General features: G+C 72.8%; 52 protein-coding genes and 1 pseudogene (2 of these 53 running past the window's edge). 27 read left to right on the top strand and 26 right to left on the bottom strand.

Going from position 1 to position 55,563, the window contains the following annotated elements:
• On the top strand, positions 1–607 hold the end of the coding sequence (locus tag ACFC0Z_RS03510) for a PHB depolymerase family esterase (RefSeq protein WP_376432274.1). The gene continues 740 nt to the left of window position 1, outside the view; 607 of the gene's 1,347 nt are visible here — the last part of the coding sequence; the start codon falls outside the window, past its left edge; the stop codon is at positions 605–607.
• A gap of 118 nt (positions 608–725) precedes the next feature.
• On the opposite strand, the gene ACFC0Z_RS03505 is transcribed toward ACFC0Z_RS03510, so the two are convergent.
• The 6 genes from ACFC0Z_RS03505 to ACFC0Z_RS03480 all read right to left on the bottom strand — a co-directional run bounded on the left by ACFC0Z_RS03505 (position 726) and on the right by ACFC0Z_RS03480 (position 4,316).
• Positions 726–1,142, bottom strand: a complete 417-nt coding sequence (locus ACFC0Z_RS03505; RefSeq protein ID WP_376432272.1) for a secondary thiamine-phosphate synthase enzyme YjbQ — start codon at positions 1,140–1,142, stop codon at positions 726–728.
• A gap of 48 nt (positions 1,143–1,190) precedes the next feature.
• Positions 1,191–1,994: a metallophosphoesterase gene (locus tag ACFC0Z_RS03500; RefSeq protein WP_376432270.1), complete on the bottom strand. Its 804-nt coding sequence runs from the start codon at positions 1,992–1,994 to the stop codon at positions 1,191–1,193.
• The gene (locus ACFC0Z_RS03495; RefSeq protein ID WP_376432268.1) at positions 1,991–2,242 is read right to left on the bottom strand and encodes a hypothetical protein; all 252 of its coding nucleotides are present in this window, start codon (positions 2,240–2,242) and stop codon (positions 1,991–1,993) included. Before ACFC0Z_RS03495 ends, ACFC0Z_RS03500 begins: the two co-directional genes overlap by 4 nt.
• Positions 2,239–2,778 (bottom strand): DUF6328 family protein, encoded by a 540-nt coding sequence (locus tag ACFC0Z_RS03490; protein ID WP_376432266.1) that lies wholly within the window; start codon positions 2,776–2,778, stop codon positions 2,239–2,241. The genes ACFC0Z_RS03495 and ACFC0Z_RS03490 overlap by 4 nt, the downstream gene beginning before the upstream one ends.
• Positions 2,779–2,872: 94 nt before the next feature.
• Positions 2,873–3,838 (bottom strand): TIGR03557 family F420-dependent LLM class oxidoreductase, encoded by a 966-nt coding sequence (locus ACFC0Z_RS03485; protein WP_376432264.1) that lies wholly within the window; start codon positions 3,836–3,838, stop codon positions 2,873–2,875.
• 4 nt (positions 3,839–3,842) lie between these two features.
• Positions 3,843–4,316 (bottom strand): hemerythrin domain-containing protein, encoded by a 474-nt coding sequence (locus ACFC0Z_RS03480; RefSeq protein WP_376432262.1) that lies wholly within the window; start codon positions 4,314–4,316, stop codon positions 3,843–3,845.
• A 103-nt stretch (positions 4,317–4,419) separates the two neighbouring features.
• Here ACFC0Z_RS03480 and ACFC0Z_RS03475 point away from each other — a divergent pair, with 103 nt between their 5' ends.
• The 5 genes from ACFC0Z_RS03475 to ACFC0Z_RS03455 all read left to right on the top strand — a co-directional run bounded on the left by ACFC0Z_RS03475 (position 4,420) and on the right by ACFC0Z_RS03455 (position 8,225).
• Complete coding sequence (locus tag ACFC0Z_RS03475) at positions 4,420–5,538, top strand: glutamate--cysteine ligase (RefSeq protein ID WP_376432260.1); 1,119 nt, start codon at positions 4,420–4,422, stop codon at positions 5,536–5,538.
• Positions 5,539–5,593: 55 nt separating this feature from the next.
• A complete protein-coding gene (locus tag ACFC0Z_RS03470) occupies positions 5,594–5,872 on the top strand; it encodes a CDGSH iron-sulfur domain-containing protein (protein WP_376432258.1) in 279 nt (92 codons plus the stop codon).
• Positions 5,869–6,975, top strand: a complete 1,107-nt coding sequence (locus ACFC0Z_RS03465) for an iron-containing redox enzyme family protein (protein ID WP_376432256.1) — start codon at positions 5,869–5,871, stop codon at positions 6,973–6,975. The genes ACFC0Z_RS03470 and ACFC0Z_RS03465 overlap by 4 nt, the downstream gene beginning before the upstream one ends.
• Positions 6,972–7,631 carry a nucleotidyltransferase family protein gene (locus tag ACFC0Z_RS03460; protein WP_376432254.1) on the top strand — a complete coding sequence of 220 codons (660 nt, stop codon included), beginning with the start codon at positions 6,972–6,974 and terminating at the stop codon, positions 7,629–7,631. The genes ACFC0Z_RS03465 and ACFC0Z_RS03460 overlap by 4 nt, the downstream gene beginning before the upstream one ends.
• 66 nt (positions 7,632–7,697) lie before the next feature.
• Entirely contained in the window at positions 7,698–8,225 is a 528-nt protein-coding gene (locus ACFC0Z_RS03455; protein WP_376432252.1) for an NUDIX domain-containing protein, read from the top strand.
• Between the two features lie 96 nt (positions 8,226–8,321).
• Here ACFC0Z_RS03455 and ACFC0Z_RS03450 read toward each other — a convergent pair whose 3' ends face one another.
• From ACFC0Z_RS03450 to ACFC0Z_RS03425, 6 genes are all read right to left on the bottom strand, one after another.
• Positions 8,322–9,491 carry an esterase-like activity of phytase family protein gene (locus ACFC0Z_RS03450; RefSeq protein ID WP_376432250.1) on the bottom strand — a complete coding sequence of 390 codons (1,170 nt, stop codon included), beginning with the start codon at positions 9,489–9,491 and terminating at the stop codon, positions 8,322–8,324.
• Positions 9,492–9,590: 99 nt separating this feature from the next.
• Positions 9,591–10,583: a DNA topoisomerase IB gene (locus ACFC0Z_RS03445; RefSeq protein WP_376432248.1), complete on the bottom strand. Its 993-nt coding sequence runs from the start codon at positions 10,581–10,583 to the stop codon at positions 9,591–9,593.
• Positions 10,584–10,593: 10 nt separating this feature from the next.
• Complete coding sequence (locus ACFC0Z_RS03440) at positions 10,594–11,295, bottom strand: HemK2/MTQ2 family protein methyltransferase (protein ID WP_376432246.1); 702 nt, start codon at positions 11,293–11,295, stop codon at positions 10,594–10,596.
• Between the two features lie 191 nt (positions 11,296–11,486).
• The gene (locus tag ACFC0Z_RS03435) at positions 11,487–11,681 is read right to left on the bottom strand and encodes a CsbD family protein (RefSeq protein ID WP_376432244.1); all 195 of its coding nucleotides are present in this window, start codon (positions 11,679–11,681) and stop codon (positions 11,487–11,489) included.
• A gap of 63 nt (positions 11,682–11,744) precedes the next feature.
• Positions 11,745–13,148: a sulfatase gene (locus ACFC0Z_RS03430; RefSeq protein ID WP_376432242.1), complete on the bottom strand. Its 1,404-nt coding sequence runs from the start codon at positions 13,146–13,148 to the stop codon at positions 11,745–11,747.
• 226 nt (positions 13,149–13,374) lie between these two features.
• On the bottom strand, positions 13,375–14,085 hold the full coding sequence (locus ACFC0Z_RS03425; protein WP_376432240.1) for a substrate-binding domain-containing protein: 711 nt from the start codon (positions 14,083–14,085) through the stop codon (positions 13,375–13,377).
• A gap of 76 nt (positions 14,086–14,161) precedes the next feature.
• On the opposite strand from ACFC0Z_RS03425, the gene ACFC0Z_RS03420 reads away from it, so the two are divergent.
• From ACFC0Z_RS03420 to ACFC0Z_RS03385, 8 genes are all read left to right on the top strand, one after another.
• The gene (locus ACFC0Z_RS03420) at positions 14,162–14,929 is read left to right on the top strand and encodes an IclR family transcriptional regulator (protein ID WP_376432238.1); all 768 of its coding nucleotides are present in this window, start codon (positions 14,162–14,164) and stop codon (positions 14,927–14,929) included.
• A 140-nt stretch (positions 14,930–15,069) separates the two neighbouring features.
• The gene (locus ACFC0Z_RS03415; protein WP_376432236.1) at positions 15,070–16,308 is read left to right on the top strand and encodes a 4-hydroxybenzoate 3-monooxygenase; all 1,239 of its coding nucleotides are present in this window, start codon (positions 15,070–15,072) and stop codon (positions 16,306–16,308) included.
• A gap of 50 nt (positions 16,309–16,358) precedes the next feature.
• The gene (locus tag ACFC0Z_RS03410) at positions 16,359–17,384 is read left to right on the top strand and encodes an amidohydrolase family protein (RefSeq protein ID WP_376432234.1); all 1,026 of its coding nucleotides are present in this window, start codon (positions 16,359–16,361) and stop codon (positions 17,382–17,384) included.
• 37 nt (positions 17,385–17,421) lie between these two features.
• On the top strand, positions 17,422–18,111 hold the full coding sequence (gene ligK / locus ACFC0Z_RS03405; protein WP_376432232.1) for a 4-carboxy-4-hydroxy-2-oxoadipate aldolase/oxaloacetate decarboxylase: 690 nt from the start codon (positions 17,422–17,424) through the stop codon (positions 18,109–18,111).
• 18 nt (positions 18,112–18,129) lie between these two features.
• Entirely contained in the window at positions 18,130–19,050 is a 921-nt protein-coding gene (locus tag ACFC0Z_RS03400) for an amidohydrolase family protein (protein WP_376433434.1), read from the top strand.
• Positions 19,051–19,052: 2 nt separating this feature from the next.
• Entirely contained in the window at positions 19,053–20,360 is a 1,308-nt protein-coding gene (gene ligA / locus ACFC0Z_RS03395; RefSeq protein ID WP_376432231.1) for a protocatechuate 4,5-dioxygenase subunit alpha, read from the top strand.
• A 1-nt stretch (position 20,361) separates the two neighbouring features.
• Positions 20,362–21,336: a Gfo/Idh/MocA family oxidoreductase gene (locus ACFC0Z_RS03390; protein ID WP_376432230.1), complete on the top strand. Its 975-nt coding sequence runs from the start codon at positions 20,362–20,364 to the stop codon at positions 21,334–21,336.
• Complete coding sequence (locus ACFC0Z_RS03385) at positions 21,333–22,340, top strand: aldo/keto reductase (protein WP_376432228.1); 1,008 nt, start codon at positions 21,333–21,335, stop codon at positions 22,338–22,340. Before ACFC0Z_RS03390 ends, ACFC0Z_RS03385 begins: the two co-directional genes overlap by 4 nt.
• Positions 22,341–22,438: 98 nt before the next feature.
• Here the strand turns inward: ACFC0Z_RS03385 and ACFC0Z_RS03380 are convergent, their stop codons facing one another.
• The 4 genes from ACFC0Z_RS03380 to ACFC0Z_RS03365 form a co-directional block, all read right to left on the bottom strand.
• The gene (locus tag ACFC0Z_RS03380; protein ID WP_376432226.1) at positions 22,439–24,199 is read right to left on the bottom strand and encodes a methyltransferase; all 1,761 of its coding nucleotides are present in this window, start codon (positions 24,197–24,199) and stop codon (positions 22,439–22,441) included.
• 109 nt (positions 24,200–24,308) lie between these two features.
• Complete coding sequence (locus ACFC0Z_RS03375; RefSeq protein ID WP_376432224.1) at positions 24,309–25,517, bottom strand: 4-hydroxybenzoate 3-monooxygenase; 1,209 nt, start codon at positions 25,515–25,517, stop codon at positions 24,309–24,311.
• 87 nt (positions 25,518–25,604) lie between these two features.
• On the bottom strand, positions 25,605–26,486 hold the full coding sequence (locus tag ACFC0Z_RS03370) for a diacylglycerol/lipid kinase family protein (protein ID WP_376432223.1): 882 nt from the start codon (positions 26,484–26,486) through the stop codon (positions 25,605–25,607).
• A 114-nt stretch (positions 26,487–26,600) separates the two neighbouring features.
• The gene (locus ACFC0Z_RS03365; protein WP_376432221.1) at positions 26,601–28,196 is read right to left on the bottom strand and encodes an FAD-binding oxidoreductase; all 1,596 of its coding nucleotides are present in this window, start codon (positions 28,194–28,196) and stop codon (positions 26,601–26,603) included.
• Between the two features lie 84 nt (positions 28,197–28,280).
• Here ACFC0Z_RS03365 and ACFC0Z_RS03360 point away from each other — a divergent pair, with 84 nt between their 5' ends.
• The 9 genes from ACFC0Z_RS03360 to ACFC0Z_RS03320 all read left to right on the top strand — a co-directional run bounded on the left by ACFC0Z_RS03360 (position 28,281) and on the right by ACFC0Z_RS03320 (position 38,371).
• Complete coding sequence (locus ACFC0Z_RS03360; protein WP_376432219.1) at positions 28,281–28,880, top strand: TetR/AcrR family transcriptional regulator; 600 nt, start codon at positions 28,281–28,283, stop codon at positions 28,878–28,880.
• Positions 28,877–30,484 (top strand): glycerol-3-phosphate dehydrogenase/oxidase, encoded by a 1,608-nt coding sequence (locus tag ACFC0Z_RS03355; RefSeq protein WP_376432218.1) that lies wholly within the window; start codon positions 28,877–28,879, stop codon positions 30,482–30,484. The genes ACFC0Z_RS03360 and ACFC0Z_RS03355 overlap by 4 nt, the downstream gene beginning before the upstream one ends.
• Positions 30,485–30,732: 248 nt before the next feature.
• Positions 30,733–31,344: a TetR/AcrR family transcriptional regulator gene (locus ACFC0Z_RS03350; protein ID WP_376432216.1), complete on the top strand. Its 612-nt coding sequence runs from the start codon at positions 30,733–30,735 to the stop codon at positions 31,342–31,344.
• A 142-nt stretch (positions 31,345–31,486) separates the two neighbouring features.
• Entirely contained in the window at positions 31,487–32,872 is a 1,386-nt protein-coding gene (locus tag ACFC0Z_RS03345) for a GH1 family beta-glucosidase (RefSeq protein WP_376432214.1), read from the top strand.
• Positions 32,873–32,888: 16 nt separating this feature from the next.
• Positions 32,889–34,193 carry an MFS transporter gene (locus ACFC0Z_RS03340; protein ID WP_376432212.1) on the top strand — a complete coding sequence of 435 codons (1,305 nt, stop codon included), beginning with the start codon at positions 32,889–32,891 and terminating at the stop codon, positions 34,191–34,193.
• A gap of 160 nt (positions 34,194–34,353) precedes the next feature.
• Positions 34,354–35,136 (top strand): IclR family transcriptional regulator, encoded by a 783-nt coding sequence (locus tag ACFC0Z_RS03335; protein ID WP_376432210.1) that lies wholly within the window; start codon positions 34,354–34,356, stop codon positions 35,134–35,136.
• 156 nt (positions 35,137–35,292) lie between these two features.
• Complete coding sequence (locus ACFC0Z_RS03330; protein WP_376432208.1) at positions 35,293–35,670, top strand: hypothetical protein; 378 nt, start codon at positions 35,293–35,295, stop codon at positions 35,668–35,670.
• Complete coding sequence (locus ACFC0Z_RS03325; protein ID WP_376432206.1) at positions 35,667–37,484, top strand: GMC family oxidoreductase; 1,818 nt, start codon at positions 35,667–35,669, stop codon at positions 37,482–37,484. Before ACFC0Z_RS03330 ends, ACFC0Z_RS03325 begins: the two co-directional genes overlap by 4 nt.
• The gene (locus ACFC0Z_RS03320) at positions 37,481–38,371 is read left to right on the top strand and encodes a hypothetical protein (RefSeq protein WP_376432204.1); all 891 of its coding nucleotides are present in this window, start codon (positions 37,481–37,483) and stop codon (positions 38,369–38,371) included. Before ACFC0Z_RS03325 ends, ACFC0Z_RS03320 begins: the two co-directional genes overlap by 4 nt.
• 52 nt (positions 38,372–38,423) lie before the next feature.
• Here the strand turns inward: ACFC0Z_RS03320 and ACFC0Z_RS03315 are convergent, their stop codons facing one another.
• The 9 genes and pseudogenes from ACFC0Z_RS03315 to ACFC0Z_RS03275 all read right to left on the bottom strand — a co-directional run bounded on the left by ACFC0Z_RS03315 (position 38,424) and on the right by ACFC0Z_RS03275 (position 48,165).
• Positions 38,424–39,923: an aminopeptidase P family protein gene (locus ACFC0Z_RS03315; protein WP_376432202.1), complete on the bottom strand. Its 1,500-nt coding sequence runs from the start codon at positions 39,921–39,923 to the stop codon at positions 38,424–38,426.
• A 57-nt stretch (positions 39,924–39,980) separates the two neighbouring features.
• Positions 39,981–40,490: a MaoC family dehydratase gene (locus tag ACFC0Z_RS03310; protein WP_376432200.1), complete on the bottom strand. Its 510-nt coding sequence runs from the start codon at positions 40,488–40,490 to the stop codon at positions 39,981–39,983.
• A 78-nt stretch (positions 40,491–40,568) separates the two neighbouring features.
• On the bottom strand, positions 40,569–41,930 hold the full coding sequence (locus tag ACFC0Z_RS03305) for a hypothetical protein (RefSeq protein ID WP_376432198.1): 1,362 nt from the start codon (positions 41,928–41,930) through the stop codon (positions 40,569–40,571).
• Positions 41,917–42,930: an ornithine cyclodeaminase family protein gene (locus ACFC0Z_RS03300; RefSeq protein WP_376433432.1), complete on the bottom strand. Its 1,014-nt coding sequence runs from the start codon at positions 42,928–42,930 to the stop codon at positions 41,917–41,919. Before ACFC0Z_RS03300 ends, ACFC0Z_RS03305 begins: the two co-directional genes overlap by 14 nt.
• An 83-nt stretch (positions 42,931–43,013) precedes the next feature.
• Entirely contained in the window at positions 43,014–43,895 is an 882-nt protein-coding gene (locus ACFC0Z_RS03295) for an HpcH/HpaI aldolase/citrate lyase family protein (RefSeq protein ID WP_376432196.1), read from the bottom strand.
• Entirely contained in the window at positions 43,892–45,163 is a 1,272-nt protein-coding gene (locus ACFC0Z_RS03290) for an aminotransferase class I/II-fold pyridoxal phosphate-dependent enzyme (protein ID WP_376432194.1), read from the bottom strand. The genes ACFC0Z_RS03295 and ACFC0Z_RS03290 overlap by 4 nt, the downstream gene beginning before the upstream one ends.
• On the bottom strand, positions 45,163–46,029 hold the full coding sequence (locus tag ACFC0Z_RS03285; protein ID WP_376432192.1) for a cupin-like domain-containing protein: 867 nt from the start codon (positions 46,027–46,029) through the stop codon (positions 45,163–45,165). The genes ACFC0Z_RS03290 and ACFC0Z_RS03285 overlap by 1 nt, the downstream gene beginning before the upstream one ends.
• A gap of 211 nt (positions 46,030–46,240) precedes the next feature.
• Positions 46,241–47,239 (bottom strand): annotated as a pseudogene (dmpG, locus tag ACFC0Z_RS03280) (4-hydroxy-2-oxovalerate aldolase); the annotation flags it as partial.
• A complete protein-coding gene (locus ACFC0Z_RS03275) occupies positions 47,236–48,165 on the bottom strand; it encodes an acetaldehyde dehydrogenase (acetylating) (RefSeq protein WP_376432190.1) in 930 nt (309 codons plus the stop codon). The gene ACFC0Z_RS03275 and the pseudogene dmpG, both read right to left, overlap by 4 nt.
• Before the next feature lie 690 nt (positions 48,166–48,855).
• On the opposite strand from ACFC0Z_RS03275, the gene ACFC0Z_RS03270 reads away from it, so the two are divergent.
• Both ACFC0Z_RS03270 and ACFC0Z_RS03265 read left to right on the top strand, forming a co-directional pair.
• Positions 48,856–50,169: an MFS transporter gene (locus ACFC0Z_RS03270; protein WP_376432188.1), complete on the top strand. Its 1,314-nt coding sequence runs from the start codon at positions 48,856–48,858 to the stop codon at positions 50,167–50,169.
• Positions 50,166–51,584: a hypothetical protein gene (locus ACFC0Z_RS03265; protein ID WP_376432186.1), complete on the top strand. Its 1,419-nt coding sequence runs from the start codon at positions 50,166–50,168 to the stop codon at positions 51,582–51,584. The genes ACFC0Z_RS03270 and ACFC0Z_RS03265 overlap by 4 nt, the downstream gene beginning before the upstream one ends.
• Before the next feature lie 173 nt (positions 51,585–51,757).
• On the opposite strand, the gene ACFC0Z_RS03260 is transcribed toward ACFC0Z_RS03265, so the two are convergent.
• Complete coding sequence (locus tag ACFC0Z_RS03260; RefSeq protein WP_376432184.1) at positions 51,758–54,046, bottom strand: MMPL family transporter; 2,289 nt, start codon at positions 54,044–54,046, stop codon at positions 51,758–51,760.
• Positions 54,047–54,221: 175 nt separating this feature from the next.
• Between ACFC0Z_RS03260 and ACFC0Z_RS03255 the strand changes: the two genes are divergently transcribed.
• Both ACFC0Z_RS03255 and ACFC0Z_RS03250 read left to right on the top strand, forming a co-directional pair.
• Complete coding sequence (locus ACFC0Z_RS03255) at positions 54,222–55,394, top strand: sensor histidine kinase (protein WP_376432182.1); 1,173 nt, start codon at positions 54,222–54,224, stop codon at positions 55,392–55,394.
• Positions 55,369–55,563 carry the 5' end (the start) of a response regulator gene (locus tag ACFC0Z_RS03250; protein ID WP_376432180.1) on the top strand. It continues 468 nt past the right edge of the window, so the window shows 195 of its 663 coding nt (coding positions 1–195); its start codon is at positions 55,369–55,371; the stop codon falls past the right edge of the window. Before ACFC0Z_RS03255 ends, ACFC0Z_RS03250 begins: the two co-directional genes overlap by 26 nt.

Genomic DNA, 55,563 nt, shown 5'->3' with positions numbered 1-55,563 from the left:
GCAGTGGACCGACGTCCTCGGCGTGAGCCAGACGCCGTCGGCCACCGACACCCCCGCGGCCAACTGGACCCGGACCCGCTACGACAACAGCGCCGGCACCACCCAGGTCGAGGCGTACAGCCTCGCCGGAACGGGACACCAACTCCCGGTCCAGGGCACCAGGATGGTCGCCGACGCGATCCACTTCATGGGGCTGGACGCGGCCTCCCCCGGCGGCACGACGGGCGCGCTGCGCGCGGTGGCCGCGGGCAAGTGCCTGACCGACACGAGCACGACGCCCGGCACGCAGCAGCAGATCCACGCCTGCAACGGCGGCGCCAACCAGACCTGGACGCGCACGGCGTCGGACCAGCTGACCGTGAACGTCGGCGGCGCCACGCTCTGCCTCGACGCCAGCGCCAAGGGAACGGTCAACGGCACCAAGGTGATCGTCTGGTCCTGCAACGGCCAGCCGAACCAGCAGTGGAAGTTCCACGCGAACGGCACCGTCACCGGGGCCCAGTCAGGCCTCTGCCTGGACGTCGCCGGCCTGGCGACCACCGACGGCACACCGGTCCAACTGTGGTCCTGCAGCGGCGGCACGAACCAACGCTGGACCCTGAACTGACCTGACCTGACCAGACCTGACGTGACGGCCGGCCCGCAGACTCCCCCCACAAGCCCTACCTGGCCCCGCACGTGGCGCGGGCCGCACCGGAGTGATCCAGTGATCCCGACCGGGCCGGTCAGCCCAGGAAGCTCAGTCGCACCTGGCGCTCCGGATTGTCGACGTTCGTGTCCACGAGGCAGATCGACTGCCACGTCCCCAGGTCCAGCCGTCCGCCGATCACCGGCACCGTCGCGTGGGGCGGGACGAGGGCCGGGAGGACGTGGTCGCGGCCGTGGCCGGGGGTGCCGTGGCGGTGTTGCCAGCGGTCGTCGGCGGGGAGGAGGTGGTGGAGGGCGGTCAGGAGGTCGTGGTCGCTGCCGGCGCCGGTCTCCAGGATGGCCAGGCCCGCGGTGGCGTGCGGGACGAAGAGGTTGAGGAGGCCGTCGGCGCCCTCGGCCGTGCGCGCGAGGAAGTCCTCGCAGTGGCGGGTGAGGTCGGTGACGGTCTCCTGGGAGCCGGTGGCGAGGGTGAGGACCGTGGTGGTGAAGGGCATGGGGTCATCCTGCCGTTCGGCGGCGGGGGCTCGCGCGAGGCGCACCTCCTAGGCTCCGGCGGAGATTCGCTCCCCCGTCCCTTTCCGCCCCGTCTCCGTCAGGCGCAGGTGGTAGAGCGCGAACGCGCTCCCGATCACCGGCTGGGCCACGTTGCGGACGCGTACCCCGCCCGCCGTCATGCCGTGTTCCGTGCCCAGGTGGGCGTGGCCGTGGACGGCAAGGTCGGCGCCCGCCTCGTCGATGGCCTCGGCGAGGAGGTAGCTGCCCAGGAAGGGGTAGATCTCGATCGGTTCGCCGGCCAGGGTGTCGGGGACGGGGGCGAAGTGGGTGAGGGCGACGGTGGCCCCGCAGCCGTCGGCGGCGAGCTCCGTCAGGGCGCGGCGGAGGCCTTCGGCGGACTCGCGGGCCGTGCGGACGAAGGCCTTCATCTCGGGTTCGCCGAACTCACCCGCGCTGCGGCCCGCGAAGCCGCCGCAGAAGCCCTTCGTGCCGGCCACCCCGACCTTGTGGCCGGCCACCGGGAGGACCACGGAGTCGCCCTCCAGGACCGTGACGGCCGCGTCGGTGAGGACCTGGGCCACCTCGGCCTCCTGGTCGGCGTGGTAGTCGTGGTTGCCGAGGACCGCGACGACCGGGACGCCCAGGTCGGCCACCTCGGCGGCGACCACCTCCGCCTCCGGGACCGTGCCGTGGCGGGTGAGGTCGCCGGCGAGGAGGAGGACGTCCGCGCACATCGGGAGCGTCTCGAAGGACGGGCGAAGCAGGCCCCGGCACTCCGGGCTGAGGTGGATGTCGCCGACCGCCGCTATGCGGACGAACGCTCCGTCGGCCGGCGCCGGGCCGCCGGTCACGACAGTTCCTCGGGGCGGTCGGGCGGGTCCGCGCAGGCGACGAGGAGGTCCGTGTGGATCGGGATGCCGGCGAGTTCCGTGTCGGCGAGCCGCAGGACCTCGTCGCGGTGGCCGGCCGTCGGGAGCGTGCCGGACAGCAGGACCGCGGCGCCGCGCACCTCGACCCGTACGCCGAGTTCGGCCACCTCCTCGCGCGCGAGCCGTTCCTTGAAGCGGGCGATCCGGTACTCGCTCTCGCCGCCGTTCATGAGGTTCCTCCTCCGTCCTGGGGCGCCCGGGAGAGCGCCTTGCGGCGCAGGCGGTACGGGGTCACGTACCAGCACAGCGCGAACCACACCATCACCCCGCCGACGACGATCCCGGCGGCCACCGCCCCGCCGAGGACGACGTTCAGGATGAGCATGAGCGTGCAGGCCACCGTCAGGGCCAGGAGGACCATGCCGCAGACCATCAGCCGTCCCGCGGCGCTCACGACCTCCTCCTTGAGGCGCAGCCCGGAAAGGCAGCGGTGGAGGGAGACGGGGGCGATGAGGGCGGCCGTCGAGGAGGCGGCGAGGACGACGGTGACGACGTACAGTCCACGGTCGAATCCGCCCAGTTCCCGGAAGCGCACGGTGAAGGCGAGGCTCAGCAGGAAGCCGAAGAGGATCTGGACGCCGGTCTGGGCGACCCGGGTCTCCTGGAGGACTTCCTGCCAGCGTCTGTTGACCCGCTCGCGGGCTCCTTCCCTCGCCCCTTCCGTCGTCATGTCAGTGCTCTCCGGCAGGTGTTCCGTCGTGGTCATGACGTCCTCCTCGGCTCGGCATGTCCCCGTCTGCGAGGTGCGGTGCCCGGAGGACCGTCTCGCCAAACGGCGCCGGGAGCGGCCGCGACGCCCCCTACAGCTCCCTCAGCGCCGGGAGCAGCGTCGTCTCCGCCCAGCGCAGGAACGGTTCCTGGTGCTCCCCGCCGATCTGTACGAGGGCGAGGTCGGTGAACCCCGCCTCGGCGAAGGGACGGGCCGCGTCCACGACCGCGTCCACGTCGTCCCCGCACGGGATGCTCTTCGCCACGTCCTCCGGTCGCGTGTGCGCGGAGGCCTGGTCGAAGCCCGCCGGCAGCGGGAGCTCGGCGTTCAGCCGCCAGCCGCCGAGCGCCCACCGGAACTGGTCGTGGGCGCGGGCGGTCGCCGCCGCGCGGTCGGGGTCGTAACAGAGCGGCATCTGCCCCATCCGGGGTTTCCCCGCTCCGCCCTGCGCGTCGAACGCGTCGAGGAGGTCACGCTTCGGTTCGGTCGTGATCACCAGGTCGCCGTGGCGTCCCGCGAGCGCGCAGGAGCGCGGACCGGAGACGGCGATGCCGAGGGGCGGCGGGGTCTCCGGGACGTCCCAGAGCCGGGCGTCGTCGACCTGGAAGTGGCGGCCGTGCCGTGTCACGTACTCCCCCGTGAACAGGGCGCGGATGATCTCAGCGGCCTCGTCCAGCATGGCGAGCCGGACGCGGGCCGAGGGCCAGCCCCGGCCCGCGATGTGCTCGTTGAGGTTCTCGCCCGAGCCGAGGCCGAGGCGGAACCGGCCCCCGGAGAGGAGTTGCATGGTCGCCGCCTTCTGGGCGACCACCGCCGGGTGGTAGCGGAACGTCGGGCAGGTCACGTACGTCATGAGCGGGATGCCGGAGGTCGCCTGCGCCGCCGCGCCCAGGACGCTCCACGCGTAGGGGGCGTGGCCCTGGGAGGGCAGCCAGGGGAAGGAATGGTCCGAGATCACGGAGAAGTCGAACCCGGCCCGTTCCGCCCCGACGACGTGTCCGACCAGCTCACGGGGGCCGGCCTGCTCGGTCATCATCGTGTATCCGATACGCATCACGCCTCTACTCCTCGGCGCTCGGTACGTCCAAGGGGCTGTCCGGCGCTTCCGCCCTCGCCGCCTCCATGCGCTCGCCGAGTTCGAGCAGCCGGTTGCGGCCCATCGCCTTGCGCACGTCGGGGAACCACTCCTTCTCCTCCTCCTCGACGTGATGGCGCACGTTCTCCATGAGGACGGTCATCTTCGCGTCGAACCGCTCGTCGGTGGCGTCGAGCCCGGCCAGTTCCGAGAGCATCCACAGCACGGCGTGGTGCTCCTCGACGCTTTCGAGGACGTGGTCCTTGGTGTCGGGCGCCGCTTCCCGCGCCGCCGGGTAGAAGACCTGTTCCTCGATCCAGGCATGCGTGGTGAGCTCCTTGATCACCTCGTCGACGAGCTCACGCTTGTGCCGGAGGTCGTCGTCCTCCGCCCGCTCGAACTCCTTGAACAGCTTCTCCACGGTCTTGTGGTCCTCGCGCAGGAGCACGATCCCGTCCATGTCGGTTCCCCTTCCTCTTCCTCTTCCTCTTCCTCTTGGTCCACTCAGCTGCGACTGCCCCACGCCTTCGCGGGTACTCGCCCGTAGAGGCGAGGAGCCCGTAATGAAGATCCTGACGATGGGTGTCGAGGAGGAGTTCGTCCTCGTGGACCGCGTGACGCGGGCTCCGGTCAACCGTGCGCCGGAGGTGATCCGTATCGCGCGCGAGGTCCTCGGGGACCAGGTGCAGACCGAGTTCCTGAACGCCCAGATCGAGATCTGCACCCGGGCCACCGCCGACCGCCGCGACCTCCGCGACGAACTCGCCTGGCTGCGCACCACCGTCGCCGCCGCCGCCCGTGAGGCGCGCTGCATGCCGATCGCCTGCGGTACGCCCGTCCTGCCGCCCGAGGAGCCGTACACGGTGACCGACACGGAGCGCTACCAGCGCATGGCCCGCCGCTTCGCCTCCCTGGTGACCGACGAGGACGGGGCCGCCCGCGACGACGGACTCGTCTGCGGCTGCCATGTCCACATCGGGACGCTCGACCGCGAGCGGGCGCTCGCGCTCGCCCAGCACATGCGGCCCTGGCTGCCCGCCCTCCAGGCGCTCGCCGGGAACTCGCCGTACGCCGGCCGGCGCGACACCGGCTACCAGAGCTGGAGGTCCGTCGAGCACGGGCGGTGGCCGACCGTCGGCCCGACCCCGGTCCTCGACGAGGCCCAGTACCTCGCCCACGTCGCGCGCCTCGTCGCGGACGGGACGGTGCTCGACGACCGGATGGTGTACTGGCACGCCCGGCCGTCGGAGCACGTGCCGACCCTGGAGATCAGGGTCGCCGACGCGAACGCCGACCTCGACACGGTGGTGCTGCTCGCGATCCTGGTCCGCGGCCTCGCCGCCACCCTGCTGCCTCGCGTCGACGCGGGCGTTCCGCCTCCGGTCGTCCCCGCCGCGCGTCTCCTCCGCGCCCACCGGCTCGCCGCCGTCCAGGGCATCCTCGGCGTCGGGCTCGACCCGGTGACCGGCCTCGAACGGCCCGCGACGGCGGTCCTCGACAGCCTCGTCGCCCTCGCCCGGCCCGGTCTCGACGCGACCGGCGACACCGACTGGGTGCGCGCGCAGTGGCGGCGGATCCGGGTGGACGGCGGCGGCGCGGCGCGTCAGCGGGCCGTGTTCCGGCGGCACGGGCGGTACGCGGCGGTCGTCGACGCCCTCGCCGCCGCGACGATCAGGAGCTGACCCCCAGACACCCATGAGCGCTGCCACCGCCGCCACGATCAGGAGCTGACCCCCCATGAGTGCGACCACCCCCGACCCGATCCGTGTCCAGCCGCTGCCCGAAGGGCCGTTGCTCGTGGAAGGGCCTGCCGAGATCGTCATGCCGGACGGGTCGGTGATCCTCTGCGAGCGGCCGATGATCGCCCTGTGCACGTGCCGGCGCAGCCTCCGGGCACCGTTCTGCGACACGAGCCACCGCCCGCGCCTCCGGCGCCGTACCGGAAAGCCGCGGTCGGCCGGGAGCAAGACCGAGACCGACGGGTCCCAGGGGGCGGCCGAGGGAGAGACGTCATGACTCTGCTCCAGACCCCCGCCTCCGCTGCCTCCGCCGTCTCCGCCGCCTCCCTCACGTCCCTCGCGCCGCCCGTCCCCGAGGCCCGGGGTCCGGTCTCCGACGCGGTACGGGCCCGGCTGCTCGGCGCCGGAACCGACCGGCTGCCCCGGCCCGCCGCCGTCGCGCGCTCCTCCCCCTACGGCGAGGACCTCCACCTCGCCCTCCACCTCTGTTACGAGCTCCACTACCGCGGCCTCGCCGGCGTGCCCGACACCTTGGAGTGGGATGCCGACCTGCTCCGGGTCCGGGCCCTCCTGGAGCACCGTTTCGAGCAGGCACTCCGCCACGACTGCCGTGAACTCCCGCCTGTGGAGGAGGCCTTGGCGGATCTCCTGGTCGAACCGCCCGACGGTGACGGCGTCTCGCACTTCCTGATGTCCCACGGGGAGCTCTGGCAGCTCCGCGAGTACGCGGCGCTGCGCTCCGTCGTCCAGCTGCGCGAGGCCGACCCGCACCTGTGGGCCGTCCCCCGGCTGAACGGCCGCGCGAAGGCTGGCCTGATGGCGGTCCAGTACGACGAGTACGGGTGCGGGCGCGCGGAGCGGATGCACGCGCGGCTGTACGCGGACCTCATGGCCGACCTCGGCCTCGACCCCTCGTACGGGCGGTACGTGGACGCGGCCGGTGCCGAGGTCCTCGCCGCCTCGAACCTCATGTCGTTCCTCGGCCTGCACCGGCGGCTGCGCGCTGCGCTCGTCGGCCACTTCGCGGTCCTGGAGACGACCTCGCCGCCCGCCGCCGCCCGCGTCGCGGCGGCGATCCGCCGCCTCGGGGCCGGGGCGGCGGCGGAGCGGTACTACGACGAGCACGTGGAGGCCGACGCCGTTCACGAGCAGGTGGTACGCCGTGAGGTCGTCGGCGGCCTCCTCGACGAGGAGCCGGGACTCGCGCCCGACATCGCCTTCGGCATCGCCGCGACCCGATTCCTGGAGAACCGTTTCGGGAGCCGGGTGGTGGAGTCCTGGACTCAGGGCGGGAGCGCCCTGCGTACGCCCTCCGGGGGTGGCCCGCTCCTGGCGGGTGACACGAGACTCCCGCGCTTCGAGGAGAGGAGCAGGTCATGAACCTCATGGACGGCCCGGCCGAACGCCTGACGGCGGACGCACCCGGGCCCGCGCCCCGGGCCGCGCCACGGTCCGCGCACCGCCGCGACCTCCCACCCGACCACACCCAGGCGATCCTGGAGACGACGAAGGAGGTCGGGGCCGTCCTGAAGGAGTCGGGCTGCCCGTTCGCCCTGGTCGGCAGCGTCGCCACGTACGCGCACGGGATTCCGGTCCGGCTCCAGCACGACACGGACTTCGCCGTGCTCCGCGAGGACGCCGAGGCCGTCGTCGAGGCGCTCCGGACGCGGGGCGTGCGGATCGTCGACCCGCCCGAGGACTGGCTGGTGAAAGCCCGGGCGGGCGGCGAGGAGATCGACCTGATCTTCGCCCTCGCCGGACGGCCGGTCACGGGCGAGCTGCTCGCCCGCGCGCAGACCCTGCCGGTGGACTCCGTCCACATGCCGGTGCTCGCGCCGACCGACCTCGTGGTCTCCCGGCTCCTCGCGCTCTCCGAGCACCACTGCGACTTCGGCCCGCTGCTCCCGGTGGCGCGCGGGCTGCGGGAGCGGGTCGACTGGGAGCGGGTGCGGGAGGAGACGGCGGGCGTTCCGATGGCCGAGGCGTTCCTGTACTTGCTCGGGCTCCTCGACGTACTCCCCGGGCACGAGGGGTAGAGGAGGCACGTGACCCCCTAGGACCGTTGGTCACGCGTACCCGTCGACTCCCCCTGGAGGAGCCCCGTGTCCCTGTCCGACGACGCGTTACCGGTGGAGGAGTACGCGGCCTCGCTGCCGAAGGCGGTGGTGTTCGGGGCGCTCCTCTTCACGGACCTGGAGGACCGTCCCGTCCAGCTGCACGCCGTCTACAGCGCCGAGCATCCGTGGCAGTTCCCGGGCGGGACGGCGGAACCGGGCGAGCGGCCCTGGGAGACGGCCGTGCGGGAGACCGAGGAGGAGACGGGGCTCCTGGTGCCCGGGCCGCCCCGGCTCCTGGCGGCGGTCTTCGGCCTGCCGGGGGCACGCTGGCCGCTCGCCTCGGCGGGCTTCGTCTTCGACGGGGGCAGGCTCACGGACCGGCAGATCGCGAGCATCATGCTCGCCCCGGAGGAGCACGACGACGTGCGGGCCCTGTCGCTGAGCGCGTGGCAGCCGCTGATGCCGGCCCGCGACTTCGACCGGCTCGCCGCCGTCCTCGAGGCCCGCAGGACGGGCCGGGCGGCCTACGTCGGCGCGTGGGACTGGGACGACGGGGGCCCCGTGCCGGGGTGAACGGACCGCGCGAAGGGCGCCCGCCCGGGCCTTTGCCCGGCGGGCGCCCTGGTGGCGCTTCGGTCCGCCCCTGGCGGATGCCGCCAACCGATGCCGCTAGCGGATGCCCAGCGCCACGACCTGCGTGATCGCTTCCGCGGCGAAGTTGTCGTCGCTGACCAGGATCAGCGTGCGCTCGCCGGACGGCAGGTCCGGGCCCCACGTCATGCCCTCGGTGTTGTCGACGGCGGACAGGCCCAGGGTGTCGAAGTCCACGACGAGGCGCTTGCGCATCGGGGTCACGGTCTTGCCGGCGAGGGAGTCGACGGCCCGGACGTCGGTCGCGCCGCGCGTGGTGGCCTCGAAGAGGCGGATCTTGTAGCCCGCGCCGGCGACCCAGGTGCGCTCCAGGACCAGGTAGCGGTTGGCGTCGTCCGGGAAGGCCAGGATGGACGGGACGCCGGTGTCCGGGCCCCAGGGGCTGTCGGGGTCGTTGACGGCGAAGATCTTCTCCAGCTGGTACGCGTACTGGCCGAGGACCCGGCCGTCTCGGGCCTGCTGGGTGACGCGGACGGGCGCGCCCTTCTCCACGTCGGGCTCGGGGCCGTCCTGGAGCAGCGGGCCCTCGATGGCGCTGGTCACGACCCTGCCCTGGGCGCCGAAGGTGAGCGCCTCGATCGCCTGGTTCCGGCGCGGGCCGCGCTCCTCCATGGTGATCTCGTAGTTCGCCGGGAGCCCCAGCTGCCCGAGGTACGCGCCGGTGGCGGGGGACGCGTACTGGATGGACGGCTGGACGACCGGCGGGCCGACGGTCTTCGGCCGGTCGCCCTCCTGGCCCCACCAGTAGTCGCAGCCACGCGGGTCGACGCGGATCTCCTCGGGGTCGACGGCCTTGCCGTCGCCGACGGTCGGCGACGGGTAGGCCGTGCCGTCGGGCTGGAGGAAGGGGTGGGTGCCGGTGAAGTCGACGGCGTGCACGCCGGTGGCGTCCACGTCGAGCGCGGCAGTGTAGAAGCGGGCGGGCTGGAGGTAGGACCGGTCGTCGCTGATGAACACGTACTCGCCGGTGCAGGGGTTGCGGTCGATGCCGGAGAGGCCGCCGACGGTGGTGCCCTGGAAGTCGAGCTTGTGCGGGACGGTCTTCTCGCCCAGCAGGCGGGCTTGGACGGGGCGCCTCGACTCCGGCCCGGGGACGCCGGGTTGGGCCGCCACCGCCACGGCGGGGGCCAGCGTCGAGGTCAGGAGCAGGGCTACGGCGCACGCGCGGCGCGTCAGGGAAGAACTCACGTGGTTGATCTTGACCCGGCGGCACCCTGGGGCACAGTCGCCCAATGGGGTGCTATTGAAGGACGCTCATCCTATGAACACACGCGGATTCCGGCCGTTTTAATCCCACACAAGTCTCAATACCGCTCGTTCCACGGCACCTTGGGTCGCCGGATGACCGAAAGAGACTCCCTCGCCGAGGCGTTCGAGGGCGCGGTCGATGGAGGAGGCCCGGCACACCGCCGGGGTGTTGCCGAGATAGTCGGCGACCTCGCGGACGGCGCGGGTGACCGCCCGGGAGCGGGTCCTCGTCGAGCCGTCCGCCGCGCGGGCGGACACGGCGAGGGCGGACACGGCGAGGGCGACGGCGGCGAGGACGGTGGCGTGCCAGGTGCGGAAGTCCTTGGCCGTGACGTCCCGGCCGGAGCGCTCGCGCAGGTACGCGTTCAGGTCCTCGGCCCGCACCTCGTGCCAGGCCCGGCCCTCCCGGTACGCAAAGAGCCGATCGCCGGGCTCGTGGCGCCGCAGCAGCGCCCGTACGGCCCTGAACGCGGTCTCGTCGACGAGGGCTCGGTGCTGGTGGCGGCCCGACTTGGCCGGAAAGCCGAGACGGATCTCGCCCCGGCCGCACTCGGCGTGTTCGCGGAGGAGCGTGGTCAGACCGTAGCTGTCGTGGTCGCGGGCGTAGCGTTCGCCGCCGATCCGGAAGAAGCCGAGGTCGAGGAGGCGGGCGGCGCGGGCGAGGACGCGGGCCCGGCACAGGCCGCGGGCCGACAGGTCCTCGGCGATGCCGCGGCGCAGCCGGGGCAGGCCGGCCGCGACGCGTCGGACGTGGTCGTGCTTCGCCGCCTCGCGTCGCTCGCGGAAACGCGGGTGGTAGAGGTACCGGCGGCGGCCGGCGGCGTCGGTCCCGACCGCCTGAATGTGGCCGTTCGGCCAGGGGCAGATCCACACGTCCCGCCAGGCGGGCGGGATGGCGAGCGCGACGATCCGGCCGCGCTCGTCGGCGGGGACGGGGCGGTCCTCCGCGTCCAGGTAGCGGAACCCGCGGCCGTGGCGGACGCGGCGCCGGCCGGGCCGGTGGGGGTCGCTGGTCCGGAGCCGGGCGGTCACCGGGCGGCCCTCACCTCGGGCCTCCGGCGCGCCGGCCGTCTGGCGGGTACGCCGGCTCGGCGCGGATCACCACCAGTCGCTCCCTGGTCGCGTGCGCGTCGGCCAGGCCCTGGCGGGCGAGCCAGGTCCGGCGCGCCGAGAGCACCGGGCCCCAGGGGATGTCGGCGCGGCGGACGACGCGGGCCGACAGGCCGTGGTCCTTCAGGAGGGCGACCGTGGTGGCGGGGCCGCAGAGGGCGGAGTGGACCAGGAGCAGGGCGCCGCCGGGGCGCAGCCAGGCGGCGGCGCGGCGGCACAGCTGGTCGATGACCGCGCGGCCGTCGGGGCCCGCGTCCCAGGCCATCGCCTTTCCGGCGCCACGCGCGCGCGGGGCGGGGACGTACGGCGGGTTGCTGAGGACGAGGTCGAAGCGGCGGCCGGGCGCGCAGTCGGCGGCGTCGGCGTGCTCGACGAGCAGCGGAAGGCGGTTGCGGCGGGCGTTCATCCTGGCCGTGCGGACAGCCTGCCGGGAGACGTCCACGGCGGTGACGGCGGCGCCCCTGCGGGCCGCGAGGAGGGCGAGGACGCCGGAGCCCGTGCCGATGTCGAGGACGGCGCAGCCGGGTGCGATCGCCTCGGCCGCGAGGGCGTCGGCGAGGAGGCGGGTGTCGGCCGCCGGCCGGTAGACGCCGGGCAGGAGGGTGAGGGAGGCGAGCGGGGCGAGGGGGGTCATGTGGGGGCGGTGCCCGGTCGGGGGCGGCCCATGCGGAGCCGTACGCCGCGGCCCCGTCGGAGGCGGGCCATGCGGAGCCGTACGCCGCGGCCCCGTCGGAGGCGGGCCATGCGGAGCCGCACGCGCGCGCGTGGGCCCCCGACCGTGGCGGTCGGGGGCCCACGAGGGTGCGTGCCGCGGGCGGGCCGTTCCTACTTGCGGTCCCGCAACGAGTCACGGACGCCCTGGGCGCTGTCGTGGACCTTGGCCATGGCCTCCTTGGCCTTGCCCTTGGCCTGGTCCGTCTTGCCCTCGGCCTTCATGCGGTCGTTGCCGGTGGCCCTGCCGACGGCCTCCTTGCCCTTGCCCTTCATCTGTTCCATCTTGCCCTTGGCCTTGGACGCCATGGTCGTGCTCCCTTCTCCCACTGCCGCGCCTGCCCGGGGCGGCCGCTTCTACACACGGGAGGGTCAGGAGGCACGGTCGGCGGCGAGCTGGGCGGCCAGGGCGGGGATGCCGAGCGCCTGCTCCTGGGCGGGGGTGGCCTGGTACAGCTTGTTGGTGAGCTGGTGCGGGTCGGCGGTGAGGTCGTAGAACTCGCGGAAGGTGACCTGGCCGGTGCCGGTCACCGTCCCGTTGCCGTCGGTCGTCAGGTCGTAGTACTCGGTGTACTGCTTGTCCTTGGCGACGTACGAGGACCAGGTCGGGGCCCCTCCGGTGCCGGTGCCCTGCTTCCACCACTCGACGAGGAGGTGGTCGCGGCTCTGCGCGGAGAGCAGCGAGGTGCCGTCCTGCGGGGCGGCCGGGGTGATGCCGGCGGCGTCGAGGATGGTGGGCGCGATGTCGATGTTGGCGACGATGCGGTGGTCGACGGTCCCGGCGCCGAGGCCGCCGGCGGGCCAGGAGAGGTAGAACGGGACCTCGTGGGCCTGGCGGTAGGGGACGGACTTGGCGGTCCAGCCGTGGTCGGCCCAGCTGAAGCCGTTGTCGCCGAGGTAGATGACCAGGGTGTTGTCGAGCTGGCCGAGAGCCTGGAGCTTGTCCTTGAAGGCCTGGACGGCGTCGTCGACGGAGAGCAGGGTGCGCAGCTGTTCGGCGCGGATCCGCTTGCCGTCGGCGAGGGTGCCGGTGGCGTTCTTGATGTAGTTCGGCTTGTCGCTGCGGTCGGCCTCGGGGACGGAGGGGCGGCCGTTCCACTCGGGGACGACGGTGTCGGCGTACTTCGCCTCGGGGGTGCGGGGGCCGTGGGAGGCGTACGGGGTGACGTAGGCGAACCACGGGCGGGTGTCGGTGGCGGCCTTGTCGAGGAAGTTCAGGGTGCGGTTCTTGATGATGGTGGTGGTGTAGCCGTTGATCGTCTGGACGGTGCCGTTGACGTTCCACTGCTTGTCGACGTAGCCGGGCTGGAGGAGGGCGAACTCCTCGAAGTGCGGCGGGTTCTCGGCGAGCGTCCAGGAGTTGAGGTACTTGCCGAAGAGGCCGGTGCGGTAGCCCGCCTGCTTGAGGTACTTCTGCACGGTGGTGCTCTGGTCCAGCTCGTACGAGGCCTTGTTGTTCCGTACGCCGTGGTGGTGGGCGTACCGGCCGGAGAAGACGCTGGAGCGGGAGGGCGAGCACAGGGGTGTGGTGACGTGGCCGTCGGTGAACCGTACGCCCTGGTCGGCGAGCCAGGCGACGGTCTTCGGCAGGGCCCATTCGGTGTGCTTGGGCTGGTCGTCGGTGACGATGAGCAGGATGTTGGGGCGCGTGGCGGCGGTGGCGGCCGCGGCGGTTCCGGTGGTGCCCAGTCCGGGCACCACCGTGGCGGCGGCAGCGGCGGCGGCTCCGCCGAGGAAGCCGCGGCGGCTCACGGGGGATCGTCGGTTCTCGGTCATGGGTGGGTTCCTCCTGGCGACGTCGGCGTACGGGGGCGGGGCGAGGCGCGCTCAACGCGCGTGCGCGGCCCTACAGAGGGCGCTCGCCGCCCGGCCGAAGTCGACGTGGCGGCGCACAGTGAGGAGTCCTGTTGCCATGGCCACGACATTAGGGGAACCGGAGCGCGGCTTCCATGTACGGACGATGAAATGAGCGCCGCGCCCCTCGCGTACCAACGGGGTTGACTCAGAAGGCCGTTGCCGCCTCCATCCCCCTGGCGTTCGCCGCCTTCGTCGCCTCCTCCGAGGCGAGGAGGCCGAGAATCTCGCGAGCGCGGTCCGGCCGCGTGGAGGTGGCCAGGACACCCCCACTGAAGAGCGAGGTGATCGCGGTCTCGCCGGGGAGGGGGCCGACGACCGTGACGCCGGGGAGGTCCATGAGTTCGCTGTGCTGCTGGAAGGCGAGGTCGGCCTCGCCCGAGGCGAGCAGCGACCCGGCGGGGACACCGGGCGGGGCCTGCACCAGGCGGTCGCCGAGCGCGTCCGCCAGGCCCAGGCGGGCGATCAGTTCGACGAGGGCCGTGCCACTGGGACCCGTCGAGTAGGCCACCTTCCGCGCGGCGAGGAGCGCGGCCTTCAGGTCGGCCTCCGTGGCGAGTACGGGCAGGTCGGTGCCGTCCGGGACGGCCGCGACGACCTGGGAGATCCACAGCGGGCGGACCGTGTCCGCCACCACGTGACCCTCCTTCGCGAGGGCCGCCAGCGCGCCCGCCGCGAGCACGAGCAGATCGGCCTCGGCGCCCTCCCGGACGCGGCGCGCGACCTCGACTCCTCCGGCGGCCTCGAAGCGCACCGCGAGCCCGTGGGCCTGGTGGATGTGTGCGGACAGCTCGGCCAGGACAGGGCGCGTCGCCATCGAGGACAGCCCGTAGATCTCGGGATTCATGTCACCGTCCATGTCGCCTCCTCAGTGATCGGCGGTGATCGTACACGCGTGTTCGAGCTGTTCAACGCGGGTCTGCGAGGATGACGGCGTGAGCAAGAGCCCCAGTACCGCGGCCGGAAAAGTCCTGGAGATCCTCTCCACCTTCGACCGCGAGCACCCGTCGCAGACCCTGTCGGAGATCGCCCAGCGCACGGGTCTCGCCCTGAGCACCGCGCACCGCGTGGTCGCGGAGCTTGCCTCCTGGGGCGCGCTCGAACGGGCCGAGGACGGGTCCTGGCACGTGGGCCTGCGGCTCTGGGAGATCGCCTCCGGCTGCCCGCGCACGCAGATCCTGCGCGACGTGGCCCTGCCCTTCATGCAGGACCTGTACGAGGCGACCCACGAGAACATCCAGCTCGCCGTCCGCGAGGGCACCGAGCTCGTCTTCGTCGAGCGGATCGCGGGCCACCGGTCGGTTCAGCTGCTCACGATGGTCGGCTCGCGTTTCCCCATCGGCTCCACCGGCATGGGCCGCGTCCTGCTCGCCCACGCGCCCCGGGACATCCAGGAGGAGGTCCTCGAAGCGCCGCTGCGCGCCTGGACCCCGCACACCGAGACCGACCCGAAGGCCCTGCGGGCGCAGCTGGACCGGATCCGGCGCGAGCAGATCATGGTCAGCGACCGGCAGCTGTCGGAGGACACGGTCGCGGTCGCCACGCCGGTACGGATCGGGCGCTCGGGCCCGGTGAGCGCGGCCCTCGGGATCGTCGTCGCCGCCCGCAGCGCGGGGCGGACGCGGAGCCTGCGCGAACCGCTGCTGCGGGCCGCGCAAGGGATCTCGGACGAGCTCGGCCGACGGGCCCGTACCGCGGTGTGACCTGGGGCGCGGGACGACGGCCGGCCCTAAGCATGGAATAGGCAACGACTTCCGCCTGACGGAAACGGGCGCGACCGCGCACCTGACCTGCTGTCAACGTTCGGGGTGTTCCGAACGCCCGCAGTCGCTCAGGAGAACGCATGGCCGACGCCCCCGACGCCCTCGCCGAGACGGTCGACACGGTCGACACCGTCGTCTCGGTCCCCGTCGCAGTGATCGGCGCCGGCCCCGCCGGCCTGATGCTCGCCCACCGGCTGGGGCGCGCCGGGGTCGACACCGTCGTGATCGACACCCGCACCCGGCACGAGATCGAGACGACCCAGCGGGCCGGCATCCTGGAGGCCGACGTCGCCCGGGACCTCGTCGAGACCGGTGTCTCGGACCGCATCCTGCGCGACGGCCACGAGCACGAGGGCGTCGAGCTCCGCTTCGGGGGCCGCCCGCACCGCATCCACATGAAGGACCTCGTCGGCGAGTCCGTCTGGCTCTACCCGCAGACCGACGTCTTCATCGACCTGGCGGACGCCCGCGAACGCGACGGCGGCACGGTCCACTTCGGCATCCGCGACACCGAGGTCCTCGACGTCACCACCTCCGCGCCGCGCGTCCGGTACACCGCGCCCGACGGCACCCGCCACGAGATCCGCGCCCGGTACGTCGTCGGCGCCGACGGATCGCGCAGCATGTGCCGCGACCTCATCCCCGAGGACAGGCGCGTGCGGTACGGCAAGGAGTACCCCTTCGCCTGGTTCGGGATCCTCGCCGAGGCCCCGTACAGCGCTCCCGAGCTGGTCTACGCCCACTCCGAGCACGGCTTCGCGCTCATCAGCCAGCGCACCGCCGACGTCCAGCGCATGTACTTCCAGTGCGACCCCGACGAGAAGGTCGACGAGTGGTCGGACGAGCGCATCTGGGAGACCCTCCAGGCGCGGGTGGCCGGAGTCGACGGGTTCCGCCTCAAGGAGGGCCCCGTCATCGAGAAGACCGTTCTTCGGTTCCGTTCCTTCGTCCAGGAACCGATGCGCTGGGGCTCCATGGCCCTGGCGGGCGACGCCGCGCACACGGTGCCGCCGACCGGCGCCCGCGGTCTGAACCTCGCGCTGCACGACGTGAAGGTTCTCGCGGACGTCCTGCTGAGGGCGCTCGGCGACGCGGGCGAGGCCGCGTTGGACGAGTACCAGCCGAGCGCCCTCCAGCGGGTGTGGCGGGCCCAGAACTTCTCGTACTGGATGACCCGGCTGCTCCACACCGCTCCCGGTGGCTCCCCGTACGACCTGCGGCGCCAGCTCGGCGAGCTGGACAACGTGGTGGGTACCCGCGCGGGCCGCACGTACCTGGCGGAGCAGTACACCGGCTGGCCGGCCGGCTCCCCGCGCTGACACCCCGACCACCCCCGCAGAACCGGAGAACCGGAGAACCGGAGACCCCCATGATCATCGACTGTCACGGTCACTTCACCACCGCTCCCCCGCAGCTCGCCGCCTGGCGCGACCGGCAGATCGCCGCCGTCGACGGCACCGGCGAGGCGCCGGACCCGGCCGACCTCGTCATCAGCGACGAGGACCTGCGCCGCGCGATCGAGGACAACCAGCTGCGCCTGATGGACGAGCGCGGCAGCGACCTCACGATCTTCTCCCCGCGCGCCAGCTTCATGGCCCACCACATCGGCGACTTCGAGACCTCCTCGACCTGGGCGCGGATCTGCAACGACCTCGTGCACCGCGTCAGCACGCTCTACCCCGACCGCTTCGCCATGGGCGCGATGCTCCCCCAGTCGCCCGGCGTCGACCCCGCCACCTGCCTGCCCGAGCTCCGCCGGGCCGTCGAGGAGCTCGGCGCCGTCACGGTCAACCTCAACCCCGACCCCTCGGGCGGCCGGTGGACCGCGCCGCCGCTGACCGACCGCAGCTGGTACCCGCTGTACGAGGCGATGGCCGCGTACGACATCCCCGCGATGATCCACGTCAGCACCTCCTGCAACCCGGCCTTCCACACCACCGGCGCGCACTACCTGAACGCGGACACCACCGCCTTCATGCAGCTGCTCCAGGGCGATCTGTTCGCCCACTTCCCGACCCTGAAGTTCGTGATCCCGCACGGCGGCGGCGCCGTCCCGTACCACTGGGGGCGCTTCCGCGGCCTCGCGATGGCGATGGGCCGCCCGGACCCGGAGAAGCTCCTGGAGAACGTCTTCTTCGACACCTGCGTCTACCACCAGCCGGGCATCGACCTGCTCACCCAGGTCGTCCCCAGCGCGTCCGTCCTCTTCGCCAGCGAGATGATCGGCGCGGTCCGCGACATCGACCCGCGTACCGGCCACCACTTCGACGACACCAAGCGGTACGTCGAGGCGACGCCGAACCTCACCGACGCCGAGCGCGCCGCCGTCTACTCCGGCAACGCCCTGCGCGTCTACCCGCGCCTCGCCGCCCGCCTCGCCACCGCCGGCCGCTGAGCACCCTCCCCCTCACACGACTTCGAGGAGAAGCACCATGGAGCACACCGAGCTCGGTGTCGTCCGCACGGCGATCACCCGCGCCGACCCGGAGGACGTCGCCGCCCTGTCCGCCTTCGGCGTCGCCACGATCCACGAGGCCATGGGCCGCGTCGGCCTGACGCGCCCCTACCTGCGGCCCGTCTACGACGGCGCCCGCCTCTGCGGCACCGCCGTGACCGTGCTGCTCCAACCCGGCGACAACTGGATGCTGCACGTCGCCGCCGAGCAGATCCAGGAGGGCGACGTCGTCGTCGCCGCCTGCACCACCGAGAGCGAGGACGGCTTCTTCGGCGAACTCCTCGCCACCTCCTTCCGCTCGCGGGGCTGCAAGGGCCTCGTCATCGACGGCGGCGTCCGTGACGTCGCCGAGCTGGAGGAGATGGACTTCCCCGTCTTCTCCCGCGCGATCAACGCCAAGGGCACGGTCAAGGCCACCCTCGGCTCCGTCAACATCCCGGTGATCTGCGCCAACGCGCTCGTCCGGCCCGGCGACGTCGTCGTCGCCGACCGCGACGGCGTCGTGGTCGTCCCGCGCGAGCGGGCGGCCGAGGTCGCGGCGGCCGCCCGGAAGCGCGAGGACGCCGAGGAGGGCAAGCGGGCGCGCTTCCGCTCCGGCGAACTCGGCCTGGACATCTACGGCATGCGGCCGAAGCTCGCCGAGCTCGGCCTGCGGTACGAGGACTGAGCGGTACGAGGACTGAGCATCGTGAACACGTTCGAGAAGACCCCCGGCTGGCTCGACTGGTACGCCGACCCGAGCCGCCCCCGCTACCGGATGCCCGAGGGCGCCGTCGACGCGCACTGCCACGTCTTCGGCCCCGGCGCCGCGTTCCCCTTCGCGCCCGAGCGGAAGTACACCCCGTGCGACGCGTCCAGGGACCAGCTGTTCGCGCTCCGCGACCACCTCGGCTTCGCCCGTAACGTGGTCGTGCAGGCCACCTGCCACGGGGCCGACAACAGTGCCATGGTCGACGCGCTCCAGGCGTCCGGGGGCACGGCCCGCGGCGTCGCGACCATCCGCCCCGACATCGCCGAGGACGAGCTGCGCGCGCTGCACGAGGCCGGTGTCCGCGGGGTGCGGTTCAACTTCGTGAAGCGGCTCGTGGACGCCTCTCCGCGGCAGGCGCTGCTCGACGTCGTCGAGCGGATCGCCCCGTACGGCTGGCACGTCGTCCTCTACTTCGAGGCGCCCGACCTCCCCGACCTGCGCGACTTCTTCCTGTCGATCCCGGTACCGCTGGTCATCGACCACATGGGCCGGCCGGACGTCACGAAGGACCCGGCAGGCCCCGAGTTCGAGGCGTTCCTGAACTTCCTGCGCGCCCGCCCCGACATCTGGTGCAAGGTCACCTGCCCGGAGCGGCTCACGGTCGACGGTCCGCTCGCCCTGGACGGAGAGCAGCTCGCGTACCGCGACGTCGTGCCCTTCGCCCGGCGCGTCGTCGAGGAGTTTCCCGACCGGGTGCTGTGGGGTACGGACTGGCCGCACCCGAACCTGAAGAGCCACATGCCCGACGACGGACTGCTCGTCGACTTCATCCCGCACATCGCGACCACGCCCGAGCTGCGACGGAAGCTCCTCGTCGACAACCCGATGCGCCTGTACTGGCCGGAGGCCCGCTGACCATGTCGCTGGACAAGACCTACAAGCTGGTCCCGGGCACGACCATCTTCGACGCCGAACAGTCCGCCAAGGGCTACCACCTCAACCAGTTCTGCATGTCGCTGATGACGGCCGAGAACCGGGACCTCTACCTCGCCGACGAGCGCGCCTACCTCGACGCCTGGCCGCTGCGCGAGGAGCAGAAGCAGGCCCTGCTCGACCGTGACCTCAACGCCGCCATGCGCGAGGGCGGGAACATCTACTTCCTCGCCAAGTGGGGCGCCACGCTGGGCTTCTCGTTCCAGCAGATGGCCGGCTCCATGACCGGGATGACCGAGGAGGAGTACCGCGCCATGATGGTCGGCGGCGGACGCTCCGTCGAGGGCAACCGCATCGACCACGCGGTCCTGGAGGCGGCGCACGCCGACCCGAACCCGCCGACCGAGCACGCGGAGATCACCGGCGCCGTCTTCACCTCGCACGTGCCCGCGATCGGCGCGGCCATGGACCTCGGGAAGACCGAGGAGGCCTACTGGCAGCCGCTGTTCGCGGGGTACGAGTACTCCAAGGAGTGGCTGAGGGAGAACACGCCCGACGTGATCTTCCTCGTCTACAACGACCACGCGAGCACCTTCGACCTCTCGCTCGTCCCCACCTTCGTGCTCGGCACGAGCGCCTCCTACCCGACCGCCGACGAGGGGTACGGCCCCCGGCCCGTCCCCGGCGTCGAGGGGGACCCCGACCTGGCCGCGCACATCGCGCACTCCCTGATCAGGGACGACTTCGACCTCACGCTCGCCAACGAGATGACCGTCGACCACGGCCTGACCGTCCCGCTGTCGCTGATGTTCGGCGACGTGGAGAAGTGGCCGTGCAAGGTCATCCCCTTCCACGTCAACGTCGTGCAGTACCCGGTGCCTTCGGGCACCCGCTGCTTCGAGCTGGGCCGCGCGCTGCGACGGGCGATCGAGTCGTACGATCGACCCCTGAAGGTCCAGGTCTGGGGCACCGGCGGCATGAGCCACCAGCTCCAGGGCCCCCGCGCCGGTCTCATCAACCGCGAGTGGGACAACGCGTTCCTCGACCGGCTGATCTCCGACCCGGCCGGTCTGGCGCAGGTCCCGCACCTCGAGTACGTCGAGGAGGCCGGCTCCGAGGGCATCGAGCTCGTCATGTGGCTGATCGCCCGCGGCGCGCTCGCCGACGTGGACGGCGGCGGCGAGACCGAGGTCAAGCACCGCTTCTACCACGTGCCGGCGTCCAACACCGCCGTCGGCCACCTGATCCTGGAAAACCGCCCGCGGGCCGAGGCGCCCGCCGTGAAGGAGTGACATGACTGACGACCGAACCCTTCGGATCGCGCTGGCCGGCGGCGGAGCCTTCGGCGCCAAGCACGCCGCCGCGCTCCGGCGGATCGAGGGCGTCGAGGTGGCGGCCGTGGTGAGCAGCTCCCTGGAGAGCGCGCGGAAGTTCGCCGCCGACCAGGGCATCGACCGTGCCGCCGGCAGCCTCGACGAGGTGCTCGCCATGGACGACGTCGACGCGGTCGTCCTGGCCACGCCGACGCAGCTGCACGCGAGCCAGACGCTCGCCTGCCTGGAGGCCGGCAAGCACGTCCAGGTCGAGATCCCGCTCGCCGACTCCCTCGGCGACGCGGAGGCCTGCCTGGAGGCGCAGCGGCGCACCGGCCTCGTCGGCATGGTGGGCCACACCCGGCGCTTCAACCCGAGCCACCAGTGGGTGAAGCGGCGGATCGAGGCCGGTGAGTTCGGCATCCAGCAGATGGACGTGCAGACGTACTTCTTCCGCCGGACGAACACCAACGCGCTGGGCAAGCCGCGCTCCTGGACCGACCACCTGCTGTGGCACCACGCCGCGCACACGGTCGACCTGTTCGCGTACCAGACCGGTTCGCCGATCGTGCAGGCCAACGCCGTCCAGGGCCCGATCCACCCCGAGCTCGGCATCGCGATGGACATGTCCATCCAGCTGCGCGCGGAGAACGGCGCGATCTGCACCCTGTCGCTGTCGTTCAACAACGACGGCCCGCTCGGCACCTTCTTCCGGTACATCGGCGACACGGGCACGTACATCGCCCGGTACGACGACCTGGTCACCGGCAAGGACGAGGTGATCGACGTCAGCGCGGTCGACGTGTCGATGGACGGCATCGAGCTCCAGGACCGCGAGTTCGTCGCGGCGATCCGCGAGGGCCGCGAGCCGAACTCCTCGATCGCCCAGGTGCTGGACTGCTACCGGACGCTGGACGCCCTGGAGCGGCAGCTGAAGGCGTTCGACGCCCGATGAGTACGTTCGCGAAGCGTCGCATCGGACCCTTCGAGGTCTCGGCCGTCGGCCTCGGCTGCATGAACCTCAGCCACGCCTACGGCGAGAAGGCATCGCCCGAGCAGGCCGAGCGGGTGCTGCTGACCGCGCTCGACGAGGGCGTCACGCACTTCGACACCGCCGCCCTCTACGGCTTCGGCGCCAACGAGGAGCTGGTCGGCCGGGTGCTCGGGCCGCACCGGGACCGGATCGTGCTCGCCAGCAAGTGCGGGATGACGGGCGTCGACGGCACGCGCGTCATCGACGGGCGGCCGGAGACCCTGCGGCGTACCGTCGACGAGGCGCTGGCCCGGCTCCGTACCGACGTCATCGACCTCTACTACCTGCACCGGCTCGACCGGGCGGTGCCGGTGGAGGAGAGCGTCGGGGCGATGGCGGAGATGGTCGCGGCGGGCAAGGTACGGGCCCTCGGCCTGTCCGAGGTGTCGGCGGACACGCTGCGCCGCGCGCACGCCGTGCACCCGATCGCCGCGCTCCAGAACGAGTACAGCCTGTGGTCGCGCAACCCCGAACAGGGGACCCTTGAGGCGACGCGGGAGCTCGGCGTGGCGCTCGTGGCGTTCAGCCCGGTCGCCCGCGGCTTCCTCACCTCGGTCGCCCCCGACCTGGACGCGCTGCCCGGGAACGACATCCGCCGGGGCATGCCCCGCTTCGGCGCCGAGCACTACCCGGGGAACCTGGCGCTGCGCCGGGAGCTCCTCGCCGTCGCCGAGGAGGCGAAGGTGACGCTCGCGCAGCTGGCGCTCGCCTGGGTCGTCTCGCGCGGGCCGCACGTGGTGGCGATCCCCGGCACGCGCTCGGTGGCGCACCTGCGGGAGAACCTGTCGACGCTGGACGTCGAGGTGCCGGCCGAGACGCTGGAGGCGGCCGGACGGATCCTGAACGCGTCGACCGTCCACGGCCCCCGCTACAACGCGGGCACGCTGGTGGAGATCGACACCGAGCGCTGCGGGGACGCGGGCTGAGGGTCCCGCGCGCCGGTCCGAGGGAGGGCCGGGCGGCGGTACCGACGTGTGTGGCGTCGGTACCGCTGCCCGGTCCTTCGTCGTGTCGCCCCTCGCCCTCAGATCTTGCGGGCGTGGAGCGCGTGGGCGCCCAGGGCCAGGGGGCTGTGGCCGACGAGCTCGATGCCGTGCTCGCCGAGCATCCGGGCGTACTGCTCGGCCGTGCGCTCGCGGCCACCGGTGTTGCACATCATGTGGAGGTCCCACGCCGTGGCGAGCGAGGGCGTGCCGTCGGTGGGCAGCAGGCGTTCGACGATGAGGAGGTCGGCGCCGGACGGCATGGCCTCGGCGCAGTGGCGGAGGATGGTGCGACAGCGCTCGTCGTCCCAGTCGTGGAGGATCCGGGAGAGCAGGTAGACGTCGGCTCCGTGGGGTACGTCGGCGAAGTCGCCGGCCACGTAGTCGCAGCGCGCTCCGGCGTCGGTCCCGGCGAGGCGGGCGCGTCCCGCGGCGAGGACCTGGGGGCGTTCGAGGAGGATGCCGCGCAGGGTGGGGTGGGCGGTGAGGACGCGGCCGAGGAGTTCGCCCGTGCCGCCGGCGATGTCGACGACGGTGCGCGGGCGGTCGGCGCCGGTGGCGGCGCCCGCGGCGGCCTCGGCCGCGGCGACGAGGACCGGGTGGGCGGGGAGCGGGTCGAAGATCGGGGCGCTCGACACCATCGACTGGTCGAAGAGGGCGGCGAGTTCGGGGTCGCGGGCGAAGTGCAGGAAGTGGTTCTCGCCGTAGAGGTGCTCGAAGCCGGGTTCGCCGGTGCGCAGGGTGTGGGTGAGGTGGGCGAAGGACTGGTAGAAGGGTCCGCCGTACATGAGGGCGAGCGGCCGCATGGAGCGCGGGGTCTCGGCGTCGAGGAGCGCGCCGACGTCGGTGAGGCGGAAGCCGTCCGGGCCCTCGTCGACGACGCCCAGCATGCGGAGGTAGCGGAGCAGGACGGACAGGCATTCCGGGTCGGCGCCGACGGCCTCGGCGAGCTCGGCGGTGGCCGTTCCGGTGTGGCGGTTCATGGCCTCGGGCAGGCCGAGGCGGGCGCAGGTGGCCAGGGCCTGGGTGGTCCAGGCTCCGGTGAGGAGCTTCAGGAGCGTCTCGGCCGGGCCGTCGGCGGCGGGGCTGACGGCGGCGGGGAGGGGCGCGGGCCGGCGTTCGAGGTGCTCGGCCAGCACGTCACGGTGGTCGCCGCGCGCGTACAACTCGACGCGGCGGTAAGGGGTCTTGGTCTCGGCGGGGGCGGCGAAGTAGAAGACGGTGCCGTCCTCGTGGGGGTTGTAGCCGCCGCCGTCGGCGGTCGCGCCGTGCCGGGCGAAGCTCGCGAGGAGTCCGCGCAGGACGAGCGGGTCGGGCCGGGTGACGTCGAAGGCGAGGTGGGCCTCGTGGTCGTGCCGGCGCTCGTCGGCGGCGGTCGCGGTGAGGCCGGAGCCGGGCGGCACGGTCAGGGCGAAGACCTCGACCGCCCGGTTCTCCCCGGAGGGTCCGTGGACCTCGGGGCGGAGAATCCTTACGTCGAGATCCTCGGCCCGGCGGCCGCAGCGGGCGGCGAGGCGCTCGCGGACGACGACGCTGGGCCGCGCCGGGGTGTCGGCGGCCAGACCGGTCGCCGCCAGCTCCGTCCGCAGCTCGCGCTCGTCGGCCGGGAAGACGAGCACGGCGGCGTGCCCGAATCCGCACTGGTCCGTCAGGGCCCGGAGTTCGGGCCCGTCGAGGCCCGGCAGGATGCGCGAGAGGAGGAGGGAGGTGTCCTGTTCGCGGACGAACCGGGCCGTCGCGCCGAGCCGTTCCGTGTCGTCGAGGGCATGGGTGAGCTGCGTGGGGGGCTGTTCGGAGTGCATTCCCTGTCCTTGCGTGGAGGAGGAACGCCGTGCCCGGAACGAGGGCATGACGAAGTGAGGCGTGGCGGCACGCCGGAAGGCAGATCGAGCCAATCGAGCTGACGGTGCGTCACATGCCGACGTAGTTCTCCGCGAACCAGTCCTGGTGTCCGGTCGAGGTGCGCAGCGAGGCCATGCGGGAGTGGCGCAGGCCCTCCTGGAAGGCCGCGTCGTCGGTGTCGGTGGGCGCGTGGAGCAGGCGGATCATCCAGTGCGAGAACTCCTGGGCGCGCCAGATGTGGTCGAGGCACCGTGCGGAGTAGTGGGTGAGCGGTTCGGGGTCGCCGTCGTTCAGGTCGGCGACGAGGGCGAGGGCGAGGATCTCGGCTTCGAGGACGGCCAGGTTGGCCCCCTTCGCGGCGGAGGGGCTGATGAGGGCGGCGGCGTCGCCGACGAGGAACAGGGCCCCGTGGCGGAGGGGTTCGAGGACGTCGGACTCGAGGTCGATGACGGTGCGCTGGATGACGCGGCCGCGCGTGAGGGGTCCGAACTCGTGGGCACCCATGCGCAGGTCGAGCTCGTCCCAGATGTCCTTGTCGGTCCAGGCCTCGGCCCGGGTGCCTCGCTCGCACTGGAGGTAGTAGCGGGTGATGTCGGCGGAGCGGGCCATGTGTCCGGCGAATCCGCGCGGGTGGACGGCGTAGCCGACGGCGTCGATGCTCGGCGGGGCCTCGGCAAGGAGGCCGAGCCAGGACACCCCGTGGTCGCGGTGGTGCCGGCGTACGGCTCCGGGCGGGAGCGCGCGCCGTCCGGCGCCGTGGCGGCCGTCGCAGGCGGCGACGTACCGGCCGCGCCACCGCACGGTGCGGCCGTCGGCCTCCCGGACGGTCACGGAGGGCGCGGATCCCTCGATGTCGTCGATGGAGACGGCTTCCGTGGCGAAACGGATGCGCCCTCCGGCGTCGACGTACTGGTTCAACAGGTCGGTGACCAGCTCGTGCTGGGGGTAGACCGTGTGCGGCTCCCCCTTGCCGAGCTGCTCGTAGTCGAGACGGAAGCGGCCGTCGGCGGTGCGGAACTCGCAGACGCCGTGCTGCTGTCCGCGTCGGCTCAACCCCCCGTCCAGTCCGTGGCGTCGGAGGACGCGCACGGTGTTGGGGGCGAGGAAGCCCGCCCGTGCGCGGTTCTCCACGTCGTCGCGGCCGGACCGCTCCAGGACGACGCAGTCGACGCCGGCCCGGAGTAAGACGTTGGCGAGGACGAGTCCGGCCGGTCCGGCGCCGACGATGACGACATCTGCCGAGTCCTCAGCGACCCGGGCGTGCGTGCTCTCTGTCACAGCAGTGGATCATAGGCACTCCAAAAACACGTGGGCACCCCTGAATCACCCGTATGCAGCAGTGCTTGCGAAAAGGATTCTGCCGCGTCAGGCCAAGACGTTCAGTGCGGCGGGGCGCACCGTGAGGGTGACGGGGAGGCGCGCGTCGACCTCGCCGTCCGCCCCATAGGGCAGGGGGCGGTCCGCCTCGACGCGGACCTGCTTGCCCCGGAGGATCTCGATCTGCGGCCGGCGGATGTGAACACCCGTCTTCAGTTCGTTCATCATCGCGAAGAAGAGGTGCTTCGGCGCCTGCTTGATGACGACGACGTCGAGGAGCCCGTCGTCGACGAGCGCGCCCGGCGCGATGTTCCTTCCGAAGCCGTAGAAGCCGGAGTTGGCGACGACGACGGTGTAGCCGGTGCGCTCGTGGAGCTCGCCGTCGATCGTGATGCGGTACGCGGCGGGCTTCCACGCGAGGACGGCGCGGGCGCCGCCGACGTAGTACGACGCGGCTCCGCGCAGGAGGCGGGAGTGGTTGGCGTGGCGGTTGGCGACCGCGTCGACTCCCGCGTACACGCTGCCGAGGACGTGGGTCCGCTCGTGGACGGCGGACGCGACCTCGATGGTGTCGACGGCCCGGGGCGCGGCGTCGAGCAGCACCCGCGCGAGGCCCTCGGGGTCGGTGGGGAGGCCGAGGGCGCGGGCGAAGTCGTTGCCGCGCCCGGCGGGGACGAGACCGAAGACCGTGTCCGTACCGCTGAGAGCGCCGCCGACCGTACCGGCCATGCCGTCGCCGCCGACGGCGAGGACGACGTGGCCGCGCGCTCCGGCGTCCCGGGCGATCTCCTTCGCGTGGTCGAGGCTGCGGCTGTAGACGGTGTCGAGGTGGGCACCGGCCTCCCGGAGCAGCCGGGCCACGGGGAGCAGGCTCGCCGTGCCGCTGGATCCCCCTGCGGTGGGGTTGACGACGGCGGTGAACTGTCGCATGGGACATGGCCTCCGGGGGCAGGAGAAGGCGGCGGGTGTGAGGGGGCGTGCGCCGGCGCGACGGGACCGTTCCCGGGAGGGCGGTCCCGTCGCGCCGGATCGTTCGGGACGGGCTCAGCGGCGGGGGATCAGGACGCCCGGGCTCAGCACCCCGGACGGGTCGATCTCCGCCTTCACGGCCTGGAGCATACGGATGCCGAGCGGGCCGACCTCCTTCGCGTACCAGTCGCGGTGGTCGGTGCCGACGCCGTGGTGGTGGCTGATGGTGCCGCCGGCCGCGAGGATCGCGTCGTTGGCCGCCGCCTTCGCGGGCGCCCAGTGCGCGACGGGGTCCTCGCCCTGCGCGGAGACGACGGTGAAGTAGAGCGAGGCGCCGTTCTCGTACGTGTGCGAGATGTGGCACATGACGAGCGGCGGGGTGCCCGCCTCGGCGAGGGTCTTGGTGAGCGCCTCGCGGACCGACGTGTACAGGCCGGGGATCGCGGACCAGAAGGCGGCGGTCTCCAGGGTCTCCGCGAACGCTCCGGCGTCGAGGAGGGCGTCGCGGAGGTAGGGCGCGTTGTAGCGGCCGTGCTCCCACTTGTCGCCGGGCTCCTCGCCGATGTACTCGCCGTCGCAGGCGAGGAGGACCGCGCGGGCGCCGGCCCGGCGGGCGGCGGTGTCCTCCTCGGTGCCCTCGAAGCCGACGATCGCCATGCAGCCGGGGTTCTCGGGGAGCGCCGCGCTGCCGATGGCGTCGGGCTGGGCGAGGCCGATGAAGGTCTCGGACTCGTCGGACAGGCGCAGCACGGTGGGGCGCGGGCCGTCCTGGGCGAGGCGGCGCAGGGCCTCCGTGCCGGCCTCGAAGGAGGCGAAGCGCCAGCCCTCGTAGACGCGTTTCTGCGGGAGGGGGCGGATGCGGACGGTCACGGAGGTGATCACGCCGAGGGCGCCCTCGGAGCCGAGGAGGAGCTGGCGCAGGTCGGGGCCCGCGGCCGAGCGCGGGGCGCGGCCGGTCCACAGGGTGCCCTCGGGGGTGGCGACCTTCAGGCCGAGGACCATCTCGTCGAAGCGGCCGTAGCCGGCGGAGGCCTGGCCGCTGGAGCGGGCGGCGGCGAAGCCGCCGACGGTCGCCCACTCGAAGGACTGCGGGAAGTGGCCGAGGGTCCAGCCCCGCTCGTTGAGGAGCGCCTCGCACTGGGGACCGCGCAGGCCGGGCTGGAGGGTCGCGGTGCGGGAGACCTCGTCGACGGCGAGGAGCCGGTCGAAGTGGCGCAGGTCGAGGGCGACGAAGGGGCCGTCGGTGGTGGGGGCGAGCCCGCCGACGACGGAGGTGCCGCCGCCGAACGGGACGGCCGCCAGGCCGTGTTCGGCGCAGGCGCGCAGGACGGCGAGGACCTCGTCGTGGTCCGCGGGCAGGATGACGGCGGCGGGGATGTCGTCGACCTCGCCGGCGCGGATGCGCAGGAGGTCGGGGGTGGACTTGCCGCGGGTGTGCCGGATGCGGCTCTCCGCGTCGTCGCGGACCCCGTCCGGGGCGGCGACGGCGGCGCGCAGCGCGGTGTACGCCTCTTCGGTGAGCGCCGGGGCGGGCGCCTCGATCTCGGCGAGCGCGGCGGGGCCGCTCTCGCGCGGGGTGACGCCGAGCAGGTCCCGGAGGAGACCGGTCACCGATTCGGGCAGGGGGGCCGCCTTGGCCGGGTCGCCCCAGCCGCTCCACAACATGTCCACTTCGAGCAGTTCCTCACGGTCTGTTTCACGGTCGGCGCACCTAGGCGGCCCGTTCGGGCGCCACCTGGCATTACACTGTGACAGATGACGCCCATTCGTCACAACCATGCGGACGCGGATCCCGTACTCGACGCCGCACGCGACTGCGTGCTCGCCGTCGGCGTACGCCGGACCACCCTCACCGATGTCGCCCGGCGCGCGGGCGTGTCGCGGATGACGCTGTACCGGCGCTGGCCCGACGTGCGCAGCCTCGTCGGCGATCTGATGACCCGCGAGTGGATCGCCGTCGCCGCCGGCGCCATGCCTGCGGCCGAGGACGACCTCCCGGAGCGGGAGCGGATCGTCGGCGGGCTCGTCGCGGGCACCGCCGCCTTCCGGGCCCACCCGCTCTTCCACAAGATCCTCGACGTGGACCCCGAGCTCCTGCTGCCGTACATCCTCGACCGCAGGGGCGCCAGCCAGGACGCCCTGCTCGGACTCCTCGTCCAGGCGGTCGAGGACGGCCACGAGGACGGGTCCGTGCGGCGCGCCCCGGCGGAGCTCCAGGCCCGGTCCCTCCTGCTCGTCGTCCAGTCCTTCACGCTCTCGCTGCGGACGATGACCGACGAGACCGACCCCCACCTGAGCGAAGCCGCCTTCCTCGACGAGCTGCGCACCCTCCTGGAGAGGACCCTCACGCCGTGAACCTCGTGCCTCCCCCGTCGTCCCCGGACGACACCGGCCCCGCCCTCGCCGGCTCGTCGCTGAACGCCGCCCGCCGCCGCCGCGACCTGGCCCGCCTCGCCGACGGCGAGCAGGTCGACGTGCTCGTCGTCGGTCTCGGCGCCACCGGCGCCGGAGCCGCCCTCGACGCGGCCACCCGCGGGCTCTCGGTCGCCGCGATCGACGCCCACGACCTCGCGTTCGGCACCTCCCGCTGGAGCTCCAAGCTCATCCACGGAGGCCTGCGCTACCTCGCCTCGGGCCAGCTCGACGTCGCCCACGAGTCCGCCGTCGAGCGCGGCATCCTCATGGAGCGCACCGCCCCCCACCTGGTGCGCGCCCAGCCGTTCGTGCTGCCGCTCACCCCGCTCGTCAGCCGGGGACAGGCCGCGCTCGCCCGCGCCGGGTTCCTCGCCGGCGACCTGCTGCGCGTCGGCGCCCGCACCGCGCGCGGGACGCTGCCCCGCCCCCGTACGCTCTCCGCCGTCGAGACGCGCCACCTCGCCCCCGCGCTCCGTCCCGTCGGACTGCGCGGCGGACTCCTCTCCTGGGACGGGCGCCTCTCCGACGACGCCCGCCTGGTCACGGCGATCGCCCGCACCGCCGCCGCGCACGGCGCCCGGATCCTCACCCGTGCCCGGGCCGTCGAGCTGTACGGCGACGGGGCGCTCGTCCGCGACGAACTCACCGGCGAGGAACTGCGCGTCCGCGCGCGGACGGTCGTCAACGCGGCGGGCGTCTGGGCGGGCGGGCTCGTGGACGACGTCCGTCTGCGTCCTTCGCGCGGCACGCACCTCGTGCTGCGCTCCGAGACCCTCGGCCGGCTCTCCGCCGGACTGCACATCCCGATCCCCGGCGAGTCCAACCGCTTCGTCCTCGTCCTCCCCCAGGGCGACGGGCGGGTGTACGTCGGCCTCACGGACGAGCCCGTCGACGGCGACATCCCCGACGTGCCCGAGGTCCCCGAGACCGACATCGGCTTCCTGCTCGACGTGCTCGGCTCCGCGCTCGACGTGACCCTCCACCGGGACGACGTCGTCGGGGCCTTCGCGGGCCTGCGGCCGCTGCTCGACACCTCGGGCACGTCCGACGGCTCCGGCACGGCGGACGCGTCCGGCCGTACCGCCGACATCTCGCGCAAGCACGCCGTCCTCACCTCGACCGAGGGCGTGGTCACCGTCGTCGGCGGCAAGCTGACCACGTACCGGCGCATGGCGCAGGACGCCGTGGACGCGGCCGTCGCCGCGCGCGGGATGACCGCGGGGCCGTGCCGCACGGCGTCCGTGCCGCTCGTCGGGGCCGCGCCGCAGCGGACGCTCGCCGGGCTCGACGTACCGCAGCGCCTCGTCTTCCGTTACGGCACCGAGGCCGCGGCCGTCCACGCCCTCGGGCTCGCGGACCCGGCGCTCGCCGCGCCCGTCGTGCCCGGACACCCGATCACGGGGGCCGAGCTGGCCTGGGCCGTACGGCACGAGGGGGCGCTCGACACGGCGGACCTGCTCGACCGGCGGACGCGGATCGGGGTCGTGCCCGAGGACCGCGCGATCGCCGAGGAGGCCGCGCGCGTCGCGTTCGCGGACGCCTGACCTCCCGCACGCCGATGACCCCCGCACGCCGATGACCCCCGCTCGCCGGTGACCCCCGGTCACCAGTGACCCCCGGCCCTCCCCGGCCCCTCCGGCCCCCTGTTCTCCGGCGGGTGTCGAGCCGCACCCCCATCCGGCTCGACGCCCGCCGGTACGCGCGCGCGTGCGTGTTACGTTCGCCGCACCGCCGCAGCCGAGGGGCGGGGACGACGGGGGTGTGAGGGGTGCCGGAGACATCGGGTCCGCGCGTGCGGAGGCAGCCGCAGCAGGCGCGCAGCAGGGCGCGGGTCGAGGCGATCCTCGCCGCCGCCGACCACATCCTCTGCCACGAGGGGTACGAGGCCCTGACCATGCGGCGCATCGCCGAGAAGTCGGGTGCGCCGGTCGGCAGCATCTACCAGTTCTACGCCGACAAGGGCGCCGTCGTGGACGCCCTCGGCGAGCGGTACCTCACGTCCTTCGCCACCGCCATCGACGAGCTCGTCGAGCGGGCCGTCGCGGGTGAACTGACCGACCTGGTCGGGACGATGGTCGACGTGTACGCCGAACTCTTCCCCTCCCAGCCGGGCGGCATGGCCCTGTGGGCCGGGCGGCACCTGAGCCCGGAGCTGGCGCGCGCCGACGAGGCGAGCAACGCGCTCATCGCGGACGGCCTGGTGCGCATCATCGAGCATCTGACGGGCCGCCCCGGCGACGAGCGCGCCCGGCGCGCGACGCGGATGGTGGTGTGGGCCTCGAACGCGGTCCTCCACGAGGTCTTCAAGGGCGCGGGCGAGCCGGACCTGGAGACGGTCGACGAGCTCAAGCGGATGCTGGAGTTCTACTGGGAGGACCTGCGCGTGCGGCTCGCGGACGGCTGAGCGGCCGGGTCGCGCACGGCCGGCCGCCGGGTCGCAGACGGCCGAGCGGCCGGGCTGCCGAGGTCGCCGCACCCCTAGAACGCGAACGCGCGTTCATGTTAGGTTGCGGCCCACCTCGGACCCGCGCATGCGACGAAGGCAGGTGCCTGTGACCACCCGCTCCACCGACCCCACCGCCCCGCTCCCCGATGTCCCCCGGTTCCCGGCCGACTTCGTCTGGGGCGCCTCGACGGCCTCGTACCAGATCGAGGGCGCACCGGACGAGGACGGCAAGGGGCCCTCGATCTGGGACACCTTCGTCCGGCGGCCCGGCGCCGTCCGCGACGGGCACACCGGCGACGTCGCCTGCGACCACTACCACCGGGTCGACGAGGACGTCGAGCTCATGCGGCGGCTCGGCCTCGACGCGTACCGCTTCTCCATCGCGTGGCCGCGCGTCCTGCCGACCGGCGCGGGCAAGGTCGAGCCGCGCGGGCTCGACTTCTACGACCGCCTGGTCGACTCGCTGCTCGCCGCCGGCATCGAGCCCACGCCCACGCTCTTCCACTGGGACCTGCCGCAGGCCCTGGAGGACGAGGGCGGTTGGCTCAACCGTGCCACCGCGCACCGGTTCGCCGAGTACGCGGCCGTGGTGGCGGAGCGGCTCGGCGACCGCGTCAAGCGGTGGATCACGCTGAACGAGCCGTTCGTCCACATGTCGTTCGGGTACGGCTTCGGGGTCCACGCCCCGGGCCGGGCGCTGCTCCTCGGCGCGCTGCCCGTCGCCCACCACCAGCTCCTCGGCCACGGCCTCGCCGCCCGGGCCGTGCGGGAGACCGTGCCCGGCGCGCAGATCCTGATAGCCAACAACTGCACGCCCGTACGGCTCCGTTCGGACGCGGCGGACGCCAAGGACCGTGCGGCGGCGGAGGCTTACGACATCCTCCACAACCGGCTCTTCAACGACCCGATCCTGACGGGACGTTACCCGGACCTCTCGGCGTACGGCATGACGGACCCGACCTGGGGTGACGTGATCCAGGACGGCGACCTCGACACCATCGCCGCCCCCCTCGACGGCCTGGGCGTCAACTACTACAACCCGAGCTGGATCACCGCCCCGGCCGACCCCGCCGCCGGACTGCCCTTCGACCTGGCCGAACCCGAAGAGGCCTACGAGCGGACCTCGTTCGGCTGGCCCGTCGTCCCCGACGGCCTCACCGAGCTGCTCACCGGCCTCAAGGGCCGCTACGGCGACGCCCTTCCGCCCGTCTGGATCACCGAGAGCGGCTGCGCGCAGCCGGCCGGTCTCGACGACCAGGCCCGGATCGACTACCTCGCGGGCCACCTCGACGCGCTCGCGCGCGCCGCCTCCCAAGGCGTGGACGTGCGGGGCTACTTCACCTGGTCGCTTCTCGACAACTTCGAGTGGGCCGAGGGCTTCCACCAGCGCTTCGGCCTGGTCGAGGTCGACTTCGCCACGGGCGAGCGCACGCCCCGGGCGAGCTACGCGTGGTACCGCAACCTGATCGCCTCTCAGCGATCCTGAGCGACGGAGTCCCCCCATGGCACGCACTTCCGCGTCGGACCCGGCGGACGCGGGCGGGAGAGGCGGGGCGGACGCGGCCGAGGCGTCCACGGACGCCGCCGTGTTCGCCGAACCCACCGCCCCGGTGAAGGTCGGCTGGACGGTCGACCTCTCGCTGGCCACGCTCGCCGTCTTCATGGCGTTCATGACGCCCATTCAGATCCTGCTGCCGCTCCAGCTGGAGCACATCGACGCGCAGGACAAGAACGACGCCCTCTCCGTCGTGACCGGTCTCGGCGCGCTCGTCGCCGTCCTGGTCAACCCGATCGCGGGAGCCTGGTCGGACCGGACGACGAGCCGGTACGGCCGTCGGCGGCCCTGGATCCTCGGCGGCGCGCTCGCCGGGGCGGCGGGGCTCGCCTTCACCGCCTCCCAGCACACCGTGGCCGGGGTGGCCGTCGGCTGGTGCCTGGCCCAGGCCGGCCTGAACGCCATGCTGGCCGGGGTGAGCACGCCGGTCGCCGACCGCGTGCCGCTCGCCCAGCGGGCCCAGGTCTCCGGCTGGACCGGGCTGATGCAGTCCGTCGGCCTGGTCGTCGGCGCGCTGATCACCACGATGGTGGTCACCGGCGTCGGCGCCGGGTACGGGGTCCTCGCCGCGCTGACCGTCGCCCTCGCCCTCCCCTTCCTGCGCCACGGCGAACCGGCGCTGCCCCGGGAGCTGCGCCCCGCCTTCGACGCGCGGGCCTTCGCGCGCTCGTTCTGGCTGAGCCCCCGGCGTCATCCGGACTTCGCCTGGGCCTGGCTGACCCGGTTCCTGATCAACCTGGGCAACGCGCTCGGCACGCTCTACCTGTTCTACTTCCTCGCCGACGCCGTCCACTACGACGACCCCGGTACCGGCGTCCTCATCCTCACCCTGGTCTACACGCTGTGCGCGGCGCTGACGGCGGTCCCGGTCGGCGCCCTGTCCGACCGTCTCGGGCAGCGCAAGAAGTTCGTCGTCCTCTGTTCCGTGATCATGACCGCCGCCGCACTGCTCCTCGCGCTGGTCCACACCTGGCCCGCGGCGCTGGCCGCCGCCGCGGTCCTGGGGGCGGGGTACGGCATCTACCTCGCCGTCGACCAGGCCCTCGTCACCCAGGTCCTGCCCGAGGCCGCCGACCGCGCCAAGGACCTGGGCGTCATCAACATCGCCAACTCGGGCCCGCAGGTGCTCGCCCCGGCCCTGGCCGCTCCGGTCATCGCCCATCTCGGCGGGTACACCGGCCTGTACGTCACCGCGGCTCTGGCCATCCTCGTCGGCGGCCTGCTCGTCAGGCGGGTCCGGGGCGTGGCCTGAACCACCCGCTTCGCCATGCTCCTGTCACTCATCCGACCTTTCACATCGTTCACACAACTCACGCTGATTACCCCCCATTCCCACACATTCCCTGAGGAAATATTCAGTCCATGGGGAATCGGTCGGCCGACCCCTGTCGTCCGAACCCGAGGGAACCGCCATGCCCACGAGCCATCCCACGCTCATCGAGTCCGTCCGCCGGGCCCTGCGCCTGCTCGACGCCATCTCCGAGGACGACCGCGGGCCGACCGCCAAGCACCTGGCCCGCCGCACCGGCATACCGCTCGCCACCACGTACCACCTGCTGCGCACCCTGACCCACGAGGGCTATCTGCGGCGCGAGGGCGGGGTGTACACCATCGGCTGCGCGGGAGCCAGGCTCGGTGCCTCCGCCGCGCGGCAGACCCGCCCGGCGGAGATGGCGGACTGGCTGGGCACGCTGCGCGACGAACTCGGCGCCGCCGTCTACTTCACGCTGTACCAGGAGGGCGAGGTCCGGGTCGCCGGCATCGCCTCGGGACCCGCCACCCCGGCGACGGAGGAGTGGGCGGACTTCCGCCGCTCCGCCCACGCCCACGCGGCCGGTCAGTGCCTGCTCGCCCAGCTCGACGAGGACGCCCGCCGCGAGCACCTCTCCCGGCACCCCGTGGAGCGGCTCACCCCGTACACCGTCCCGGACGAGGACGCGCTGCTGCGGCGGCTCGCGCGGCTGCCCCGGGGCGGGCCGTTCTACCAGCGGCAGGAGTACGCGCTGGGGACGGTCTGCGCCGCCGTGCCCATCACCGTCGGCGACGTGCCCGCGGCCCTCGCCGTCTCCCTCCCCGCTTCCCGCGCCCACCTCCTCGAACCGGTCGCCGGACGCCTCAAACGCCGGGCCGAGGGCGTCATCACGGGCCTCGCCTTCACCGTCACGACGCCGGCCCCGCGACCGCCCGACGCCTGAAGCACGGGCGCCTCCCTCCGTACACCGGTCCTTCTTCCGTACACCGACCTTCCGTTCGAGCGCCGTCCGTCCCACGAGGGAGCGCCCCGCGTCGAGTTCCAGCCCATCCGGGGGCGCGGCGCATGAGGCGGCGGTGGCACGGGCACCGATGCCCGCGTGCCCCACACTGACGACACACAGCCCTTCCTCACCCTGTCGGCGCGGCTGACGGGATTCGACGAGTCCGCCCTCGTGGCCACCGGTCTGACGGAGACGTACCGGGCGGTCGCGCGGGAACGGCTCGGCGCCGAGCTCTACGGCGACCTGCTCGACGCGTGCGCGGATCCGGCGGGACTCACGGACGAGCCGACGGCCAGGGCCGCCAGATCCGTGACCTATCTCTGGTACACGGGGAGTTGGCCGGGACCCCCGCCGACCCTGGTGTCGGGCCGGTCGTACACGGAGGCCCTCGTCTGGAAGGCCGCCGGAATCGCGGCTCCCGCCACGGCACCTCGCGGGTACGGGAGCTGGTCGGGCGCCGGTGATGCCCGGTGACGCGGTACGACGTGATCGTCGTCGGTGCCGGTGTCGCGGGGTCGCTCGTCGCGCAGCGGCTCGGGCAGGAGGGGCGACGCGTCCTCGTGCTGGAGGCGGGGGCACGCGGCGGGGACGAGGACGATCCGCTCGCCACCTATCTCGCCGCCTCCGTCAAGGTTCCCGGGTCCGCCTACCGGCCTCATCCGGCCGTGCCGTGGCCCGAGGTCACGGACGTCACGGGAACGAACACGGCGGGCTTCCGCGCCACCGGCCACCTCCGGCAGGACGGTCCCCTCCCCTACGCCAGTGGGTACGTCCGCGTCAACGGCGGCACCGGCAACGTCTGGACCGGCCTCGCGCCCCGCATGCTCCCCGAGGACTTCGACACCGAGGCGTTCGGGTACGGGCGCCGCTGGCCCCTCTCGTACGACGACCTGGAGGTCCACTACCGGGCCGCGGAGGCGGAGTTGGGGGTGGCGGCCGATGTCGACGAGCAGCGCCGGCGCGTCGGCCTGCCCTTCCCCGACGACTACGTCTTCCCCATGCTGCCGCTGCCCGCCGCCCGGCTCGACCGGCTTCTCGCCGCACGCCTCGACGGGCGGAGGGTCAAGGACCCCGTCGGCCTGACCGAGACCGAGCTGACCGTCGTCGGGACGCCGCACGCCCGCAACACCGTGCCCGATCCCCGGTACGACGGGGGCCGCGGCTATATGCCACGGGGGCGGCACGGCCGCCCGGACGCCGAGAGCCGGTGCGTGGGCAACGCGAGCTGCATCCCGCACTGCCCCTCGGGTGCCAAGTACACCCCGCTCAAGACCCAGGGGCGGTGGAGCGGCACCGTCTCCCTGCGGGACCGTGCCGTGGTGAGCCGGGTCCTGGTCGACGGGCGGGGGCGGGCCACGGGCGTGGAGTACCGCTCGTACGACGGCGGGTCGTCCGTCGCCCACGCGGACGTCGTCGTGCTCGCCGCGCACGCGATCGAGAACGCGCGCCTCCTGCTGCTCTCCGGGCTGGCCGACCGGAGCGGGCAGGTCGGGCGCAACCTGATGGACCATCCCGTGCTGCTGACCTGGGGGCTGCTGCCCGAGGACACCGGTCCGTACCGGGGCCCCGGGTCGGTCTCCGGTTTCGAGGGGTTCCGCGCGGGTCCGGCGCGGAGGTCGCGGGCCCCGTTCCGCGTCGAGTTCGGGACGTGGGGGTGGGTGTGGGCGAAGGGCCCCGTGGACACGGACGTCCACCACTTCCTCACCGATCGGGGCTTGCTGGGTGGCGAGTTGAGGGAGGCCCTCGGCGACCGGATCCGCCGCCAGTTCACGCTCCAGTTCGAGATGGAGCAGAGCGCCGATCCCGCCAACCGCGTCACCCTCCATCCGAGCGAGCGGGACGCGCTGGGGCTTCCCCTGCCACGCGTCACGTACGACCTCGACGAGCACGTGAAGGCGGGAATGGTCGCCGCCCGGGCGGTGTCGGACCAGATCTTCGCGCTGCTCGGCGCCGAGGACCACACGGACTACGCCCCGACGGCCGCCTGGCCCGGACGTTTCACGCGCGACGGCCGCACCTACGGCTACCGCGGGGCCGGTCACGCCGCCGGCACCCACGTCATGGGCGACTCGCCGACGACGTCGGTGGTCGACTCCTGGCAGCGCTGCTGGGACCACCCGGGGCTGTACGCGGTCGGCTGCGGCAGCATGCCGTCGGTGGCCACCTCCAACCCGACCCTGACGATGGCCGCGCTCGCCCTGCGCAGCGCCGAGCGGATCGCGGCCGATCTCGTCGCACGCGACCGGCCGGTCCCCGTCGCCACCCCGACCCGAGGAGCCACCCAGTGACCGACCCGCATGCCCGCCCCGCCCCCTCCCTCCCCCTCCCGCCGGTGGCGGAACCGTTCCAGCTCCCCTTCCACTACGGCGCCCTGCACCAGGTGGGCGTCGACTGGCTCGTACCGTACGAGCCCGTGCGCGCGCTGCTCGCCAAGCAGCACCCCGACCTGACGGCGGCGGTCTTCGAGGACGGGCTGGCGCTCGTCTCGCTCAACTACCAGCTGTACTTCGCGCAGTACGCGTTCGGCGGCGGGGTCACGCAGGAGATCGAGTTCAGTGTCATCGCGTTCCCGACATCCGAGGGCGGGCGTCTGCCGCGCCTCACCTACGCCCAGTACGCGTGCGGCTGGGACCAGACGAAACTGCTCGGGATCGCGCGGCTCCACGTCGTGTGCGACAACCCGTTCGCGATCCGGGCAGGTCGAGAGCTCTACGCGGAGCCCAAGGTCCCGGGCCGGTTCGAGGTCGGTCTGCCGTCACTCAACGGGCCGGCGGGCGAAACCTGGTCCGTGCGGTGCCTGGAGGCGACGGTCGGCCCGGACGAAACGCTGGTGCCCGGCCGGAACCCGCTGATCGACCTCGCGGTGCGGCTCGACGGGCTGACGCCCGTCGCCGCGAACTCCGCCCCGGTCACCGGGTACGGCACGGACCGCGAGGGGCGGCTCCTCGCCGGGCCCATGAACGTCTACCAGCCGTACCGCTGGTACGACCTCGCGGCGCGCGAGCACGCCGACCGCACCCGCCTGGAGGTGCACGCCCCGGACGGGGCCCTCGGCGCCGACGTCCACGCCCTGCTCGGCACGGCCCCGGCCGCCGTCGGCGCCTGGTCGTTCCAGTCCCCTCCGGTGGCCGCCCACAACCGGCCGTACTACCTGCCGACCGGACCGCGCCCCTGACACGGCGGGCCGGGGCACACCACGTGTGCCCCGGCCCGCTCTTCGGTGTCTCCTAGCGGTTCGCGATCCCGGCGATCCACTCCTCGACCTCGTGCGAGCCGCGCGGCATCGCGGCCGACAGGTTCTCGTAGCCGTCCTCCGTCACGAGGACGTCGTCCTCGATGCGGACGCCGATGCCGCGGAACTCCTCCGGGGCGAGCAGGTCGTCCGCCTTGAAGTAGAGGCCCGGCTCGACGGTGAGGATCATGCCCGGCTTGAGCTCGCCGTCCATGTACTCCTCGCGCAGGAGGAGCTGGCAGTCGTGGACGTCCATGCCGAGGTGGTGCGAGGTGCCGTGGACCATCCAGCGGCGGTGCCAGCCGCCGTTCTCCTTGTCGAGGGTCTGCTCCAGGGTGACGCCCTCGGGGAGCAGGCCCCACTCGTGGATGTGGCGCGCGATGACGGCGTTGGCGGCGGCGTGGACGTCGCTGAACTTGTTGCCCGGCTTCACCGCGTCCATGCCGGCCTGCTGGGCCTCGTGCACGGCATCGTAGATCTTGCGCTGGACGTCGGTGAAGCGGCCGGTGACCGGGAGGGTGCGGGTGATGTCGGCGGTGAAGAGGGAGTCGACCTCGATGCCCGCGTCGACGAGGATGAGGTCGCCCTCGCGGACCTCGCCGGTGTTCTTCGTCCAGTGGATGGTGTTGGCGTGGTCGCCGGAGGCACAGATCGACTCGTATCCGACGCCGTTGCCCTCGTGGCGGGCGTACAGGCCGAAGATGCCCTCGACCCAGCGCTCGCCGCGGCCCTTGCGGACGGCCTCGGGGAGGGTGGCGATGATCGCGTCGAAGCCGCGGTGGGTGCCGGCGATGGCCTTGCGCATCTCCTCGACCTCCCACGCGTCCTTGAGCAGGCGCATGCCGGAGAGGTGACGCTCCAGCGCCCCGTCGGCCTCCGTCTGCTCCTCGGCCGTGAGAGCGCTCCCCGCCTGCGTACGGGTGGTGTCGACGAGCTCGGCGAGCTGCGGGTCGGCCGAGCGGACCACGCGCAGCCGGGCGGCGGCCTCGTCCTTGGCCAGGTCGGCGGTCAGCTCGTCGATGTGGCGGGCGGTGAGGCCGAGCTCGGACTCGACGTCCGCGACGGTCGGGCGGTAGCCGACCCAGAACTCACCGTACCGGGAGTCGTTGTAGAACTCCTCGGTGTCACGGGGGGCCGGCGGGCGGAAGTACAGGACGGCCTCGTGTCCGCCCTCGGGGCGGGGGTCGAGGACGAGGACACTGTCGGGTTCCGCCTGCGCGCCGAGCCCCGAGAGGTGGGCGAAGGCGGTGTGCGGCCGGAAGGTGAAGTCGGTGTCGTTGCTGCGGACCTTCAGGCCGCCGGCCGGCAGGACGAGCCGCTCTCCGGGGAACTGTCCGGAGAGGGCCTCGCGTCGGCGGGCGGCGTGATCGGCGACTTCGGCGCGGGGGGTGGGCGAACGGTCGTCGGTCGCCCAGCCGGAGGCCATGAAGTCACGGAACGCGTTGTTCGCGGGGGTGCCTCGGTGGCCTGCCTTGGGCTGGTTCTCGCTCGTCATGCCGGTCATCCTGTCAGACCGAACGATCATTCGGAGCCCCCTGGAACAAACTGGTGATCATTCCCCGCGGGCGGTTTCCCCCTGCTCGCGGCAGCGGACCATGAACGACCGCTCGAAGACGATGACGGTCTCGCCGGTGGACTTCGTGCCCACCGTCTCGACGGTGATGATGCCCTGCCCGGGGCGGGACCGGGACAGCCGCTTGTCGAGGATGGTGCTGGTCGCGTAGAGGGTGTCGCCGACGTAGACGGGCTCCTTGAGCCGGACCCTGTCCCAGCCCAGGTTGGCGACCGCGCGCGCCGAGAGGGCCTGCACGGTCATGCCGCCGACCAGGCAGAGCGTGATGCCGCTGTTCACCAGGATCCGGCCGTACTCGGCGCCCTCGCCGTACGTCCGGTCGAAGTGGAGCGGGTGCTGATTCATCGTCAGCAGCGTCATCCAGGTGTTGTCGGCCTCGGAGAGGGTGCGGCCGGGCCAGTGCCGGATCACCATGCCGGGCTCGAAGTCCTCGTAGTCGCCGCCGTGTTCCTCGACGTACTCGTTGTCCTTGACGTGGCGCAGGGTCATGCCGTTCTCACTCCGGAGGTAGAACTGTGCGGCCGGCGCGCCCTGAGGCGCGCCGGCACGGGGGGGGTGCCGCCGTCGTCAGACGGCGACCATCACGTTGTCCGAGCTGCTGACGCCGCCGCGGACGCTGACGATGCCGGCGGACCCGTCGCCGTAGAAGCGGCAGAAGAGCCCGGCGGCGCGTCCGCCGAAGAGCAACGGTCCGAGGACCGGGGCGACTTCGGCCTCGTACGTCTCGTCGGTTCCGTCGGCGACGAGGGTGACCCGGCAGGTCTGCGGCTCGACGAACTCCTGCACGATGCTGGTGCCGCTCTCGGCGACGGCCTCGCCGATCGCCGTCTCCCAGGCGGCCTGGTCGACGTCCCGGCCGAGGACGACCTGCTTGCCGCACTCCCCGAGGGCGGCCTTGAGGACGAACCGCTCACGGTGGTCGACGACGTGGCGGACCAAGTCGACCTGGCTGCCGTCGCGTTCGGTCTTGCGGTCCGACAGGACGCGCGTCCACGGAAGGTACCGCTCGACGAGCGCGCGCTCGGCGGAGGTCATCCAGGGCCGTCCCTCGGACAGCAGCCCCATGGTGATCTTGCTGTGCATGAAGGTGGAGGTCTGGGTGCCGACGAGCACCACGCCGTTGTCCAGCGCCGCCTGGACGGCGTCGGTGTCGAGGCCGACCTCCAGCCAGTCCGGGATGGTGAAGTTCCGCAGTCCGACGGGGTAGCGCAGGTGCGGGGCGCAGTCCCAGGCCTCGTGCAGCTCCTCCGGTTCGAAGAAGCGCGTGGTCAGGCCACGGGCGTTGTTGTAGTCGGCCTCCAGCTGGAAGTACCGCTTCTCGACCCCGATGACCTGGGAGCTGCCGACCACGGCGACGCGCGGGGCGACTCCGAGTTCGTCGGCGAGCGACCGGTACATCTCGGCGCGCACGGCGAAGGGCACCGGCGAGTGGAAGGGGAGCCGGCCGTACTGGTCCGCGTGGAGGCGGCTCCAGACGGCGAGGCGGCTCTGCGTCTCCAGGACGCCGCCGAGCGCGCCGCTGACGTTGAACTCCACGATCTGCGGCCCGTTCGGGCCGATGACCAGGTCGGGGCGGACGACGGAGTCGGCGTACCGCTCCTCGATGAAGGCGTCGTCCATCCACAGCCGGTCCTCGGTCCCCGGCATGCCGTAGGCCGCGAGGCGCTCGGCGGTGGTGCGGCCGGTCTCCAGGGCGGTGCGGCGCAGGAGTTCGGTGAGGGCGAGGCTCACCCGGAACACCTCGGCGTAGGAGGCGCGCGGGATGGCCATGGGGGCGGCGGGCAGGACCGGCTGGTAGGGCCAGCCGGTGCCGTCGAGCTCCGCGCGCAGCAGGTGGCGGATGGTGTCCGCCGGCGCGGCCGGGCTCAGCAGGTGGTCGCCGAACCACGCGTGCCCGTTGCCCGTGCCGGGCTTCTCATGCGTGCCCATCGCCCGCTCCCACTCTCTCGCCGTGCTCTTCGCCGTGCTCTTCGCTGTGCTGTTCGCTGTGCTCTTCGATGTGCCGTTCGATGTGCTGTTCGTACAGGGCCACGGCCGCGGCCGTGTCCTCGATGGCCATGCCACAGGTGCGCAGGACCGAGGTGCGGGCGACGGCGTCGTCCATTCCCCCGCCGACCAGCGTCCCGAGCGCGTGCAGGTCGCCGGCCGTGATCAGGCCGCCGGCGAGTGCGGCCCGGATCTCCCCGGCGCCGTCGAGGGCGGCGGCCGGGTCCTCGACGACGGTCAGGGCGTCGGCGAGGAGGGCGGGGTCGAGCTCGACGGCGTCCGGGTGGGTGCCGCCGATCACGTTCACATGTGCCCCGGGGCTCACCCAGTCCGCCTCGACCACGGGGGTGGCGTCGTCGGTGGAGGTGGCGGTGCAGATGATCGGCGCCCCGGCGACGGCCTCCTTCGCCGTGTCGTGGACCGTCACCCGTACGGGCCCGGGCAGGGTCTCGCGGGCCCAGTCGGCGAGCTTCTCGGCCCCGGCGCGGGTGCGCGAGTGGATCCGTACGGCACGGAGGGACCGTACGGCCGACACGGCCCGGATCAGGGCGCGGGCCTGGACGCCCGCGCCGATGACGGCGAGCTCGTCGGCGTCCTCGGGGGTGCACCAGCGGGTCGCCAGGGCGGCGACGGCGCCGGTGCGGACGGCGGTGAGCTCGGCGCCTTCGAGCAGGGCGGTGATCCGCCCCGTCTCCAGGTCGGTGAGCGCGACGATGCCGTGGATGAGGGGCAGGCCGCGCCCGGGGTTGTCGGGGGTGAGCGTGGTGACCTTCACGCTGCCCACCCCGCGCCGCTCCCAGACGGCGGGGCTGACCAGGAGGACCTTGCTGTCGCCGTGTTCGACGACGGTACGGGCCGGGGAGCTCGTACGGCCTTCGGCGAGGTCGACGAACATCTCGCCGAGGACGTCGACGACGCGGACCATCGCCCGGGTGCCGGCCATGTCGGCGGCCCCGACCGTGACGGGGGCCTGGACCGTGACGGGGGCCTGGACCGTGACGGGGGCGTCGACCGTGACGTGGGCGGTCACTGCTCCCCTCCCCTGCCGGGTCCGCCGAAGCGGCTGAGCCAGGCGTCCTCGCGGGCGACGGTGTCGCGGGCCCGGCGGGCGAACGGCGGGCCGACCATGTGGCCGTCGAGGACGGCGATGCCGCCGTCGGCCGCCGCCACGGCCGCCGCGACCCGGCGGGCGTGGTCGAGCTCGTCGGCGTCCCGGCCCAGGACACGGTTGATCACGGCGAGTTCGCTGGGGTGCACCGTCGCCTTGCCGTGGAAACCGAGGGAGCGGACCCGGGTCGTCTCCTCGGTGAGGACCTCCGGCTCGGAGAGCCGGTAGTTCGCGGTGTCGACACAGACGGTGTCGTACCGCGCGCAGGCCATGGCCATGGCCTGGCGGGCGGCCTGCATCGACTCCCAGCTGATGTCGACGCCGAGGGTGGCGGCGAGGTCGGCGGAGCCGAAGACGAGCCCGTCGGCGGCGCGGGCGATGGCGTCGATGTCGTGGATCGACTCGACGGTCTCCACCGTCACGTAGATCTCGGGCCGCACGCCCGCGGAGGCGAGCGTGCGGCGCAGCAGATCGACCTCGACGGCTGTCGTCACCATGGTCATGAGGACGATGCCGGGCTTCACCGGGGCCTCGGCGAACAGGACCACGTCGTGAATGGCGGCGAGCGTGCCGAGCGCGTTCATCCGCACGGCGACGTTCCCCGGCCTGGGCGCCTTCTCCAGGGCGGCCCGGCAGATCTCCCGGGCGGCCGGCTTGTCGGCCGGCGGGACGGAGTCCTCCAGGTCGATCAGGTGGACGTCCGCGTCGTACCTCCAGGCCTTCATGACCCGGTCGAGGGAGAGCGCGGGGGTGTAGAGGATGCTGCGCGGCCTGGCCCGGGTGCCTCCGTCGGCCGTCACGGCGCCACCGCTCCGGGGACGGGGTCCGCCGGGCGGGCGCCGGCCGCGATGAGCGCGGTGGCGAGGCGCCTGATCTGGTCCTCGGTCTGGCCGGCGCGGAGCATGACGCGGAGTCCGGCGGTGCCGCGGGCGACGATCGGGAAGAAGACGGGCGAGGTGTAGAAGCCGGCCTTGAAGACCTGCTGGGCACCCTCGACGACGTTCTCGTCCGTCATGGGGACGACGCGGATCGGGTAGGTGCTGCCGGACTGCTCGGTGGCGACCAGGGAGTCGAAGAGCGCGATGTTGGCGCGCAATTTGCCCTGGAGCAGGTCGAGTTCGTCGGTGCGGTGGATCTCGGCGGAGGCGAGGGCGGCGCCGACGGCGGCGGCGTTCATCTTCTGCGAGTAGCCGAGCGGGCCCGCGAAGCGCTCGACGAGGCGGCGGGTGGCCTCCGGGTAGCCGTCGAGGAGGATGGCGGTGCCGCCGGCGCCGAAGCCCTTGCTGAGGGTGGCGACGGTGATGGTCCGCTCGTCGAGGATCGGGGCGTGGGAGCGGACGTAGCCGATGCCGCGCTCGCCGTAGGCGGAGAGCGAGTGGGAGTCGTCGTAGAAGACCAGGAGGTTGTACTTCTCCTGGAGTTCGGCGAGTTCGTTCACGGGCGCGTAGCCGCCGAGGCTGTCGGAGCCGTCGACCACGTAGCAGACGCGCTCGTAGGTGCGGCACATGTCCTTGAGGAAGTCCATGTCGTGGTGCTTCGAGGTGACGACCTCGGTCTCGTCGGCGCAGCTCGGCTTGGCGTTGGCCATGGAGACGTGGGCGTTCTTGTCGAAGACCATGAGCGGCCGGGTGCCGTTGCCGAGGTGGCCGGAGGCGATGATCGGCAGAAGTCCGGTGCTGGCGGCGGCCGTCGAGATGGCGCTGATGACCATGGCTCCGAAGAGCTCGCCGAGGTTCTGCTCCAGCTCCAGGAGCACGGGCGTCTGGACGCGGGTGCGCGGGATGCAGTGGTCGAGGACGCCGAAGCGGCGCAGGGACTCGACGGCGCCGTCGATGACCTTGGGGTGGGTGTCCAGGTCCAGGTAGGAGCAGACGGTGAAGTTCACGAACTCGTGCCCGTCGGGCATGGTGAAGAGGCCGTCTTCGAGGTCGCCGACGATGCCGGCGACGCCGTTCTCGTACGACATGTCCCAGAAGGCGTTGCCGATGCCGATCAGCCGGTCGTTGTTGCGGTACTTGTGCGTGGGGGTGATGGACTTGCGCTCGGCCGCGCTGTTCAGGTCGGTCATCAGGAGTTCACCTCGGTGGGCTTGTAGCTGTAGACGCCGTTGAGCCTCCGGTGGGCGTACGTGTAGAGCGCGACGCCGAGCACGTGCGGCCTGCGGAGGATCTTCTTGGACTTGAGCCAGAAGTTGACGTTGATGTTCATGTCTCCCAGGGACTCGGCCTGGTGCCACCAGCCGAGCGGGAGGTAGAGCATGTGTCCCGGTTCGAGGACGAAGTCGCGGCGCCGGGCCAGCTTGGCGGCGAGCCTCGGGTAGCGCTTGAGGTCGACGTCGTCGAGGTCGAAGACCTGGGACTTGTCCCCGTACCCCTTGAGGACGGAGCGGGGGTAGTAGTCGCGGACGCCGGGCGGGGCGATGATGAACCGCTTGCGGCCTTCGAGGGCGATGTTGAAGTTCTCGAACTCGTCGAAGTGGTTCTTGGTGAAGACGCTCTGGTGGCTGATCCACAGGTTCGCCGCGTAGAGGCTGTTTCCGTAGCCGAAGAGCTCCTCGGCGTCGAAGCCGATGACGGCGTTGACGTCGGCGGGGCTGCTGCGGATGTTGGAGACCACGCGGTGCCAGGTGTCGGTGCCGGACAGGTTCCGCTCGTCGGCGAAGAAGTCGCGGAGCTTGATGTCCCTGGTCTCCCAGCGGCCCGGGTGGTTCTTGTCGCCCGGTTCGGTGAACAGGGTGACGGTCATCTCGGCCAGGCGGGCCGCGACCTCGTCCCGGCCGAGTCCCTGCACGCTGGCGGGGAGCTTGATGACCACGGGCTCGTCGGCCTTGTACAGGCCCTGCGGGCCGATGGCCAGGAACTCGTCGAAGGTCATGCGGGTGATCTCCACACCCGCCGTTCCGCTCGACTCGGGTGCCGCGTCGGCTACTGCCATGTCGGGGGTCCTCCTCTCTGATGGGCCGGGGTCAGTCGTCCCGTCGGCCGTGGCTCGCGCCGTCGGTTCAGGCGTGGGTCTTGTCGCGGGCGGCGGCACCGTCGGTGCCGGAGACGCCGGGAGTGCCGGGGGTGCCGGGGGTGCCGGTACGGGCTTCGCCGGTACGGGCTTCGCCGGTACGGGCTTCGGCGGTACGGGCTTCGGCGGTACGGGCTTCGGCGAGTGCCGCCACCACGTCGACGATCAGGTCCTCCTGGCCGGCGACGGCCTGGCGCCTGCCGAGCTCGAAGAAGACGTCGCGCGGGTCGACACCGGCGGCCGAGGAGAGCTCGACGACCCGGTGCTTGAAGCCGGAGAAGACGCCGGCGAGGCCGCTGACGATGCTCATCGACGCGGTCACCGGGGGCGCGGGCATGAGCTCGCGCTCGGCGAGGTCGGCCGCGTCGAGGAGCGCGTACAGGTCGATGCCGGTGGTGTACCCGCTCCGTTCGAGGACCGGGACGACCACCTCCAGCTGGGTGTTCCCGGCTCCGGCGCCGAAGCCGCGGGCGCAGCCGTCGATGATGAGCGCGCCCGCGTCGGCGGCGGCGACGGAGTTGGCGACGGCCATGCCCAGGTTGTTGTGGCCGTGGAAGATGACCGGGCGTCCGTCGACGGCCTCGACGATGGCGCCGATCCGGGCCGTGACGTCGGCGGGCAGGAAGTGGCCGGCCGAGTCCATGATGCCGACCGCCTGGGCCCCGTACGCGACGGCCCGCGCGGCCTGGTCGGCGAGCTCCGCCGGGGTGGCCATGTGGCTCATCATCAGGACGCAGTGGGCCTCGGCGCCGAAGTCGCGGAGGAAGCCGAGGTGGCGCTCGGCGAGGGTGACCTCGGTGGCGTGGACGCCGATGCGGACGACGTCGGCGCCGTGGTCGACGGCCTTGCGCAGGTCGGTGGAGGTGCCCCAGCCGGGCAGCATGAAGACGCCCATGCGGCTGTGGGTGAGCGCCTCGCGGACGGTCGACAGCATCTCGTCGTCGCTGACGGCGGCGAGGCCGACCTGGAGCGAGGAGGCGCCGAGGCCGTTGCCGTGGCCGACTTCGACGACGGGGATGCGGGCCTCGTTCGCGGCCTCTGCGTACCGGCGCAGGGCGGTCGCGCCGAGGCGGTGCCGGACGGCGTGCTGGCCGTCGCGGAGGGTCGGGTCGTGGATGGTCAGCTGCTTCACGAGGTCACCCCTGTCCGGGTCGCCCGGCCCTGGCGGGCCGCGTACTGCTCGGCGACCATGACCGCCGCGGAGTTGATGATGTCGAGGTTCCCGGCGTACGGCGGCAGGACGTCGCTGTGCGCCATGACCTCGACGGTGATCGTGACGAGGTCGCCCACGACGGCGCAGGACACGACCTGGTAGCCGGGGGCGAAGGAGCGCACCTCGGCCGCGGCCTGGTCGACGGCGGCGCGGACGGCCGCCGGGTCGGCGTCGGCGACGCGGGCGCGGACGGCGGTCCTGAAGGTCGCCGGGGGGACGGCCGGGCTGATGTTGAGGATGGCCTTGACGTCCTTGACGCCGGAGAACGCGGTGACGGCGTGGCCGGTGGTGGCCACGTACTCGTCGAGGTTCAGCCGGGTCGCGCGGCCCGCGGACTCGCTGGCGACGGTCGAGACGACCTCGAAGTACGCGACGTCGAAGCGCGCGGCGAGGGCGTGCACGACGGGGACGGAGGCCTGGCCGCCGCAGCTGATGAGGTTCACGTTGCGGCCGGTGGCGGAGGCGACGCCCGTGACGGTGGGCGCCACCATGTCACCGATCTTGCTGGGCGTCAGGTCGATGACCAGCGTCCCGAGCGGTTCGAGGAGCGGCCAGTGCTCGCGGTGGGAGGCGGCGCTCGTCGCGTCGAAGACGATGTCGTACGGGCGCGGCGCCGCGAGGAGGGCCTCGATGCCGCCGGCGGTCGTGGGGTAGCCGAGGCTCTCGGCGTACCGGAGTCCCGCGGATTCCGGGTTGCGGCCCGCGACGAGGCGGCAGTCGAGGACCGGCGAGCGGTCGATCTTGCTGACGAGGTCGCGGCCGATCGCTCCGGTGCCGATGACGGCGACGGTCGCCGGTTCGACGAGGCCGGGGGGCGCGTCGGGCAGGTCTGCCGTGAGGCTCACCGTATGCCTCCGTCGGTTCTGAGGCCGTGGGTCCGGGGCGGACGGGACAGCGATGGGCGTACGAGGCAACGGCGGGTGCCGGTGGTCGGTTTCGTCATGGCCGGTTCGCGGGTTCCCATGAGCGTTGACCTCCCCCTTCGATGGACGCGCGGCTGCTTGTGGCAGCCCTGAGTTGCGGGCACACGGGTGCCTCACCGGAATATGTGTGTCCGTTCCAGACCGTGCCCGACGAGGTCGGCCGCGGGCGCGCCGGGAAGCCGACGCGTGACCGCGCGGCTGGAGGACGAGGATGCCGAGTTCGCTCGGCGCGGGTCGTCGCCGTGACGGTCCGGCCCCTGTGTGCGGGGCGGCGTCTCGGCACAAGAGCGTGATGAGAAAGCCCCCTTGACGGCATGCCCTCCCTTGCACGCCCTCTGCGGCCGCCGATTCAGTGGCCAGCGGCGGCGAACATACCAGAAGAGCGCAGTTCACAAACCCCCTCAGACATGCGGAGTTTGATCTTCATCGAGGGTGCTTCACGCCTTCACCAAGAGCCCCTTGAGCGACAGGAGCTCTCGATGCCGACGGACCTGATGATGCCCCTCGACGCGGCGCTGACCGGCGACTATTGTCGGCAACCCCGTGCCCTGACCGTAAGGGCACTTCGAAGGGGGAGATCATGCCCTGCCTGCTGTCCCGTCGCGTGGCGTCATGAGCGCCGCGACGGGCGAGAAGGCCCATGAGGCCGGCTCGCAACGGACGCGCCTGGGAAGCGACTTCTCGCGCCTCTGGTGGTCCGCCGCGGTGTCCTCGCTCGGTGACGGCGCGACCATCGCCGCCGGGCCGCTGCTCGCCACGCACCTGACCGACGACCCCCGCCTGATCGGCGCGGCATCGGTCGCCTTCACCGCCCCGTTCATCCTCTTCGGCATCCCCGCGGGGCTTTTGGTCGACCGTGTCGACATCCGGAAGATGATGGTGCGGATCGACCTGGTCCGGGCCGTTCTGCTCGGGGTGCTCACCGCCGGGATCCTCGGCGGCTGGGGCGGACTTCCGCTCCTGTACGCGTGCATGTTCCTGCTCGGCGTCGGCGAGGTCCTGTGCCGCAACGCCGCACAGGTCCTCGTGCCCTTCATCGCCCCGAAGGACGGGCTGGCCACGGCCAACGCCCGGATCATGGCGGCCCAGGAGGCCGGCACCGGCTTCATCGGACCGCTCGTCGGCGCGCTGCTCTTCGGGGTCGCGACGGCCCTGCCCTTCGGCGTGGACGCGGCCACCTTCCTGTGTTCCGCCGTCCTGGTCAGCCGGATCCGCCGGACGCGGCCCGTCGAGGCGCCTCCGGAGACGTCCGGCGTGATGACGGAGATGCTGGCGGGCGCCAAGTGGCTCTTCCGTCACCAGCTGTTGCGCAGCCTGGCCCTCGTGTCGTGCCTGATCAACCTGGCCGGGAACGCGATGCTCGCGGTCCTCGTGATCCACAGCGGGAAGGTGCTCGGCCTGAGTGCCTTCGGCTATGGCGTCCTGCTCGCCTGCCAGGCCCTCGGGGCCGTGCTGGCCTCGCGGTTCGCCCCCGCGCTCGTGGAACGGCTAGGCCGGGAGGGCGCGTTGGTCGCCACCGCCGTCCTGATCGCGACGAGCGAGACGGTGCTCGCCACCGTCCCGTCGGCGTACGCGGCGGGCGCGGCCCTCGCGATCTTCGCCTGCGGCACGGTGACCTGGAACGTCGTCGTGGTCGTCCTGCGCCAGACCCTGGTCCCGCAGCACCTGCTCGGACGCGCCAACAGCGTGTACCGGCTGATCGCCTGGGGCGGCCTGCCGATCGGCGCGGCCCTCGGCGGTGTCCTCGCCGCCGAGATCGGCACCCGCGCGGTGTTCGCCTCTGCGGCCGTGGCCATGGCGGTCGTCGGCGTGGCGCTCGTGGCGGGCGCCCGCCGGCAGTGGATCACGCGGGCGGAGGCGGCCGCGGCGACGGAAGCGGAACCGGCCGCGGCGTCGGAATCCGAACAGACGAAGGACGCACGATGACGACCACGAGCCCCCTCGTCCCGCCGAGGTCGCGCCTCGGCCACGCGTACGGCGAGCAGCTGGCGCGGCACCGGTCGCCCGGCGGCACCGACGAGCACGGCCACCCGACGGCCGCCGCGCGGGAGTCGGCCGCGCTCACGCTCGCGTACAAGGACCGCTTCCTCAACGGCCCCGCCTTCCTCAGCGCGGCCGAGCGGGGTGCTGTCGTCGAGGACCTCCACACGGTGTACGGGCTGCTGCGCTCGCTGCCGGAACGGCTCTTCGGCGGGAGCATCGCCGCGCTCGCGGAGGCGGTCGGCCTCGACGCGGCACAGACGGCGATCATCACGCGCAGCGCCCGGACGGGGTCGCTGCTCCCGCTGGGCCGTGCCGACCTGTACCACGACGGCACGGGGTTCAAGCTGCTCGAGTTCAACATCACGAGCGCGCTGGGCGGTTTCGAGAACGCCGACATCAACCGGGCGATGCTGTCCTACCCGCCGCTCCAGGAGTTCGTGGGACGGCACGGACTGCGCTACCGGGACACGCTGGGCCTCATGGCACGGACCATGTCCGCCGAGTGCGCCGCGTTCGTGCCCGCGGACCGGGCGCCGGTCGTCGCGGTGGTCGACACGGTGGACAACTTCGCCGTGGTGGGCCCGCGTCTCGGCTCGTTCGCCGAGAAACTGGGCGCGTACGGGATCGACGGAATCGCCTGCGATCTGGGCGAGTTCACCTATCCGGACGGCCGTCCGACGGTCGACGGACGCCAAGTGGACGTCGTCTTCCGCTACTTCCTCCCCGAGGATCTCACCGACCCCGTCGCGACGGCCCAGTTGGAGCCGCTCATGCTCGCCGTCGAGCAGGGCAAGGTGGGCCTGTTCAGCCGCCTCGACGCCGAACTGTACGGAAACAAGGGCGCGCTGGCGATGCTCTCCGACGAGCGGAACCGCGAGCTCTTCGACGCCGCCGAACTCGCGTGCGTCGACCGCCTCCTCCCCTGGACGCGGTACGTGCTGCCGCGGGCCACGGCCCCCGACGGCTCCCGCGTCGACATGCTGGCCTACGCCCTGGCCCACCGTCACGAGCTGATCCTCAAGCCGACGCTGCTGCACGGCGGTCACGGGATCACGGCGGGCTGGGAGACGGAACCGGCGGAGTGGGAGGCGGCGGTCACGGCGGCGATGAACGCCCCGTACGTCCTCCAGCACCGCGTCCGCCCGGCGGCGGAACCGTTCCCCGGCCACGAGGGCGGAGTCGAGGACGTCTTCCTCAACTGGGGCCTCTATCTGGGCGCCAGGGAGACGGCCGCCGACGGGTACGACGACGGCTACGGCGGCGGTTTCGTCCGCGCCAGCGTCGACCCGTCGGTGGGTGTGGTCAGCATGGGCAGCGGCGCGATCGTCGGCTGCGTCTTCGACGGCGGCGAGCACTAGGGCCTGTCCGGCGGATCAGGGTCGGATAGGGCGCGGGGCCTGGTGCGGTGCATCGCAAGGCGCCGGGGCGTCCCCATAGCGGAGCTATGGGGACGTTTCGGCAACGCGGCGAGGTGCCGTGCCAGGCCCCGCGACCCCGGCCATGATCCGCCGGACAGGCCCTAGGGGGCGTCTCAGGCCCTGTCGGGAAGCGGGGTGGCAGCGTCGGCTTCTTCTGGGCCGACGGTGCCGACCGTGCCGTCGGTGCCATCGGTGACGACCGGACCGCCGGGAAGCACCCGGTCCAGCCACGTCGGCAGCCACCAGTTGGCCCGGCCGAGGAGTGTCATGGTCGCCGGCACCAGCACCATGCGCACGACCGTGGCGTCGATGAGGATCGCGGTGGCCAGGCCGAGCCCGAACATCTTGGTGGAGGGGTCCTCGGTCAGGGCGAAGGACAGGAAGACCGCCACCATGATGAGGGCGGCCGAGGTGATGATCCGGGCGGTGTTCGAGACGCCTTCCACGATCGCCCTGCCGTTGTCTCCGGTGCGCTGATACTCCTCGCGTACCCGGGAGAGGAGGAACACCTCGTAGTCCATCGACAGGCCGAACAGGATGGCGAAGAGGAACATCGGGATGAACGACACGATCGGCACCGTCGCTTCCAGCCCGATGAGCGCGCCGCCCCAGCCCCACTGGAAGACCGCGACCATGATGCCGTAGGCCGCGCCGATGCTGAGCAGGTTCAGCAGGACCGCCTTGAGCGGTACGAGGACCGAGCGGAAGACCAGCATGAGCAGCAGGAACGACGTCGCCAGCACGGCGGCGACGAACGCCGGCAGGCGCTCGCTGGTGCGCCCGCCGACATCGGACAGGCTCGCGGCGGCGCCGCCGACGTGGGCATGGGCCGGTCCGTGCCCGATCGCCGCGGGCAGCACGTCGGCGCGCAGCCGGGCGATGGTGTCGGTCGTGGCCTCGTCCTGCGGGCTGGTGGTCGGGAACACCACGAGGGTCGCGATGCCGGTGCCCCGGTCGACGTGCGCCGGCGCGACGGAGGCGATGCCCGGATCCGCCGTGACCGTGGTGACGAGCCGGTCCAGCGCGCCCCGGTCACCGGCGGGGTCCAGGGCGATGACGAGGGGACCGTTCGTGCCCGGGCCGAACCCCTCGGCGACGAGGTCGTAGGCCCGGCGCTCGGTACGGCTCTGGGGCAGCGAGCCGTCGTCGGGCAGTCCGACCCGCAGGCCGAGCACGGGCAGTGTCGCCGCGAGCAGCAGCCCCGCCGCGCCGATCGCGTACGGCACGGGGTGGCGGCTGACGTGGGTGATCCAGCGCCTCCACCCGGCGGCCTCGGCGGCGGCCGCCGCCGGCTCGCCCCGCCGCGCGAGCCGGGCCGCCTTTCCGCTCCGCAGAGCGCGGCGGATCCGGCCGGGCCGGGCCAGGCGCGTACCGGCGGCGCCGAGGAAGGCGGGCAGCAGCGTCACCGACGCGACCACCATGATCAGGGCGACGATCGAGACGGCGATCCCGCCCACCGTCATGAACGGCACGTTCGCGACGGCCAGGCCGAGGATCGACACCACGACGGTGCCGCCGGCGAAGACCACGGGCCTCCCCGCCGTGGCCACCGCTCGCCCCGCCGCCTCGCGGGAATCGAGCCCGCGAGCGAGGTACTCCCGGTGCCGGGCGAGCACGAACAGCGCGTAGTCGATGCCCACTCCGAGCCCGACCATGCTGCCGAGGACCGGCGCGAAGGTGGGGACCTCCGTCACCCCCGCCAGTACCGTCATCACGGCGACCCCGACGGTCAGCCCGAAGACCGCCATGCCGATCGGCAGCGCGGCGGCGACGAGCGAGCCGAACGCCAGGAACAGGATGGCGGCCGCGGCGAGCAGGCCGATCAGCTCGCTCACACCGCCGGCGGGGTCGGAGAAGGCGTAGAAGAGGCTCCCGCCCGTCTCGACGCGCAGCGGAAGCTCGGCGCGCAGCCGGTCGCCGAGACCGACCAGGGCGTCGAGGTCCTCGGACGACAGCCGGCTCTGGTCGGGGTACTGCACCCGGACGACCGCGATCCGCCCGTCGGCCGAGACGAGGCCGCCGCGCACGGCGGTGTCCCCGCCCGCGCCGAGCGCCCCCGCCGGGTCGCTCGTGCCGAGCACGTGCGGCAGCCCCTTCACCTCGGTCTGCAGTCGCGTGAGAGCGGTGCGCGCGGCGGCGTCGGCGAAGAACGTCGTACCGTCGTCGAGGGGAGTGACGACCACCTGGGCGGTCATCCCCTCCTGGCCCGTGCCCGCCCGCTCGATCAGTTCCGCGGCCCGTCCGGAGTCCAGTCCCGGAGCGGTCATCGAGTCCGCGGTCCGTCCGCCGAGGGCGACGGCGGCGAGGACGGCGAGCGTGGCGACGGCCAGCCATGCGGCGATCACCCGCCAGGGATGACGGGCGGCGCTCGTGCCGAGGCGCGACAGGGCTTTCGAGAGCATCGGGTCCTCCAACCACCTCGTCGGCCGTCCTTGTACGGCCGACGATGCCGAGGCTCCTCGTCCCCGTGCTCCCCGGCATCGGCCCGCGGGCCGCGGATCCGTCGGCCCCGGGGCCGAGCGACGACCCGTCCTTTCGGCCGATGCGCGGTACGCCACGGTGCTTAGGCTGGGAAGCATGCTCCGAGACGACCTGCGAACGCTGTGGACCGAACCCCGGCCGCCGGACGCGCCCGCCCGGGTGGGGCGGGACTGGGCGCTGCTCGCCGCGGGCCTCGCCGCCGTGGCCCTGGAGGCCATCCTGCGGGAGAACGCCGTGTGGCGGCCGGTGGCGGTGGTGTTCGCCGTGTGGCCGTGCCTGCTGCTCCTCTGGCGCCGGACCCGCCCGCTGGCGGTGGTGACGCTGGCGTTCGGCTCGGTGAGCCTGCTTCAGGGGGCCTCGCTCGTCGCGGCACCGCGCGAGCCCGTCGGCCTGTACACCGGCGCGGTCGTGCTCGTACTCGTGTACGCGCTGCTCCGGTGGGGATCGGGACGCGAGATCGTGCTGGGTACCGCGGTGATCCTCGCGACCGGCGCGCTGTGTTCCGTCACGGACGAGACCCCGGTCGTCGAGAACGTCTGGGGCATCGCCTTCCTGCTGCTGCCCGGCGTGATCGGGGCCGCCGTACGGTTCCAGGTGACCGCCCGCGACCGGCAGTTGGACCAGGTGCGCTCCCGCGAACGCGAGCAGCTCGCCCGGGAACTGCACGACACGGTCGCCCACCACGTGTCGGCCATGGTGATCGTCGCCCAGGCGGGCCGGGTCCTCGCGGACGCCGACCCGTCCGCCGCCGTCGCGGCGCTGGAGGGAGTCGAGGAGGAAGGGGCGCGCACGCTGGAGGAGATGCGCGCCATGGTGGCCACGCTGCGCGACCGGGAGGTCGGCGCCGAACTGGCGCCCCCTGGCGGAGTCGCGGATCTGGAGCGCCTGGTGCGCACCCCGGGCGGCCGCCTCGGGGTCGACCTGAGGCTCGACGGCGAACTGGACACGCTGCCCCCGGCCGTGGACGCGGCCGTCTACCGGATCGTGCAGGAGTCGGTGACCAACGCGCTGCGTCACGCGGTCGACGCGACCGAGCTCGTCGTCAGGGTCTCCGCGGAACGGCACACGGTACGGGTGAGTGTGCGCGACGACGGCCGGCGCACCGGCCGGGGGCGCGACGGATACGGGCTCACCGGCCTGCGGGAGCGCGCGGCCCTGCTCGGCGGCACACTGAGAGCCGGCCCGGGCACCGACCGGGGCTGGTGTGTCGAAGCCGAGCTGCCGAGAACGAGGAGCGAGAGCCGTGTCCATTCGCGTCCTCGTCGCTGACGACCAGGCGATCATCCGCACCGGACTGCGGATCATGCTCAACGCCCAGTCCGGCATCGAGGTGGTCGGCGAGGCCGCCGACGGACGGGAAGCGGCGCGTCTGGCCCGCGAACTGCGCCCCGACGTCTGCCTGTTCGACATCCGCATGCCGGTGCTCGACGGGCTCGAA

This window comes from Streptomyces sp. NPDC056144 (assembly GCF_042264145.1).
In the GTDB taxonomy this organism is placed as follows: Bacteria; Actinomycetota; Actinomycetes; order Streptomycetales; family Streptomycetaceae; genus Streptomyces.
This window is presented reverse-complemented; position numbering and strand designations above follow the sequence as displayed.

Excerpts from the sequence above, each read along its gene's own strand:
- ACFC0Z_RS03370 (WP_376432223.1), bottom strand. The coding sequence starts at position 26,486 with ATGCGACAGTTCACCGCCGTCGTCAACCCCACCGCAGGGGGATCCAGC.
- ACFC0Z_RS03270 (WP_376432188.1), top strand. The coding sequence starts at position 48,856 with ATGAGCGCCGCGACGGGCGAGAAGGCCCATGAGGCCGGCTCGCAACGG.
- ACFC0Z_RS03415 (WP_376432236.1), top strand. The coding sequence starts at position 15,070 with ATGGCCGACGCCCCCGACGCCCTCGCCGAGACGGTCGACACGGTCGAC.
- ACFC0Z_RS03465 (WP_376432256.1), top strand. The coding sequence starts at position 5,869 with ATGACTCTGCTCCAGACCCCCGCCTCCGCTGCCTCCGCCGTCTCCGCC.
- ACFC0Z_RS03290 (WP_376432194.1), bottom strand. The coding sequence starts at position 45,163 with ATGACCGACCTGAACAGCGCGGCCGAGCGCAAGTCCATCACCCCCACG.
- ACFC0Z_RS03265 (WP_376432186.1), top strand. The coding sequence starts at position 50,166 with ATGACGACCACGAGCCCCCTCGTCCCGCCGAGGTCGCGCCTCGGCCAC.
- ACFC0Z_RS03360 (WP_376432219.1), top strand. The coding sequence starts at position 28,281 with ATGACGCCCATTCGTCACAACCATGCGGACGCGGATCCCGTACTCGAC.
- ACFC0Z_RS03430 (WP_376432242.1), bottom strand. The coding sequence starts at position 13,148 with ATGACCGAGAACCGACGATCCCCCGTGAGCCGCCGCGGCTTCCTCGGC.
- ACFC0Z_RS03425 (WP_376432240.1), bottom strand. The coding sequence starts at position 14,085 with ATGGACGGTGACATGAATCCCGAGATCTACGGGCTGTCCTCGATGGCG.
- ACFC0Z_RS03460 (WP_376432254.1), top strand. The coding sequence starts at position 6,972 with ATGAACCTCATGGACGGCCCGGCCGAACGCCTGACGGCGGACGCACCC.
- ACFC0Z_RS03490 (WP_376432266.1), bottom strand. The coding sequence starts at position 2,778 with ATGACCACGACGGAACACCTGCCGGAGAGCACTGACATGACGACGGAA.
- ligK (WP_376432232.1), top strand. The coding sequence starts at position 17,422 with ATGGAGCACACCGAGCTCGGTGTCGTCCGCACGGCGATCACCCGCGCC.
- ACFC0Z_RS03410 (WP_376432234.1), top strand. The coding sequence starts at position 16,359 with ATGATCATCGACTGTCACGGTCACTTCACCACCGCTCCCCCGCAGCTC.
- ACFC0Z_RS03285 (WP_376432192.1), bottom strand. The coding sequence starts at position 46,029 with ATGGCAGTAGCCGACGCGGCACCCGAGTCGAGCGGAACGGCGGGTGTG.
- ACFC0Z_RS03310 (WP_376432200.1), bottom strand. The coding sequence starts at position 40,490 with ATGACCCTGCGCCACGTCAAGGACAACGAGTACGTCGAGGAACACGGC.
- ACFC0Z_RS03495 (WP_376432268.1), bottom strand. The coding sequence starts at position 2,242 with ATGAACGGCGGCGAGAGCGAGTACCGGATCGCCCGCTTCAAGGAACGG.
- ACFC0Z_RS03435 (WP_376432244.1), bottom strand. The coding sequence starts at position 11,681 with ATGGCGTCCAAGGCCAAGGGCAAGATGGAACAGATGAAGGGCAAGGGC.
- ACFC0Z_RS03505 (WP_376432272.1), bottom strand. The coding sequence starts at position 1,142 with ATGCCCTTCACCACCACGGTCCTCACCCTCGCCACCGGCTCCCAGGAG.
- ACFC0Z_RS03260 (WP_376432184.1), bottom strand. The coding sequence starts at position 54,046 with ATGCTCTCGAAAGCCCTGTCGCGCCTCGGCACGAGCGCCGCCCGTCAT.
- ACFC0Z_RS03480 (WP_376432262.1), bottom strand. The coding sequence starts at position 4,316 with ATGGACGGGATCGTGCTCCTGCGCGAGGACCACAAGACCGTGGAGAAG.
- ACFC0Z_RS03385 (WP_376432228.1), top strand. The coding sequence starts at position 21,333 with ATGAGTACGTTCGCGAAGCGTCGCATCGGACCCTTCGAGGTCTCGGCC.
- ACFC0Z_RS03315 (WP_376432202.1), bottom strand. The coding sequence starts at position 39,923 with ATGACGAGCGAGAACCAGCCCAAGGCAGGCCACCGAGGCACCCCCGCG.
- ACFC0Z_RS03475 (WP_376432260.1), top strand. The coding sequence starts at position 4,420 with ATGAAGATCCTGACGATGGGTGTCGAGGAGGAGTTCGTCCTCGTGGAC.
- ACFC0Z_RS03390 (WP_376432230.1), top strand. The coding sequence starts at position 20,362 with ATGACTGACGACCGAACCCTTCGGATCGCGCTGGCCGGCGGCGGAGCC.
- ACFC0Z_RS03300 (WP_376433432.1), bottom strand. The coding sequence starts at position 42,930 with ATGGCCGGCACCCGGGCGATGGTCCGCGTCGTCGACGTCCTCGGCGAG.
- ACFC0Z_RS03255 (WP_376432182.1), top strand. The coding sequence starts at position 54,222 with ATGCTCCGAGACGACCTGCGAACGCTGTGGACCGAACCCCGGCCGCCG.
- ACFC0Z_RS03380 (WP_376432226.1), bottom strand. The coding sequence starts at position 24,199 with ATGCACTCCGAACAGCCCCCCACGCAGCTCACCCATGCCCTCGACGAC.
- ACFC0Z_RS03440 (WP_376432246.1), bottom strand. The coding sequence starts at position 11,295 with ATGACCCCCCTCGCCCCGCTCGCCTCCCTCACCCTCCTGCCCGGCGTC.
- ACFC0Z_RS03470 (WP_376432258.1), top strand. The coding sequence starts at position 5,594 with ATGAGTGCGACCACCCCCGACCCGATCCGTGTCCAGCCGCTGCCCGAA.
- ACFC0Z_RS03305 (WP_376432198.1), bottom strand. The coding sequence starts at position 41,930 with ATGGGCACGCATGAGAAGCCCGGCACGGGCAACGGGCACGCGTGGTTC.
- ACFC0Z_RS03340 (WP_376432212.1), top strand. The coding sequence starts at position 32,889 with ATGGCACGCACTTCCGCGTCGGACCCGGCGGACGCGGGCGGGAGAGGC.
- ligA (WP_376432231.1), top strand. The coding sequence starts at position 19,053 with ATGTCGCTGGACAAGACCTACAAGCTGGTCCCGGGCACGACCATCTTC.
- ACFC0Z_RS03335 (WP_376432210.1), top strand. The coding sequence starts at position 34,354 with ATGCCCACGAGCCATCCCACGCTCATCGAGTCCGTCCGCCGGGCCCTG.